This window comes from Caballeronia udeis, from assembly GCF_001544555.2.
GTDB lineage: Bacteria > Pseudomonadota > Gammaproteobacteria > Burkholderiales > Burkholderiaceae > Caballeronia > Caballeronia udeis.
Genome location: NZ_FCOK02000036.1, coordinates 1 through 57671, shown reverse-complemented (window position 1 = coordinate 57671; position 57671 = coordinate 1). Strand labels below are relative to the sequence as shown.

Sequence of the window (57671 nt, the reverse complement as noted above, 5' to 3'; positions counted from 1 at the left end):
AACATGGACATTCAAAAGGTGCTCGATGCGCAGACCGATGCATGGGGCATCAAGGTGTCGAATGTCGAGATCAAGGACGTCGACCTGAACGAAACCATGGTGCGCGCGATTGCCCGCCAGGCTGAAGCCGAGCGCGAGCGGCGCGCGAAGATCATTCATGCGGAAGGCGAGCTGCAGGCATCGGAAAAGCTGCTGCAGGCGGCGCAAATGCTCGCTCAAGCGCCGCAAGCCATGCAACTGCGCTATCTGCAGACACTGACGACCATAGCGGGCGACAAGAACTCGACCATTGTTTTCCCCATGCCGATCGATCTGATCAGTTCGCTGCTTGAACGGCTAAAGGGGCCCGCGCAAAGCGGGTCGTAACCCTTGGCTGGATCACGGGAATCATGCGGTAAGCACATTAATTAATAAAATAAATGAATTTGACGCCTGATTCCTCAAGCGATAGATTCGGGTTCACGCTAATTGCGGTTTTTAACTATGCTTAGCCGACGAGCACAAGGATGCTCAGCCGGATGCCCCTTTCATTTTCATATCACTGACATTCGTCGATGCTCGCTCAATCACCCCGCCCGCGCGTTCCCGGCAGCCCACTCATCAGGTTCGCGGTGGTCACCGTTCTTACCGGGATCGGCGCCGGCTTGGGCGGCATGACGCTGGCCTTGCTCCTGCATTTTCTCCAGCATGTCGCGTACGGCTACAGCATCACGCATCTGATCGGGAACGAGAGTTTCTATGAGGGTGTCGAGACTGCAACCGCTGGCCGCCGGATCGCCGTACTCGGGCTCTGCGGTCTCATTGCAGGCTGCGGCTGGTTCGTCATCTATCGTTATGGGCGGCCACTGGTCAGCATCAAGAAAGCGGTTGCATCCGACGACCCGCGCATGCCTCCCGTCACCACGACCGCGCATGCGGTGCTCCAGATCATTACCGTTGCGCTTGGCTCGCCGCTCGGCCGCGAAGTCGCGCCTCGCGAGATTGGCTCGCTGCTTGCAGGGTGGCTGGCGCATTACGCCGGGCTCACCGTCGAGCAAACCCGCCTGATGGTGGCCTGTGGCGCAGGCGCCGGTCTTGCCGCCGTGTACAACGTTCCGTTTGGCGGAGCGATCTTTGTACTGGAAGTATTGCTGCGGTCGTTCGAGATGCGCGTCGTGATTCCCGCGCTGGTCACTTCGGTCATCGCGGCCGTGGTCGCGTGGCTTGGCCTTGGCGATGCATCGCAATACGTCGTGCCGCACTTCGGGCTGAGCGCAAACCTTGTGACGTGGTCCATTGTCACCGGTCCCCTATTCGGCGTGGCCGCGTTCGCGTTTGTCCAGTTGACGACAACGGCCCGCGCGGGAGCACCGAAAGCATGGGCGCTACCGCTTCTCTCGCTCGTCAACTTCCTGATCATCGGCTTGCTTGCGGTGTGGTTTCCGCAGATCCTCGGCAATGGCAAGACACCTGCGCAACTGGGCTTCAGCAGTGAGTTGACCATTGGCCTTGCAGCAACGCTGTTGATCATCAAGGTAGCCATCACCACCAGCAGCCTGCGCGCGGGTGCCCAGGGCGGCTTGCTCACCCCCGGCATGTCTAACGGCGCGCTGCTGGCCATTGTGCTGGGCGGCATCTGGACGTTGATGTGGCCAGGTACGCCCATGGGTGCTTTCGCGATTGTCGGGGCCACCGCCTTTCTCGCTTCATCGATGAAAATGCCGATCACCGCGCTCGTCCTCATGGTCGAATTCACACGCGTCGATCACGACTTCCTCGTGCCCATGCTGTGCGCGGTAGCCGGATCAATTGCGATCAACCGCTTGCTTGAAGTCCGGATGCAAGCCAGCGCGCGAGCTTCCAGGCCCGCGGCCGAGATCAAGGGCGCCGCCATATCGTGAGGTTGAGGGGTTCACTCCTCGCCAAACCCGCGCGAGCAACTCCGTCAGGTGCATCGCCTGACGGCGCGCGCCGATCCGTTCAAGCAGCGTGATGTCCTGCGTATTCCCCTTCATCGGCCTAGCGCTGAAATTCAAGAATGTAGAGACCACCGTTGTAGTCGGTTGAATACACCAGTCCTTCTGCATCGACGAATACATCGGAGGACTGGATAACCTTAGGCCGGTTCGGACGATGATCCATCAAACCCGCTGGCTGCGGCGGCACAAACGCCCCGACCTCAACCGGCCGGTACGGATCGCCGATGTCAAATACCCGCACGCCCGCATTCTGATAGGTCGCGAAGATCAGCCGGGAACTGACGAGGCTGCCCGGCCGATTCTCATGCAGGTTATGCGGACCGAAATGACCGGGCTTCTGCCGGTACTCGATCTCATGAGGCGATGGAAACGTCGAAATGCTGACTGGATTGGACGGCTCGCGGACATCGAACAGCCAGATGAATTTCTCGCCGTCCTCCTGATGGTCGAGCACTGCCTCGTCGAGCACGACCAGCAGATCGCGGTCGGGCAGAGGGAGGCAGTTGTGCGTTCCGCCACCGAACGGCGGCGACCAGTTACGGTGCGTGATCAGCTTCGGCGCGCTGCGATCGGCCACGTCGAGCATGACCAGTCCGGCGTCGCGCCATGCGCAATAGGCCGTGTCGCCGTGAACAATCGGATGATGCAGACCGTAGCGCCGCGCCGCCGGCCACAGTGGCATTTCATCGGCGGCAACATGCATGCCCGCTAGCCAGAAACGCCCCGCTTCGCGCGGATGGCACGGGTCGGACATATCGATCGTGATGAAGATGTAGTCTGAAAAACCGTCGAGCAGCGCAGACGCATACGCCCAACGGCCGCCTGTGTACCAGACCCGGTGAATACCGCCGCCCTCTACTGGCATGAAGCCGATCTCACGCGGCGCGTCACCCTTCGAGATGTCGTACACAGCCAGCCCCGCCCGCCAGTTGCGCTCGCCCGACGAGCGTTGCGCGGTGCCGACCTTTTTGCCGAGCGCGCCAGCGTAATACGCACGTTCGTCCTGGAACTCAGTGGCCGCGAACATGTCCTTAGCGTTGATGACGAGCAGCAGGTCGTCATGCGTCTGCAAGTGGATGTTCCATGTGTTCGGCGGCGCGGGCACGTAAGCCACCGCGGCGGGACGACGGGGGTCGCGCACATCCACGACACTGAAACCCTTCGAGAACATATGGCCGATATAGGCGTAACCGCGATGCACCATCAGTTGCACGCCGTCGGCGCGGCCTCCCTGATCGCTGTGGCCAATCAAGCGCATGTTGCGGGAAAAATCAGGAACGGGTAATTGAATGTCAGTCATGGCGGGAACATGGGTCCAGGAATTCTGTTGCCTTCGATCTCCCGTGCCGATGCACGCACCGGGCAGTGGGAGTTTTCAATAATACGGAGTACCGATCATAAGATCGGGATCATCGCAAAGATATGAACGACCTCGGTTATTTCACGCCCCAGATGCGTCGATACACATCGCGATAATGATTGTCCGGGTCATAGCGGTTCATCTTCCCGCTGTCGTACGCAATATCGGTTGCCGTCACCAGATGCACCGGCGCCGTGTAGCCGCTCACCGGCGCCCCGGCAAACGCGCGGTTCAGTTCGTCCACCGCCTGCCAGCCATGCAGCGACACCGGCTCGGCTACCGTCGCCGCCTGATAGTCGCCGGTGCGGATACGCTGGAACGCCGACTCGCTGCCATTGCCCGCCGATACCCCAAGCAGCGGCCCGGAACCCTTGTAGCCGGCTTGCTGCAGCGCGGGAGACATGAAATCGAACGGCAGGTCGTTGATAGCCAGCGCCCACGTCCACTTCGCGCCGTAGCGCTGCAGCATGGTCGAGGTAAGTTGTGGAATGCGCGTTGCTGTGTCCGATAGCGGCGTGTCCTCTATCTTCAGCAACTGGCAACCGGTGCACTGCTTGACCAGATCCGCCATTGCGCTGGATTTGGCCGTTGCGATCTCGTAGGTGGAGTCCGTGAAGATAACCACGCCCGCCTTGCCGTTCGACTGCGCGATCACATACATCACCGCAGCCTTCGCCACGTCGAGCGGGTCTGTCGCGAGGTTGGTGACGAACCCTTCCCGCAAAGCGGGGCCGGGCTTCGGCAGCGAATGCCAGCCTACAACCTTGATACCGCTCGCAACGGCCTGATGGATCAACGAAGCCTGCTCCCTCGCGTCAACGCTGCCGAGCACGATGCCGTCGGGCTTGAGTGCAATGGCCTGGTTCATTGCGGCCGAACGTCCGGAGATGGACCCCTGGCCATCGATCAGGCGAAAGTTCCAGCCGATTGCACCCGCCGCTTCCTTGACGCCTTCCGCTACGCCGCGCGGCCCGCTGTCGCGTTGATCCGCCGATACGAACACGATTGTCTTTCCATGCTGTGCGGCGGGTCCGGTGGTCGGTCCGCTCCACGGTTGACCCGACTTCGTCGCCTGCGCGGTGTAGGCCTTCGCAACGGCCAGAAACGTGTCGTCAGCGCGTGCGCTCAATGCGCAAGCTGCGGCCAGCGCGGCACAAAGGGGGATGATCAGACGCTGCTTCATGGTGTCTCCTGTTAGTTATGTCAGTGCGGTTCACTCGCTACGTTCAGTGCGTGACGGCGCAGGCGGCAGCGCTCCGGCCGATCCATCGGTTTCGCCCGGCGCAGTGACTTGAATGGGCTTGCGCGGGCTGCGGCGGCGCCGCTGCGTGTACCCCGCTATGCCGATTGCAACCAGCAGCGTGGCGCCGTTGAAGAGCGGTTCGACGTAGAAGTCGCCACCCAGCTGCTGGATCCCCGCTATGCCGACCGCCAGGATCGACACACCGAACACCGTGCCCCATACGTTGACCCTACCGGGCTTGATCGTGGTCGAGCCGAGGAACGCGCCAACCAGCGCGGGCAGCAGGTAGTCGAGTCCGACGCTGGCCTGGCCGATGCGCAGCTTGGCCGCCAGCACGATTCCGGCGAAAGCCGTCAGTACGCCCGAGCTGACGAAAGCAAGAATCACATAGCGGCGTGCGGGGATACCATTGAGCGCGGCAGCACGCGAGTTGGCGCCGATCGCGTAAAGATAGCGGCCCATCGGCAGGTAGTCGGACGCGATCCATAACACCACGGCGATTACCACCACATACGTCGCAGCGATTGGCAGTCCGAATAATGACGTGGTAAAAATGGACGTGAATGCGTCGGGCAAGGTGCCAATGACCTGACGCCCGCCGGTATGCCACATCGCGATGGCGTACAGCACGGTGCCTGTTCCCAGTGTGGCGATGAACGAATCGATTTGCGCGACTTCGACCAAAAGCCCGTTGAGCAAGCCCAGCAGCGCGCCAAGTGCAAGAACAATGACCACCGCTACCCGCCAGTCGATCCCATAGGAAGTCTGCAGGCTGATGGCAAGGATGTGCCACAGCACGATCCCGTAGCCAACTGTCAGGTCGATGCGGCCGGTGGCCATCGGGATCATTGCGGCAAGAGCGAGGATGGCGATGATTGATTTATCGCCGACGATCGAGCGCACGTTCAGCAAAGTGGGAAACGTGTCGGGCAGGATCAGCGAGAACAGCACGATGAGCGCGAGCGTGAGGATCGGCAAGCCGAACACGGGCAACAGACGCACGAAGCGGGAGAACGGCGAGAGGCCGGCGAGTTCACGGCGCGTCGGCTCGAGCGCGTTGGATTTGAGCGATTGCATGGGGTACCTCAGGCAGTAAGTGGAACAACATCGACGGGCGTCACGCCATAGTCGAGCGACGCGCAATGCAGCAACTCCGACACGCTGAGCTGGTCGAGCGGCAACTCACGAGCAATCGTGCCTGTTCGAAACACCAACGCGCGATGGCAGATCTGGGCGGTCTCCTCGAAGTCCGACGAGATCAGCACTACTGCCATCCCGGTGCGCACCGCCTCCCCAAGCAACCGGTAAATTTCCGCCTTGGCGCCAATATCAACGCCTGCAGTCGGGTCCTCCAGAATCAGCACATGCGCGCCAATGCGCAGCCACCGCGCGATCACGACCTTCTGCTGATTGCCGCCGGAGAGGGTTTCGATCAATGCAGCGGGATCGTTCGGGCGCAGCGCAACGCGCCGTCCAAGCGCCAGCGCTTCGTCGGTTTCGCTGGCCGCAGAGCGCATATGCAGCCCCTTGCGGCCGCTTGCGCGAGGATTGAGAAAGAGATTCTCGCGAACGCTGAGGCCGGGTCCTATCGACTCACCGTAGCGGTCACCCGCCACCAGGCACAAGCCGTTCGCCACTGCCGCACCGGGAGAGGACAAGTCCACTTGCTCGCCGTTGAGCAGCACGGTGCCGGAGAGGATCGGCGCCGCGCCGAACAGCGCCTTGCCGAGCGAGTCGTGTCCGGCGCCACGCAAGCCGACCAGTCCGAGGATCTCGCCGCGACGGACATCGAAGTTCAGCGGTCCGGCTTCTTCCGTGTGCAACCTGCGCACCGACAATGCAACAGGCGCCGCACCCGGCGCGGGCGGCCGCACGAAAAGCGACTCGGGCTCACGTCCGACAATATGGCGAATCAATTCGGCAGGCGCGGTGTCGGCCGTGTTCTGCTGCGCGACGCGCCGGCCATCGCGCAGCACCACAATGCGATCGGATAGAGCAAACACCTCGTCCAGCCGATGCGATACATAGATCATCGCGACACCTTGCTCGCGCAGTCCCAACAGCACGCGGTGCAGGCGCTGCACTTCGCTTTCCGGCAGGCTTGCGGTCGGTTCGTCGAGGACCAGCAGGTCGGCGCGGCTCGACAGGCCACGCGCAATCGCCACCAGTGATTTCTCCGCGCGCGACAAGGTGAATACGCGCTGCTCAGGGTCAATGTCGCCGCCCACCAGCGCAAGCGCCGCGTCGGCAGACGCCCGCACCGCCCCCCAGGAAATCAGGCCACGCCGCTTCGCATAGGCAGTCGCGAGCGCGATGTTCTCGGCAACGGTCATCCAGTCGACGAGTCCCAGATCCTGATGCACGAACGCGACGCGGCCGCGCATGGCGCGCGCATCCGTCAGTGCGCCTTGAAACAACAGCGTGCCGCTCGACGGTGCGTGCACACCGGCCAATATCTTGATCAGGGTGGATTTGCCCGCGCCGTTCTCGCCAAGCAGCGCGACGATTTCACCAGCGGCAACGTCGAAGCTGACGTCCTCCAGTGTGCTCACGCCGTTGAAGCGCTTGCCGACGCCGCGCACCTCGAGCACGGGAATACGCGGTGCTGCACGCGGGGCGGCCGCGGGTTGCATCGTTGAAGACATGTCTCAATCCATCCATCAGCCGTTGGCCGAATTTAGTGTTTGTCATATCGTTTTTTTGTTTTTACTATTATTGGACGAGGTATTCGCGGCCGCCCATCGAAAATCGGCCAGCCCAACATCGAAAAACGGCCAGCGCAGATTGACCGCAAAAAACTGAAGAATGGAGCGAGACATCATGAAAGAGAGCGACGAACTCATCGACTGGACAATGCCCGATGACGATCCGGACAATCCGTTTCGATGCGGCGACCCGTTGCCGGAATGTGTTGAACGCGTGGAGCCGGGCAAGGCGGTGATCGGCTCGCGCGGCGATGCGAAGAACAAGATCCTGTGCGTCGAGCAAGGCCGCCTGAAACTCGAAGGGCCGCACGGCCAGTGGTTGCTGTTGCCCGCCCATATGGTTTTTATCCCGCATAGCCGGCCCTACCGGCTCTACACCAGCGCCGATGCGGTAGTCGTGGTGGCGCACCTTGGCGCGCAACATACGGTGTGGCAGCACGAAGGCTGCTGGGCAGCACCGGTCAGCGGGCTGGCGCGCGAGATGTTCGGCTACGCGCTGCGCTGGGGCCGTGAACGCGCCGACGACGACGCCGTTGCCAACGCTTACTTCCAGGCGCTGGGCCTCCTGTGCAAGGACTGGTTCGAGTGCTCGCGGATGATGTGGATTCCGTTCGGCGAGTCGCCCGCGCTCAAGCGCGCGATTGCTTATACCCGCACGCGGCTGGACTCGGCGACTATCGAACTGGCGGCGGAAGCGGCGGGCACGTCGGTGCGTACGCTGCGCCGATACTTCCAGGATGAGCTGGGAATGAGCTGGCGCCGTTTCTTGCAGGAGTTGCGCATGGCGCGCGCGATCGAACTGATGACCCGCAAGCGCCTGTCCGTCACACAGACGGCTCTGGAAGTGGGCTTCAATAGCGTGGCCGCTTTTACGCTGGCCTTTTCTTCATTCACAGGCAAGACCCCAAGCTCGTACACCCGCGACTTCCTGAATGAAACGTTCATTCCGAACAATGCGATGGGGAGCCCGATGGGGAGCCGCATCGAGAGCGAGGTTTAACGGCGGGGTTCAACGCACCGGATCGAGATACGCCTCCAGGTCACCGGATACCGTATCAAAGCGCTCGATCAGGAAATCAAGAAGTGCACGAACGCGTGGCGCCATGTACCGGCTACGTTGATACAGGGCATGGACGGGAACATCGGGAGAACGCCACTCCGGCATCAGGATTTGCAGTCTCCCCGCTCGCAAGTCCGCTCCAATGTCCCAGACCGACTTCATCACAATGCCATGACCGTCGACAGCCCACTCCCTTGCGAGCGCGCCGTCGTTAGTTTCCCGCGCACCCTCAAGGGGAACGGTAAAGGTCTCGACTTCGCTGCCGCGGCTGAATCGCCATTCATTCGCAGGCCCGGAGGCGGAGCTGAGCACGATGTAGTCGAACCGGTCCAGATCTCCCGGATGATCAGGAATGCCATGTAATTCCAGATACGCCGGCGACGCGCATAAAACCCGCCGGTTCAGCGCCAACCGGCGGGCGACAAGCGAGCTATCTGCCGGCACGCCGAAGCGGATGACGAGGTCGATGTCGTCCTGCATCAGGTTCGACAAGGAATCCGACAATACCAGCACGATCGTGACCTCGGGATACAGAACATTGAATTCGTCGAGCCAGCCCCTAAGGACATGACGGCCGAAATCCGACGTCGCCGACACCCTCACCTTCCCGCGAACCACGCTTCGACCCGCCTGCAGTGCTGCACGCGCGTCGTCAAGCGCCTGGATGGCCTGCTGACAATGGGCGAGATACGTCCGGCCTTCTTCCGTCAGCCGTAACTGCCGCGTCGTCCGCTCAAAGAGCCGGGCATTCAGGCTCGCCTCCAGCTTCACCAGCCGTGCGCTTGCGGCGGCAGGAGATAGCCCCAGCTTGCGGCCCGCGGCCGACAGGCCGCCGAGGTTTGCCGTCTCTACAAAAAGCCGGATGTCGCCAAGGGTCTCCACGATATTTCCATTCTTTTTGAAAATGCTTCAAATCGTACACCCGTTATCAAAATGCAGCGGGCTTTGCACAATGGGCACATCGTCAACCAACCCGGATTCGCAATCATGTCGACCACTGCCTCGTCACTCTTCACTCCGACCGTCGTCGCCGGCCACCCGCTCGCTCATCGCGTGGTCATGGCGCCCATGACGAGGGCGCGTAGCACCCAGCCCGGCGATATCCCCAATGCAATGAACGCGCGCTATTACGCCCAGCGCGCCAGCGCCGCCCTGATCGTGACCGAGGCCACCCAGATCTCGCCCCAAGGCAAGGGTTACTCCTTCACCCCTGGTATCTATAGTCCCGAGCAGGTCGCCGGATGGCGCCTCGCGACCGATGCGGTTCACGCAGCCGGCGGCCGGATCTTCGCGCAGCTCTGGCACGTGGGGCGCATGTCGCACCCGGACTTTCACGATGGTCAACTGCCGGTGGCTCCGTCCGCCGTTGCCTTCGACGGCCAGATCTGGAAGGTCGATCCGGACACCGGCGCAGGCGCGATGGTCGACAGCCCGACACCGCGTGCGCTTGCCCTCGAGGAGATCGCGAGCGTAGTCGCAGATTTCCGCCGGGCGGCACGTAACGCGATGGAAGCGGGTTTCGACGGTGTTGAAATCCACGGCGCCAATGGCTACCTCATCGACCAGTTCCTGCGTACGACGTCCAATCTTCGCACCGACGAATACGGTGGTTCGCGTGAGAACCGTCTGCGCTTTCTCAAGGAGGTTGTCGAGGCGGTAGCGAACGAGATTGGCGCCGATCGCACCGCCATTCGCCTCGCCCCGTTCCTGACGGCACGAGGCATGGACTGCCCCGACATCCTGCCGACGATTCTCGAGGCCGCCGAATTTCTTCAGGCGCGCGGCATTGCTTATCTCCATCTGGTTGAAGCGGACTGGGAGGACGCACCGCAGTTCACCGAGACTTTCCGCCAGGCCATCCGTGCCCGGTACACGCGGCCGATCATTGTTGCCGGCAAATACGACAAGGCGCGCGCCGAGTGGGTGCTGTCAAAAGGCTACGCCGACCTGGTTGCCTTCGGCCGGCCCTTCGTCGCCAATCCCGACTTTGTCCGCCGGCTCGCCGAAGATCTGCCGCTGGCCGCCTTCGATGGCAGCACGCTGTTTGGTGGCGATGAGCGCGGTTATACCGACTATCCCGCCTTGCCGAAAGCAGAAACCCCGGTCGAGGTCAGTGACGCCGCCGAGGTTTGCTGAACGCGTATCCGACTACCCCCGTGTTCGCGACGTGAACACAGATCCATCGCTATAAGGAGCAGGACATGTTTGGTTATCGAGGCTCAACCGCCCTCATTACAGGGGCATCAAAAGGACTAGGCAAGGCCTTCGCGCATGCGCTTGCCGCACGCGGAATGAATCTCGTGCTGGTAGCCCGGTCCGGCGATGCCTTGCAGACGCTGGCGGAGGAGCTGAATACCCGACACGGCGTGCAAACCGTAGCGCTTAGCATTGATCTTGCCCATGCTGACGCCGCTCGCCATATTGGCGATGAACTCGAACGCCGCCGCATTCAGGTCGACCTGCTGGTGAACAACGCAGGGCTTGGCCTGACCGGCAGCTTCCTCTCACACGATCCCATGAAGGAACACGCGGAGATCCAGGTGAACGTTCAGGTGCTGGTCGCGCTCAGCCATCTGCTCGGCAGCGCGATGACAAAGCGTGGCAGGGGCGGCATCATCAACCTTGCATCCAACGCGAGCTTTCAGCCTCTCCCTTACATGGCCACTTATGCCGCCACCAAGGCTTTTGTGCTTTCCTTCAGCGAAGCGCTGCAATACGAGCTGGCCGGCACGGGCGTTCATGTCATGGCGGCTTGCCCGGGGCCAACGGCAACGAGCTTCTTCGACGGGGTATCGACCGACGTGTCACCCAAGGACATGGATAGTTCGGAATCCGTAGCGACTAAAACACTCGAAGCCTTCGACCGCAAGAAAGCGGTCGCCTACCCGGGGCGCCCAAGCGTACGAATGGCGACCTGGCTGTCGCGATTGCTTCCTCGCCCGCTCGTCGTCCGCATCGCGGCGATGGCTTCGCGAAAAATGGGGCTCCACGGCTGACCGCCGGTGTAAAGCTGATGCGCAACACGCCCGCATTGATACAGATCCTTACGAAAATCCCCGCTCAGGGCATCTGGAACAAGTTAAGTAAGACACAGATATATGGGGAAAGACCTGTTTCGGACGGAACCGCTTATGCTTGGTTACGTCGTCACCGGGTCCCCCTTCTCCTGGCGGCGACGCTCCGGAAGCTTTAACCCGCGCCTTCGAGAGGGGCGCGGGCTTTTTTTGCGTGTCGTCTGCGCGACTAGTGCGAAACCGTTCCTATGTCGCTGACCTTGACGTTCGCGGATCGCGGTTGAACGGCTTGCTTGATCAGCAACGCAATGCAGGCGATCACGCCGGGTACCGCCACGACAGCGAAGATGTTTTCGAAACTGAAGTGCTGCCGGGTCAGTTCAGCGACCAGGAACGAACCCGCAATACCACCAAACCGGCCAATGCCGAGCATCCATGCAACGCCGGTGCCGCGCCCCTGAGTCGGATAGAACGCAGCCGCCAGTGCGGGCATGGATGACTGCGCCGTATTCATCAGCACGCCGGCCGCAAAAACGACGACGATCAGCAAGCTGATATTGCCGACCGCGTGACCAATGCAATACACGCTGATAGCGGTCAATGCGTAGCATGCTCCAATGATGCGGTTCGGATTGAAGCGGTCCATCAACACGCCGCACAGCACCGCGCCCACGCCGCCAAGCGGGAACAGCGCGGAAATCAGCGTGGCGCGCTGCGCGCTCAGACCCGCCTCTTTAAGCAGGATCGGCATCCAGTTGATCGATGCATAGAAGATGACAAGTCCCATGAAATAGGTCAGCCAAAGCATCACCGACCCAACGATGTACTCCCGCGACAGCACTAGCCGCATACCGCTTTTCCCCGGCACGGCCTGAGCCTGTTCCGTCATCACGAACGACGTGGCGTCGACGGCGCTCCGGCCAATACGGCTAAGCGTTGCGCGAATCTTGTCGACCGGATGCGCATGGGCGACCCGGTAACGCACCGACTCCGGAAGGGCGATGAGCAGCAAGACCGCCAGCAGCAGCGGAGTCATTCCGCCGAGCATCAGAACGCTGCGCCATCCGAAAGCGGGAATCATCCACGCCGCGAGAAAACCGCCGAACGCGGCTCCAAGCGGAAAGCCGCAGAACATCAGGTTGATCAGGGTTGCGCGCCGGCGATCCGGGCAGAACTCGCTCATGATCGTCACCGCATTCGGCATGGCTGCGCCCAGTCCGAGACCCGTGATGAAGCGCAGTATCGTCAGGTGCGTGAGATCCCCGGAGAAAGCGGATGCCAGACAAGCGACACCGAAGATCACGACCGATGCAATCAGAAGAATGCGCCGTCCCAGGCGGTCGGAAAGCGGACCGGCGAGGAGCGCACCGAACGCCAGCCCGAACAACGCGGCGCTAAGCACCGGAGCAAGCGCGGGCCTGCTGATATTCCACTCGGTAATCAGCGACGGGGCGATGAACCCGATAGCGGCTGTGTCGAATCCGTCCAGCAGGACGATGACAAAGCACATTGCAAAAATCAGCCATTGAAACCCGCCGAACGGGTGTTCATTGATGAAGGTCTGAACGTCGACTGACGAACTCCTGCTCATGTCTCATCCTTTGTTTTGTTACGTCGTTTCGGGGCATGCTGGACGACGCGGAGTTGCTGACTGCTAGGACGCTTACTACAAGCGATGACCGGCACTGACGAAGATTGGGTGAACGGCAAGACCGTCGGGCACGCTGCCGGTCTGTCGAGTCGCACTCAGTTTAGTCCGGTGTATCCGATCCTGAAAGCTCGCACTTACGCTGAAAACACCCACTGCTTGAGGAGCGGCGCGGTCCTTGCCGCGTGCTCCTTGTTCCCTATTCCCTGTTCTATTCCCGCTTAGAACGCGTGACGAATGCCTGCCATCAAGCCGGTCTGGTTTTGTCCGGCAGGAAGCGTGGTGCCGCCGCCCCCCGATTTGAGGGAGTGCCACCCCTGCGAGCTATTGCTCAGATACGAGCCCTGCAGATACATCGCCGTGGCCTTGGACAGCGAATATGTGCCCCGCAGCGTGCCCATGGTGGCGCGTGCATCCTGTTCAGCGTTAGTGATACGGAAGACCTCGCCATCCAGCGTGAACGCCCGGGTGATCTGATACGCCGCGCCGAGATAGAACAGGTTCGGTGATCCCGGGCATGCGCACGACATGGTCGCCCGCCGCATTCGCATGCGATACATATTCAACGCCGGTATCAAGGATTCCGTACAAAGTCACGCTGCTTTGCGCGAATGCTGATGCGCTGACCAGACTGAACCCGCCCACGAATAACGTTGAAATTTTCATCGATCTCCGTCGCCTGTCCTTAGAGCAATTTTTGTTGTTCGTCATACGAACATAGTTTCGCTTTGCGAACCAACCGAGGCTTGGCGGGGATACTAGTGGCGGGATATTGGCGCCGCCTATGCGGGGCAACCCCTAAACGCAGGCGCGTTTGGTCGACCGATCGGCCTTGAGCCGCGTGGCATAACGCTTCTCAAGCACTATCCGGGATTTGTATAGTGCGTATCGCCAGGTGAGGGGCTCGGTCGAAGCGCGGACAGTGATGCCCGGCGGGAAGCTGCGAATAAGGATGCTTGACGACAGCGCCAGACGTCATGTTTCCTGAATGGGACCAGAAGGTGACGTGATGCCTGTTGTGGTCCTTCCGTTCGTCACCCGCGCTGCCGCATGGTCTCCCGGCCATCTGAGCGCGCCAGCGTGGATTTCACTATAGTGCACACGATGAACGGCCGATGCAGGGTTCGTGTCCGCTTGACGCCGGGATTTCAAACCCGCGCCCCGATGCGCCTTCGTCTGCGATAGCCGCTGTACCCGCGCCGCCGCCCGACTCGCTTTCCAGTGTAGAAACCTCACGCTGCGACGGGCGTCCTGATGGATATCGAAATAGTCAGGATGGGCAATGTCGATTTATCAAGACGTCGTTCGTCATGGCTGTAGGGCCGCGATCGGGCAATGCGCCAATGGACGCACCGCATCGCGCCCCCATTTTCACTCGCGCGCAATACCGCACAGCGCGCACCTGACCCGGCAGGTTTCGACTACCATGCCGCCACTCTTTACTACCGACAAATGATGACACGACGCTTTCTTCAACTTGCCATTGTGCTGGGCCTGATCACCGCGGTGGGCCCGTTCGCCATCGACATGTACCTGCCCGCGCTGCCGTCCATTGGCGGGGCGCTGCACGCCACCCCGGCCGAGGTGCAGATGAGCCTCATGGTGTTTTTCATCACGCTCGGAGTCTGCCAGCTCGTGTACGGGCCGCTCTCGGATATCTTCGGCCGCAAGATGCCGATCTACGTCGGCCTCGCGATTTTCACCATCGGCAGCGTGGGCTGCGCCTTTGCGCCGGACGTGCATGTGCTGATCGGTTTTCGTGTGCTCCAGGCGTTGGGTGCGTGTGCCGGCATGGTCGTTCCGCGCGCCATCGTGCGGGACCTTTACACCGGTCACGACGCCACCCGCCTCATGTCGCTGCTTATGCTCGTCGTGAGTGTGTCTCCGCTCCTGGCGCCGCTGACCGGCAGTTTCATCATTGCGGCGTTCGGCTGGCGCGGCGTCTTCTGGGCACTGACCGTGGCGGGCGGACTTGCGCTCGTGCTTGCGGCTACGCAATTGAAAGAGACGCGGGAAATCCATCATCGCGCCGGTAGCTCGTGGGCAAGTGCGTTCGCGGGATATCGAAAGTTACTTAGTGATCCGATGTTCCTTGGTCTCACGTTTGTCGGCGCGTTCGGCGTCTCGTCGTTTTTTATCTACCTGGCAAGCGCCTCATTCGTGATCATCAACCACTATGGCTTGTCGCCCACCCTGTTCAGCTTGTGCTTCGCGCTTAACGCGGCGGCGTTTTTCGGCTTCAGCCAGTTGACTGCACGCCTCACTGCCCGGTACGGCCTGCCGCGCGTCATTCGCGTGGCGGTTACCGGTTTCGCGATTGCAATGAGCATCGTAGCCATGCTGTTTCTGGCGGGCGCCGACAGCCTCGCGCTGATGATGGTCTTCCTGTTTGTCGGCTATGGCTTCCTGGGGCTGGTATTGCCGACTGCCGCAGTGTTGTCGCTTGAAAGTCATGGGGCAATTGCCGGTACGGCTTCGGCGCTGATGGGTGCATTGCAGTTCGTGATCGGCGCTGCGGTGATGGCCGTGTCCGGCCTGTTCGCCGATGGCGCGCCCAAGCCGATGATGGTTGCAATCGCACTCTCCGCGTTGCTGGCGTTTGCCATCGCCCGCCTCACGCTGCGCACCGAAAACGTGCAACTGCCAGCAGCGGCAGAATAGGAAACCCGCATGGCATTGAGCGGCAAACGCGTTGCCCAGGCCCGCAATGCCACCCTCACGATGCGGTCCTATGAGATCAATGGGCCTGACAAAGAATCGCCGTCATCACTGGCGTGACTTCGTGAACAATAGCGTCGCTGCCTATTTGATGCAGGCGGTCCCTGACGTCGTCGGACGTGCCTGTCACCACTACGCCGTAGGCCCAGTCGGCAACAGGATCGCCCTTGCCCGGCTTGAAGAGCGGATCATCCTTCTCGTAGCCGAGCACCACAAAGACCGGGAGATCGAACGCCGTCAGCTTCACGCCCCGGGCGGGCCGGAACGCGTTGATTGAATTCTTCTCGACGTGCATGGGCTTCTGCTGTATCTCACCGCTCTGCATCAGCGCGCTGATAAACACATGGCCCGTCGATTTGCAATTGAGCTGTTCTTCTACCGCGCTTGCATGTGCAGATGTCGACAAACACCCGAAGGGCGCAAGCGCGACCACGGCGACAACTCGAATAAGCTTACTGACCTGCCTGGGGACCCGCATGGTTGGCCTCTGTTCTTTCGATGTTGCATCAGCCGCAACGAACTTCCTCGTCGCGGAGTTTTACTCTACCTGCACCGGCAAATTGTTGCCGGATTGCCAGATGCCCTGAAGCCCCCTCCAAACAATCGCGATTCGATAGCAGACATGCAAGCCGGCACTCGGCTTGCATGTCCATCGAACCGGGGCCGTCGGCACGTCCAAACCTCCGCTTGCAGAGTCACCCCTATTGCGGACGTTATTGCCTGATGTGTCCGTTCCCTTTCGAACTTTCAAAGATTCTTACCGACACTGTTTCGAGGTTTTCCACTAACTCCGAAGCGGTGTCCCGCACACGCGGCTACCCGTCACAAAAGTGCCTTTACATTTTCGATTTTGTTCACTAGCATTCGAATTCGAACATTATCGGTTCGATAGATTTTCTTAATTGACACGAGCGAATGACCCAGATCAACGCGCAATGGCTGATTTTCCGGCAATAGCGCGCGTATTGGCCAAGCCGGCATGATGTGCGTTTCTCGCGGGTCTCGCATGCCGGTGTTCTTTTACGAACAGGGCGAATTCGATGAACCGCGCCTTCATCCCGCCCTTTTGGCGGCCTTTACCCTAACTGCATCAAACGGTTAACCGGATTTAACATCGCAATCAAAACGTAATTTTCGCGGACGCGCCCGTCTCACCGAAACCGCAGTCAAAACAAGAAGTCAGCAACGCCGCGAGGCATCATGCAAGAAGCGGCGATCCATTTAAAAAACCAGTGGAGAAGACACAATGCAGGAGCAATATATCCTCGCGCTCGACCAGGGCACGACGAGTTCACGCGCAATGGTGTTCGATCGCCAAGGTAACGTAGTGTCCGTGGCACAGAAGGAATTTGGCCAGATCTATCCGCAACCGGGCTGGGTCGAGCACGACCCGCAGGAGATCTGGTCGACCCAGGCCGGCGTCGCCGCCGAAGCGGTCACCCGCGCGGGTCTGAACGGTGCATCGATCGCCGCCATCGGCATCACCAACCAGCGCGAAACCACCATTGTGTGGGACCGCGAAACCGGTCAGCCAATCTATAACGCCATTGTCTGGCAAGACCGCCGTACCGCCGACTTCTGCGACCAGTTGAAGGCGCAGGGGCTGGAAGAAAAGGTTCGTGCCAAGACGGGCCTGCCTATCGACTCCTACTTTTCCGCGACCAAGATCCGCTGGATCCTCGACAACGTGGAAGGGGCGCGCGAGAAAGCCAAACAAGGACGCCTTGCGTTCGGTACGGTCGATAGCTGGCTGGTGTGGAACTTCACGAAGCACGGCCTGCATATCACCGACGTCACCAACGCGTCACGCACCATGCTCTTCAATATCCACACCCTCAAATGGGACGACGAACTGCTCGACGCGCTCGACATTCCGCGCAGCATGCTGCCTGAAGTGCGTGCCTCGTCGGAGGTGTACGGCCCGACCAAGACCACCGTCTTCGCCTCCAAGATTCCGCTTGCCGGTATTGCAGGCGACCAGCACGCCGCCCTCTTCGGCCAGATGTGCACGAAGTCCGGCATGGTGAAAAACACCTACGGAACCGGTTGTTTCCTTGTGATGAACACGGGCGACAAACCGATCGAATCGCGCAACAACCTGGTCACCACCATTGCATGGCAGATCGGAGACCAGGTCAACTATGCGCTGGAAGGCAGCATCTTTATCGGCGGCGCTGTCGTGCAATGGATCCGCGACGGGCTTGGCGTCATCAAGAGTGCGAATGAAATTGAAGCGCTCGCACGCAGCGTGCCGCATAGCGATGGCGTGTATATGGTGCCCGCCTTTGCGGGCCTGGGTGCGCCGCACTGGAATGCACGTGCACGCGGCACGCTGTTCGGCGTGACGCGTGGCACGACCTCCGCCCATATCGCACGGGCGGCACTGGAAAGCATCGCTTTTCAATCAATCGATGTACTGAAGGCCATGGAAGCTGACTCCGGCATCTGCATTGGCGAATTGCGCGTGGACGGCGGCGCGGTCGCCAACAACCTGCTGATGCAATTCCAGGCCGACATGCTGGGCGTGGACGTGGTGCGTCCGCAGATCAGCGAAACCACTGCACTGGGCGCGGCGTATCTGGCCGGGCTGGCAGTCGGTTACTGGAAAGACGTGAATGAACTGCAAAGCCAATGGAAGCTGGACCGTCGTTTCTCGCCGGATATTGCGGCCGACGAGGTCAAGCGCCAGATGCACGGCTGGCAACGTGCGGTCAATGCCGCCAAGGCGTGGGCCGACGCCACCTGAGCGCCATTCAGAGTGCCACCTGAACATCAGGTCGAACCTGAGTTCAGCGTGTGCCTCGGCGGTCGCGTCTATCCGGGTGTCTTCTGCCGCCGCGCAGCTCCTCTTTTAAGGATTCCTAATGTCATCAACTATTGCAAAACCTACCAGCAGGCAATTTGTCGGCGAACTCATCTCAGAGGCTCTCGCCGTTCTTATCATCATCGCGTTTGGAGATTCGGTGGCGTGCATGTACGTGCTGTACGATCCCAGCCCGTATGTGAATGCTTACTGGGGTGTCTGCATGTCGTGGGGCCTGGCCGTGACGCTGGCCATCTATGTCACAGGCTCCATTTCGGGCACCCATGCCAACCCCGCAGTGACACTGGCCCTTGCGCTATTCCGCGGTTTCTCGTGGAAGAAAGTGTTGCCCTACTGGGCAGCGCAACTCATTGGCGGCATATTGGGCGCCGTCATTGTTTATGCGCTGTTCGGGCCGGTGATCGACCATTACAACGCGATTCATCACCTGTCGCGGGCGGACGGCGGCGCAGCGGGCGTGTTCTTTACGCATCCGGGCCTGGCCATCAGCCCCATGCATGCATTCTCCGATGAAGTCATCCTGACCGCGTTCCTTCTGTTCGGGATTTTCGCGATTACCGAGCAATTCAACGAAATGGCGCCCCAGGCAAATGCGGGTGCGCTCATGATCGGGTTCCTGGTGGCAATCCTCGGGTCGTCAATGGGCTATCTGGAAGCCTGGGCAATGAATCCGGCTCGTGATCTTGGCCCGCGTCTGTTTGCGTATTTTTCAGGCTGGGGTTCATCCGCGCTGCCTTCGCCGGACAACTACTGGTGGATTCCGGTGGCGGCCCCGTTGATAGGCGGCGTGATTGGCGGCGGTGCTTACCAACTGCTGATTCACCCCTTCCTGCCGGCGCGCGTGCGTGCATTGCAAGCGGAAGCCAATGGCGAAATTTGCGAGCAAGGCCAGCGCACCTGATGCGTTGTTGATAGGCTGAGTTGGAGCCAGGTTTGTGCAGCGGCTAAGCGCCGGACGTTGGTTGGTCCGGTGCTTAGCCGCTCAGTACCGTCATCTACGCCGTTGTTTCTGTCAGCGGCCACCACTTCTTTCATTCGCAGCAATGCCCGCTAAGCGGCACCAAGCGATCCGGCTAAAGATCCGGGAAAATCACACGTCAGGCAGACCACGGCTAACCAGGCCGCCCGCGAAAATACTGCGGCATCGCATGAACCGCGCTCGCCAGTGCGCCCTGCACCACCGTCCGAATTACTGACCAGCCGGGGCCACCGTGGTTCCGCTTGTCGACGGCTGCGACATTGACGTTCCGTTCTCCGTCACTCCGCCGAAACCGGTGGCGGTGTCTCCGGCATGCACGCGTGCTTCAGCAGCCTGAATGTCACTCGGATAATAAGCGTCCTGCGAGCTTGGACGCCATCCCGCGTTCTCGAGCTGGACGAGGTCCGCCCGCACCTGGGCACGCGTGACAGGCTCGTTCGTGGATTGTTGGGCGAACGACATGGCGGGTGCAGCCAGGACAAGCGCAAGTGTTGTGCAGATCAGTGCTTTCATGATGAGTCGCCTCTTTGAAAAGTGGCTTCACCCTCAATGAATGAAGCCGATGCTTCACCGTCCGGTAAGCAACGGTAAGCGACTTCATTTTGCGCGGCAGGTCCTGACTCAAAGCTGACGCCCAGATGACAAGATCGTCATGTTGTGAATCCCGGCTTTCGGAGATAACAGCTTTGTAATCTTGCGGTCAGAACCGGGTAAAGGCCGGTTCGTCACACTGGCCGCACGTTACGAAGTCTCCGCCTTTCACACGCTGCTTAATCTTCCGGGAATACCCATGTGGATTGTCAGACTGGCCCTACGCAGGCCCTATACCTTCATTGTGCTCGCGATCCTGCTGTTTGTGATCGGACCGCTCGCCATCATGCGTACGCCTACGGATATTTTTCCGAATATCAATATCCCGGTGGTCAGCATTGTCTGGTCGTTTAACGGGTTCTCCGCGGAAGACATGGCGAACCGGATCACGTCGAACTATGAACGTGCACTGACTTCGGATGTTGACGACATCGAACATATTGAATCGCAGTCGCTGAACGGCGTCTCGGTCATCAAGATCTTCTTTCATCCCGGCGCGGACATCAACCGCGCCATCGCCGAAGCCGGCTCGAATTCCGAGTCAATTCTGCGCGTGCTGCCGCCGGGCACGTTGCCGCCGAACATCATTACGTACAACGCGTCGACCGTCCCTATCCTGCAGCTGGGGTTGTCGAGCAATACGCTGCCTGAGCAAACGCTCTACGACCTGGGCAACAGCTTTATTCGCACACAGCTTGCGACGGTGCAGGGCGCCGCCGTCCCGCTGCCATTCGGCGGCAAGATCCGCCAGATCATGATCGACATCGATCCGCGTGCGCTGCAGGCCAAAGGCTTGTCGCCAAGCGACGTGGTCAATGCCGTCAATGCGCAGAACCTGATCCTGCCGGGCGGCACGGCCAAGATCGGGGCACGCGAATACAACGTGCAGATGAACGGCAGCACGGACAGCGTCGCGGCGCTCAACAACCTGCCGATCAAGACCGTCAAAGGTGGCGTGGTGTACGTACGGGACGTTGCGCAGGTGCGTGACGGGTATGCGCCGCAGACCAATATCGTGCGCAGCGACGGCAAGCGCGCCGCGCTGCTTACGGTGGAAAAGACCGGCAGCACGTCGACGCTGACAATCATCTCGCAGATCAAGTCCATGCTGCCGAAGATCGCGGCAGGATTGCCGAAGGCGCTGCACATCACGCCGCTTTCCGATCAGTCGGTATTCGTGAAGTCGGCGGTGACCGGCGTCGTGCGGGAAGCGCTGATCGCGGCATGCCTGACTGCGCTGATGATCCTGCTGTTCCTCGGCAGCTGGCGTGCGACCCTGATCATTGCCGTCACCATCCCGCTCTCGGTGCTGACCTCGCTGATCGCGTTGTCCGCGCTCGGGCAAACCATCAACATCATGACCCTCGGAGGGCTGGCGCTGGCGGTCGGGATCCTGGTCGACGACGCGACGGTTGCTATCGAGAACATCACGCACCATCTGGAACAGGGTGAGCCGCTGCACGACGCCATTCTCAACGGATCGGGCGAGATCGCGGTCCCGACCTTCGTTTCAACGCTCTCCATCTGCATTGTGTTCGTGCCGATGTTCCTGCTCTCGGGAGTAGCCCGCTATTTATTTGTGCCCCTGGCCGAGGCGGTTGTGTTTGCGATGTGCGCGTCCTACTTCTTCTCGCGCACGCTGATTCCGACCCTCGCCATGTACCTGATGAAAATGCCTTCGAAAGACGGCAGTCCCGCGCGCGGACCGTTCGCTTTCCTGATACGGTTCCAGGCCGGCTTCGAACGTCGTTTCGAAAAATTGCGCCACGGCTACAAGGCGACGCTCGGCCGCGCCATTGAAAACCGCCGCCGGTTCCTGCTGGTGTTCATGCTGCTCTGCCTAGGGTCACTAGCGCTCGTGCCCTTCACAGGCCGCGACTTTTTCCCGGCTGTCGATACCGGTGAAATCCGCCTGCACATGCGCGCCCCCACCGGGACCCGGATCGAGCAGACCGCGCGTCTCGTAGACGAAGTCGAAGCGAAAATCCGCACCGTCATTCCGAAGTCGGACGAGGCCGCGTTGCTCGACAATATCGGCGTGCCGGTAAGCGGCATCAACCTGACCTATGACTCGTCGGCGCCAGTCGGATCGGCTGACGCGGACATCATGATCACGTTGAAGAAAGGACACGCACCCACGGCGGACTACGTGGCGAAATTGCGCAACGTATTGACCGCGTCGTTCCCCGGCACCACGTTCGCGTTCCTCCCGGCGGATATCGTCAGCCAGATCCTGAATTTCGGTCTCCCCGCGCCGATCGACATCCAGATCGTCGGCAACAAGCTCGCCCAGAACCGCGTGGTGGCGAACAACTTGCTGGCAAAGCTGAGGACCGTGCGTGGTCTGGTCGATGCCCGCATTCAGCAGCCCGGCGACGAGCCCGCGATCAACGTCAACGTGGACCGGACCAAGGCGATGCAAGCCGGCCTCACGCAACGCGATGTCGCGCAGAACCTGCTGATCGCGCTGTCGGGCAGTTCGCAAACCACGCCGAACTTCTGGCTCGATCCGAAGAACGGCGTGAGTTATCCGTTGATGACTGAAGTACCGCAATACGACATTCATTCGCTGCAGACACTGGCGAACGTGCCGCTGACGAAGGACGCAGCCTCACCGTCGCCACAAGGCCTGCTGGGTTCATTGGGCACGATGTCACGCGGCACGCAGCAAGCCGTGGTCTCGCACTACAACGTACAGCCCGTGCTCGATATCTTCGCTTCAGCACAAGGGCGCGACCTGGGCGGCGTAGCGTCGGACGTGACCCGGCTCGTCGACCAGGCACAGGCACAGTTGCCCGCCGGCTCGTCGATCGTCATCCGCGGCCAGGTTCAGTCGATGAACGAATCGTTCAGCGGCCTGGGACTGGGACTCGTATTCGCCATTGCGCTGGTCTACCTGCTGATGGTCGTGAACTTCCAGTCGTGGATCGACCCGCTGATCATCATCAGCGGCTTGCCCGCGTCGCTGGCGGGTATCGCGTGGATGCTCTTCGCCACGCACACCACGCTCAGCGTCCCCGCGCTCACCGGCACGATCCTGTGCATCGGCATTGCAACGGCCAACAGCATTCTTGTCATCAACACGGCGCGCGAGATGCTGCAAGGCGGCGCGGCGCCGCTGACCGCTGCCCTTGAAGCCGGTTTCAACCGCTTCCGGCCCGTGCTGATGACTGCGCTCGCCATGCTGATCGGCATGTTGCCCATGGCGCTCGGCCTGGGCGACGGCGGCGAACAGAATGCGCCGCTTGGGCGTGCCGTGATCGGCGGCCTGGCGATAGGCACGGTCTCCACCCTTCTTTTCGTCCCGGTCGTATTCGGCATGGTCCACGCGTGGATCGAAAAGCGCCGCTTGAGTAAAGCGGTGCACCAAGCCGCTCCGTCCGTTCAGTGACTGCCTTTAAACGAGCCCAGACCATGAACCATCACAACGACATGCACGAACAACCGGCGTTGGCCGACGAGACGACCACCAAGCCTTCCACACGACGACGCTTCATGATGCCGCTGGCATTCGGCGCTATCGCTGCAGCGTTGCTTGTGATTGGCATTGTTCCGAGACTGCAGGCCAGCACCGCGCTGACCTCGCAAGCCGCCGCGCAGCATGCGCTCAGTGTCTCGGTCATCAAGCCGCGCAGCGCCCCTGCGGTCCAGGAACTCCTGCTGCCCGGCTCGGTGATGCCCTACGCCGATGCCTCGATCTACGCCCGCACAAGCGGTTACCTCGAACACTGGTACGCCGACATTGGCGCCCGGGTGAAGGCAGGGCAAACGCTGGCCATCATCCAGACACCTGAACTCGATGCGCAGCTTAGCCAGGCTCGCGCCGACGCTGCAACGGCGCAAGCCAACTTCGACTACGCCCGAGTCAGCGCACAACGCTGGCAGGACATGCTGAAGACGCAGTCGGTCTCGCAACAGGACACCGACACGAAGGTCAGCGACATGGAGGCGAAACGCGCCATGCTGCAGTCCGCGCAGGCCAATGTGCAACGCCTGTCCGAGCTTGTGTCGTACGAGAAGGTGAGCGCGCCCTTCGACGGCGTGGTGACCGCTCGCAACGTGGACGTGGGTGCGCTGGTCACGGCGGGCGGCTCGCCGGGGCTGGCCTCCATGCCCGGTGAACTCTTTCATGTGGAGCAGACAGACACGTTGCGAGTGTTCGTCGATGTGCCGCAAAACGATGCGCCCTACGTCACGCCGGGCACCGAGGTCTATCTGAGCGTGCAGCAATATCCCGGCAGGAGTTTCGCCGCGAAAGTCGCGCGCAGCGCCGGCGCGATCGATCCGGTCAGCCGCACGATGCACGTGGAAGTCGATGTCGACAACCACGACGGCGCGCTGCTGCCCGGCGCCTACGCGCAGGTACATCTGGAACTGCAGAATGCCAGCCCGGCACTCGACCTGCCGGTGAGCGCGCTCCTGTTCAGACCCAATGGCGTGACCGTCGCGGTGGTCGACAGTGCAGGTAAAACCGCGCTCAAGACCGTGACCGTTGGACGTGATTTCGGCACCCACATGGAAATCACGACCGGGCTCACGGCCACCGACCGCGTCATCGACAATCCGGGCGACGCCATCAGCCCTGGCGAGCCGGTGCAGATCGCTTCGTCCGCTTCCTGAGGATCGCGTCCATGTTTACGTCACCCTCCGCCCTCGCCCGCAAGACCCTGGTCGCCTGCCTGGCCGTCGCGCTCGGCGCTTGCTCCACCATGCCGGCTTACCAGAAGCCGGCCGTCTCCGTTCCGGCGCACTATGCCGGCGCCGCGGGTTGGGCGCTCGCCGCGCCTGCCGATACCCAGCCACGTGGCCCATGGTGGACCGTCTTCGGCGACCCGGCGTTGAACGAGCTCGAAAGCCGGATTGATGTATCGAACCAGACGGTGAAGAAAGCGGTCGCGCAATTGCAGCAGGCACGCGCGCTCGTCGACTATCAGCGCGCCGGCTTCTTCCCGACCGTGACCGCGGGCACGTCCGTGAGCCGGTTCCGTACCTCGCAGAACGTGGAGGGCCATTCGCTTGCGGGCAAGACCGTCCCCGATTATTCGGCCGGCTTGAGCGCTTCGTGGGAGCCCGACCTGTTTGGCCGCGTGAAAGACGCAACCGTCAACGCGCAGGCGAATGCTGCTGCGAGCGAGGCCGATCTTGAAGCGGTGCGCCTCTCGATGACGAGCGACCTGGCCGTCGATTACTTCAACCTGCGTTCGCTCGATACGCAGAAGAAACTCCTCGACGACACCGTCAATGCCTATGCCGATGCATTGCGCATCCTGGAGCAGCAACTGAAGAATGGCGCAATCGACGCCTCGGCGGTCGCGCTGGCCTCGACCCAACTGGAAAGTACGCGGACACAGGACACGGACATCGATGTCCAGCGTGCGCAGCTTCAGCACGCGATCGCTACGTTGATCGGCGAGCCGGCATCGACGTTCTCCATTGCGGCCAAACCGCAATCCTTCGTTGTGCCATCTATTCCTCCCAGCTTGCCCTCACAGCTTCTCGAACGCCGGCCTGATATTGCCGCTGCCGAACGACGCGTATTTGCAGCCAATGCGCAAATTGGCGAGGCGCATGCCGCATTCTTTCCCGATCTCGCCCTGTCAGCAAGTGCCGGACTCGAAAGCACGTTTTTTGCTCCGTGGCTGACCGCCCCCAGCCTCTTCTGGTCCATCGGTCCGCAACTGGTGGGCACCTTGTTCGACGGCGGCCGGCGCGATGCCACGCTGAAGAGCGCCCACTCGCAATACGACGGAGCGGTCGCCGATTACAGGCAGACCGTGCTCGTCGCGTTTCAACAGGTCGAGGACAATCTGTCGGCGCTGCAGTCGCTTCAGAGCGAGGCCGCCAGCCAGCAACGCGCAACGTCCGCTGCCGGGCTTGCGTTGACACTGACGACCAACCGGTTTCGGGCGGGTGCGGTGAGCTATCTCGATGTAGTGACCGCCCAGACCATTGCGTTGACCAACGAGCGCACCGCCGACCAGATCGATGCACGCAGGCTCGACGCAAGCGTGTTGTTATTGAAGGCGCTTGGCGGTGGATGGCAGGGGCTCACATCCGCGCAAACGTCAGGATGAACGCCTGCGCCGCGGGAGTTTACCGCCTGGATTTATCGCCCGTGGAATGGGCGTGATCATCGTGCTATTGCGATTGGCGCCGGGAATACTTCAGGGTGTCGAATATTCCCCAGAGGGCAATCGCAAGTCCAGCTCCGAACCCGCAAGCCAACAACACATAAGTACTCATTTGCGACCTTTGAATGGGTGAAGCGATGCCTGAAGATGCGCCCACCCGCTCATCACACACATGGCAGGATCGAACCTGCATACCGTGTCAGCGCAAGTACGCAGAAGCGTCGCTGTCCCGGATACTACCGATGCATCCTTTCAAAACCCATGCCATACCCCACGCGTGCCGGCACGCGCTCATGCCGATAGGCTGTGACGCACTGTCAGTCGGGCACAGGCACGGTATCGAGCGCAGCCCAGCTAACGCTTGATACGCCCTTGTCCATGCTGAGCCTGCTCGCAACGGCCTCAACCTTTGATTGATATTTCGGATGCGTTTCGAGCGTTGCGATCACTTCCACGCGCCCCGAGTCGCCGTCGAGGTCCGTGCTGCTCAGCCCCTGAAACGACAGCGGCGCCGACACCATGGAGTTGGTGATCATCGCCCGAATATTCACCTCGTCCTCAGCGCGGCAGACTACTTTCAGCACGTATTTGCGCACGAGGTCGGCGGAAGACACCGGCGTGGTATTGATCGTGCGCCCTATCTCGCGCAGCACGGTGTTGGTGAAGAGGATCACCAGGGTTCCCGCAATGGCGGGCCCATAGTGCGACGCCCCGCAGAGAACGCCAACGGCCGCTGAGCACCACAGGGTGGCTGCCGTATTGATACCCTGGATTGCGCCCTGCTCGCGCATGATGACGCCGCCACCCAGGAAGCCCACGCCGGACACCACATACGACGCAATCTGCGTCACGGTCGTGGTTCCGTTCCCGGTCATGGCGCCAAGGATCACAAACAAGCAAGCGCCGCTGGTCACCAGCGTAATGGTGCGCAGGCCAGCCGTTCGCTGCCGCAACTGTCTCTCCAGACCGATAGCAATGCCGCACGACAAAGCCGCGATCATGGGAAGAATGTACTCGTAGATCATAAAGCGATTCTTTGAATTGTAGTGTTCGCGTGCATTGCCTGGGCGAAGACCGCTCAAGCACTCTCAATGGCCGCACCGGCGCAATGCCGGCGCGGCCCACCGTATTGTCTGCGTGTGACAGTCCGATGACCGCAGGCAAACTACCCTGTGAGACGGGTGCTGCCTCCGGCATGGCTCATGCGTGAATCATGCCGCGACGGTTCCTCAACAGGGGCAAGTGCAAAGCAAAAGCAGCCGCAAGTATGGGCTCGCGGCAAGGCTCCGTTCGGACGCCAAGCAAACGCTGCGGCCGATTGGCGCTAAGGGGTGCACGGGAAAAGTACTGCGACGCGCACCGTCTGCCTGATGGCAAGACGGCGGCTGGGAATTCAAGCGCGGAGTCCTGCCGGTGAGGCAGCTAAACAATCCAGAGGTCGACGACTACAAGTGTCCAAGGCATTAGCCCGATCTATGACAATGAACGAATTTTAGGCAGCGGCTAATTCACAAGTCAACAGCATTCTCCAGACAGCGCAGAAATAGCGGGCGACTGTCGTATGCCTCGTTGCGCTTGCTCGCCGGTAAAACACATCACGCGCGACGTATAAGCTCGTGACTTGAATTGTGAAAGCCCGGAGAAAGACTTCTGCTAAGCGGGGCTTAAAGAAGCAGCCGCCATTTTGATCAAGCGCCAATGTCGCTAACCAGTCTTCCAAGCCGCTGCAATGCACCGTCCACGGTTTGATCGAATGGCTGCGGACAGCTCAAACGAATGAACGAAGCGAAGCGCTGAGAATTGGAGAAGATGGTCCCGGGCGCAATGCGAATGCCCTGTGTCAGCGCCTCTTCGAACAGCCGGCCCGAATCCGTATCGGCCGGCAGCTCCACCCAAAGCACTACGCCACCCACCCTAGCCTCAAACCAGGCGCCAGCACCTTATTCAACGACGCGCAATGAATCACACCGCCATCGCGGTCCCATGCTTTCAGAGGTTCGTTCCGGTCAGCGTCATCAAGCAGTTCCCTATACGGCTCGTCCTCGATCACCGCAACCTTATGCCGCGCAAAGCCGGACGAGGCTGGCCTTCCGTTCATTGGGCATCACGCTGCCCAGTGGATTCTGCAGATGCGACACAACCACCACGGCCTTGATGTTCCCGTAGGCAGCGTGCCTGGGTGGCAATATGCCTTTATTGCGGCTATCGGGAGGGGGTCCGCATGGCTTGGATCTTCTGAGCGCGCCAGCGCTCAAAGATCGGACGAGCAGAGATGAACGTTATGCTTATGCTTGAAGCAAACCCGGCGGTTGTTGGCTGAATCCGCGGGAAGCGCGCAGATGCCAAGGTCAGGTCCTCAGGCTGGATCAAGCGTGGCGACGGGGTTTCTATACCGTTTGCTTGCAATCTCCACCCAGCGGGCCTGATGTTGCCCGTCTTTCCCGCACTCGGCGAGCAACCATCGGACCAATTGATCCCTTGCCTCACCGAACCGGTCCGTCGGAGGCACGAGCAGGTAATAACCACCGCTCGTTGTCATGGTCCGATTGCTTGCTATTGCCAGACTGCCATTCTTGATAAGCGGGTCGATTAACGGAATCCATCCGAGGGCAACACCTTGTCCCGCTACCGTCGCCTCGATCACATTGGAGTAACTATTGAATGTGAAGTGCCGGCTATCGGGCGCGGGGGTGAAGTCGTGCTCGTTGAACCAGTCCGCCCACGTAAGCCACCTCGCGGGAACAGCACTCTCCAGATGCAGGAAACGCTGTGCGGCAAGATCCCGGCGGCTGAGTTGATCCTCCGTGTTCTTAAGCAAGGAAGGAGCGCAGACCGGCACGACCGTCTCCGCAAACAATCTCTGAACCGTGCAGCCCGACCACCGGCCGGAGCCGAACGTGATAGCGAGGTCTGCGTGATCGCGCATGGCGTCGAAGTCCTGTTGCGACGACGTAATGCGAACGTCGAACTCCGGCATCAGGCTGCGCAGTTCGGCAAGCCGGGGCAACAGCCAGTACGACGCAAAGCCGAAATCGGTTGCAAGGGTCAAGGTGCGGCGCCGGCGACGTGACCGTATGTCAGACACCCGGGAGCGGATGCTGTCCAGGCTCTCGAACACGGCTTCGAACAGGTTGGCTCCCTCCTCCGTCAGTTCAACGCCTCGGTGCAAGCGCTTGAAAAGCGGCATGCCAAGGTCTGCTTCAAGCGCACTGATCCGATGGCTCACCGCCGGTTGCGATGTGCCGAGTTCACGCGCCGCCGAAGTGAAATTCAGATGACGGGCGGCTGCATCGAAATACGCCAGGGTCTGTAACGGTGGGAGACGTCCACCGCCGTCGGTAAGAATGGGTGCGCTAGCCATGAAAGTTCGCCCGATAATCGTTAGCGCATCTTAACGGCTGCCAGTCATTCTCCGTCTTAACAAAAGCAGATATGCATATTCGTATCCGCGATGTGTTAGCGGTCAAGGTGCGGACTAAGCGGTGATCATGATGCTACGGCTACAACGGTCGCTACGGATGACGGGACGGTCCATAGCTACCTCTGTGAGATTGGACCCGACGCGCTATCGCTTAAACATCCTGCCACTGCCGATAAGTCGCGGCCTGCCCGCAATAGGTTCCTTCGCGATTGATCAGGTTCCAGACCGTCACGTTCTCGATCCAGAAGCGTCTTCCCGACTTGGCGATACGAAGGCCGCGGTATCCGCTTGCATAGCCTTTGGTGCGCACCGACTCGAGCAAACCATCGCGTTCCTCACGATTCGGATGTTCCGCGGACAACCGGGAACGCAGTGCCGTCATTTCGTCCCACGTGTATTCGAAACATTGCTGGGCTGCCCGGTTTGCGTAGACAAACCGGGGGTCGGCATCCGTGTTGTGCGCGACTACGCAAAATGGCGCGTCTTCGTATAACCATCGTGCGGCATCGGCACGCAAGACTTCCGGATCGAGCAACGGCACACCAACCACCCGAAGGTGGCTATCCGTCAGCAGATCGCAAAAGTTGGGGTCGAGGGCTAATGACATTGTCATGGGTCGAGTCTTAGGAGGTGAGCGTGAGGTTTGGATTCAGCCGACAATGTTACCGTGCCGGACAAAATCCCGTCTCTGCACGGTAAGACGAAAGCCATTTTTCGAATGCGCATTCGTGTCACGCTGCATGCCGCTAAGCCAGGGCTCCGCTTAGCAACGTCGGCATCAGCTTCAGTGGAGCAATCTGATTCGCGTCTACCTTGTAGTCCAACGCAAGCGTTGCTGTCACGTCCTGGTAATCCACCCATACCGCGCTTCCGCTGTCTTCCCACACAACCGCCTTCAGCGGCAACTCAAGCGCTGCGTGCGGGTTGGCTTCCATCACCGGCGTACCCGCTTTCGGATTGCCAAACAGAAGGAGCCGCGTGGGCCTCAAGCTCGTACCGGCCTTCGTAGCGGCTGCGCTCTGGTCAATATCGGCGAAGAGCGTTACGCCATGCGCAGCCAGCGCTGCCTTAAGCCGGGAAACGGTCGCCTCGAAGTCGTATTTGCTTTGCAGCGTAACGACCGATGAAGGGAATGCTGCGGCTGTATCAGTTTGTGCGGTCATGGTGGGTGTCACGCAGTCAGCGGCAGAAAAAAAGACGTTCGTCATGCTATCCGTTCATACGATTCCCAATGGTCCGTCGCGCTGGAACCGGGTGAAAAGCACGCGTCCATGGAAATCACTGGCCGGTGTTTAACGCGATGTCCGGATAGAACTGCTCAATCGCCTGAGCAAACGAAGCTCGTGAAAACTGCCCCAGGTGGGCCGATAGCAAGCGGCCTTGTGCATCATAAAAGAGCGTGGTGGGATAAGCCGTAGCCGACACCGCTCTTGCCACGGCAAGACCAGGATCCAGCAATGCGTTCTTGATGTGAAGATCATGTGAATTCAGATAGCTGCTTACTACATCGCGTGTCTCACCCTGGTTCACGAACACAATATGAAGATCAGGCGTACCCGCCTGAGCCTCCGCCAGCACCGGCATTTCCGCCTGGCACGGAGGACACCACGTCGCCCAGAGGTTCACCACGGTTGGCCGTCCGTCGCCTTTAGCAAGGGACTGGCGAACGCCATCGATATTCAACAGCGAAACAACCGGTACATTCGCCGGCTGCCTCGACAAACTAACCACCACTGTGGCCGAACTCCAGACCACTGCACCTGCTACCACGGCAGCCAGCAAAGGTATGCGCATTGAACGGCGGCGCAGGAAAAACCAGCCGGCCACGCATCCTCCTGCTACAAGGCCGGGGACCAGGTCGAACCCCTGATCCCGGAAATCAAGCATCTTCACCCAATCGTCTTTGTAAGCGGGCAGGTAGCGCAGGACGAATGACAGACGAGCCACGACCAGCCCCGTGAGCACACTGCCGAAAACCGCGCCATCCACATTCGCCCTGTTCCTGCGAAAGAGCCAACCGGCAAACAACGAGACCATTATGCTGATAAAGAAAATCAGCGGTGGCACGGGGAGCGAAAAAGGACCGACGTTCATTTGATGCTGTCCGGCGTTTTAAAGGGTGGATGGAGCGGATCGAAACGGTGGCGCGCAAACCATTATCCAGCAATGTCCCGTGCCGATCACGTTCTGAATGCCGCCCGAGCACGACTATTGCAGCAGTCGCCGGCTATAGCCCGAGTGTAAATGGAATTGTTGCGTGCCCCTTTACGACACCGTCTCATTGCCCTGCTCGTTCGTCTCAAATGGTCCATCGTTCTCCCGATAGCGTTTTTGACTGTTCATTTGAATGCCCTGAATCGTCATTCGAATGTCACCTGTGCTGACTATAGTTGCGCCCAATTCTCTTGAACACCTTTCAATAATCGATGAATCCTTCCACAGTTTTTTGCGCCAGCTCAATATAATAAATAATTCCGAAGATAGACTCATTTTTATTCATTTCGGATAACATATTAATGAAGCAAAAAATCAATGCCACGGTTACGCCGACGGGAAAAACACCGGTCCCACGGTCTGCATGCTTGCGCGTCGCTGCGCTGGCACTGGCGATCGTCACCGCGCTCCCGCTGACGCCCGCGCTTGCCGCGCCGTTTATCATCGCGCATCGGGGTGGCACCGGGGATACGCCGGAGAACACGCTACAAGCGTTCAGCACCGCGCTCGAGAATGGCGCCGACGCGCTCTGGATGACTGTCCAGGTAACGAAGGATGGAGTCCCCGTTCTCTATCGCCCGGCTGACCTGGGTTCGCTGACTGACGGACAGGGCCGCCTGGACGAGATCACGCTCAGCGACCTTCGCAAGCTCAACGCGGGTTATTCGTTCAGCCGCAAGGACGCCTCGGGTCAACTCAGCTACCCGTATCGCGCCAACCCGCTGCGCATTCCTACATTGCGTGAAGCACTGGACGCGGTGCCGCGGAATGTACCGATCATGCTCGACATGAAGCAAACGCCCGCGGCGCCGTTGGTCGAAGCGGTCGCTCAGGTTCTGGACAGCGCGAACGCGTGGTCGCGCGTGCGCTTGTACTCCACTGACGCCGAAGCAATCGAGTTGATGAAAACGCACCGCCAGGCACAGGTGTTCGAGACGCGCGATGCGACTCGCAATCGCCTGGTCGATCTATCGCTCGGCGGGACCTGCGACAACCCGCCTCCCGCCGGAAGCTGGGTGGGGATCGAGCTGCATCGTCAGGTTGAAGTGATCGAGCGCTTCACGTTGGGGACCGGGGTATCCAAGGTGGATGCGAAGTGGTGGACCCCCGCTGCCGTCAAATGCTTCAAGACCAACGGGGACGTGAAGATCGTCGCATTCGGCGTCGACTCGGCCGATGCGTACGCAGCCGCCTCCGCTCTCGGTATAGACGCGGTAATGACGGACTCACCGCGCGCCATGCGCATCGAAAAGAAATCGCAGTAACGGTCGCAGTTGCACCGGCTCACGCATCGAAACCGTACAACCGCCCCGGATTGTCGACGAGGATCTTCCGCCGCACAGCACTGTCCGGAGCCCAGTACGATAGCAGCGCGAGCATCTCTGCATCATTGGGCACGGGCTTGCGGCCCGGATGCGGCCAGTTGCTGGCCCACAGGCAACGCTGCGGGTATGAGCCGGTCAGTACGCTGGCGAGCTTGCTGACATCGTCGTAATGGGGCGGTCCGAGCTTCGAGGTCTCGTACGGAGCCGATACTTTCACCCAGGTCCGACCTGCATCGAGCAGGCCAAGCAGGCTCCGGAAACCGGGGTGGCCGGTGGCGACCGGTTCCAGGAACTTGCCAATATGATCGATAGTAAGCAAGCACGGCAGCTCGCGCAAACGCGCCTCATACTGCGTTAAATCGCGGCCATCGAGTTGAAGGTTTATCACCCAGCCAAATTCCGCAATGCGGCTGGCAACGGCTTCAAGGTCGCCCCATGCAAGCACGCCGCCACTGCCGGGAATCATCATGAAACGCACGCCTCTTACCCCTGCTTCATGCATGGCCTGCAACTCGCTGACGGGCGTGTCGGGCCCGATCACCACAATCCCGCGAGCTGCCCCGCCGGCCTGTTTCAATGCATCCAGCAGACAGTGGTTGTCATAACCGTAACCCGTCGGCTGCACGAGGATCGCGCGTGTAAGGCCGAGTTGCCGTTGGACTGCCGTGTAGTCGCTCCACGACGCCTGCGGCGGTCCGTAAGTCGAGGTACTGGCGAGAGGAAAACGTTCGAGTTCATAGATGTGAACGTGGCAATCGCACGCACCCTCAAGCATGTTCAGGGACGTGTCGCTCACGGACGCTCTCCTTGCAAAACGCCGGAAAAAGCCGGCAAACGCGTCAGTCGCGCAGCGCATTCCGCGTTGACCGCATGCTCAGGTATGACACCGTTGAGCAGCGCCCGAACCTGCCGCACCGTGTCCATCGCCTGATGCTCGATGGCGGGCGGTGTAAGCCCTCCCACGTGCGGACTCGCGACAAGTTTCGGATGGGCTGCCAGCGCCGGGCTCGGCATCTGGTCGGCGGCTCGCCCCACATCAACCGCCGCGCCGGCGATCACACCGGCATCGAGCGCATGAAGCAGTGCTTGATCGTCAACCAGTTCGCCTCGCGACGCATTGATGAAGAATGCCTGCGAGCGCATGCGAGCAAACGCTGCGCTATTGAACAAGTCGGCTGTCTCCGGCGTGGCCGGTGCAAGACAGACAACGTAGTCGCCCCGCTTCAGTACATCGTCGAATGAAGCCTGTTCAACTCCCGGCTGCGTGATCTCGATCAGCGGATCGTTCACCACCACCTGCATGCCCAGCGCGATGCCAAGCTCTGCAAGCCGCTGGCCGATAAACCCATAGCCGACAACGCCCAGCACCGAGCCGCGCAATTCGCGTCCCATTGCAATGACAGGCGCGCGTTGCTGCCAGTACGCCGCGGCAGCCGCGCTAATGCCGCGGCTCAGGTCGATCATCACGCCCACGATCCACTCCGCGACCGACGTGTCGAAACCCGGCGTCGCGCGTGTCACGAGGACGCCGTGACGGCTTGCGGCACCGACGTCGATATTGCGGATATCCACCGCCACGCGGCAGAACGCGACCAGCTCGGGCAACTGCTCGAAGAGCGCGGCGGGAGCTGCTGAATCGCGACTTGCCACGACAATATCCTGCCCCTGTGCTTCACGAACAAATTCGTCCAGTGACAACGGCCGGTCAAACGGATTGAGCTTCACGTCACCGAGCGCCCGCAGTTCTTGAAGCGCCCGGTCTCCGTAGTAGTTCTTGAGCGCATCGGGCGAGTGGGTCAAATAAATCTTCGTCATGTCGATGAGGTCGCCTTTTTGGCGCGAGGCGGTTTTCCAACCGACTGACGCGCGATTAACGTAGGTTGAAAAAGAAAATCGGCAGCCGGCAAATCAGGCTGCGTCGAGCGGGCGATGGCACGTTCAACCATGGTGCCGGCCATCTCCGTCAATGGCATCGCGATCGATGTCAAACCCGGATTGGTGAACGCGGCGACCGACAAGCCGTCCATGCCGACGACGGATATATCGTTGGGTACACGCAGAGTCAGTTGCTGCAGCCCGGACATCAAGCCGATCGCGAGCATGTCGTTGACGGTCACAATGCCCGTGGGCATCGGACGCATCGCGGCAACCTGGCTTGCCATCGCAAAGCCCAGGTCGGGCAGTTCTGAATCGCCGAACGCCTCCGACACACGGCCTTCGACCACGCTTGCGCTATAGCGCGGCCCTTCGCGTAACACGCGTTCGCGGAAGCCGTCGATCTTCTCGCCGCGGCTAAGCGTCTTGCCGCCGGGTACGAGGAACGCAAGCCGCCGGTGGCCATGCGCGATGAGGTGGTCGGCCGCAAGATAACCGGCCTGGTAATTGTCGGCCGATACGTGGTCGACCAGCGAATGGCTGCCGTCGTTCGCGCTGCGGTCGTAGCTGACCACAGCCAGGCCACGAGCGACGGCTTCTTCGAGATGACGCTCGTCATTGAGTGACGACACAATGATCACCGCGCGCACCCCGAACGAAAGCAGGTCTTCGAACATGCGCGCTTCCTGTTGTTTGTCCCGGTGCGTGTTGCCGAGCAGCAGCCGGTAGTTGAATCGCGACTGCGCCGCGGCCTCCACGTTCAGCGCGAGTTGACCGTACATCGGGTTCGCGGTGGAAGGCACGAGCAGCCCGAGCATGGGCGTATGCCCGGTCTTCAACTGGCGTGCCGCGCGATTGGGACGAAATGCGAGCTTGCGGATCGCCTCCTCCACGCGCGAATAAGTGGCGGCGCTCAGCTTCTCGGTGCGTCCGTTAAGCACGTTCGACACCGAACTGGTCGATACCCCCGCGAGCGCCGCGACGTCATGAATCGTAGCCATGGTATGCCCGTATCAAGCCACGTTGATTGTAGTGTAACGTTTTACTAAATCGTTGCACCGATCATAAGGACATTCACAGCGGGCTTCAATAGCCTGGGGTTAACACGGTTGATTGGGGAATACCCCGGCTTGAGGGAGGTGGCTAGCGAGCTGCATGGACGGTGCAACGCATGCACGAGCACTGTGCGCCGAGTGCTTTAACGCGGTGCGCCAAGGCCCAAACTTGAGCACTTGTTTCGAACCGGCTCTTTAAGAAACAAGAGCTCAGGCTGATGGCACATTTATCGCTTAAGAACAAATGCAAGGAGCCGGCGCAGCATCCGGTCAAAGCACACAATCTGGAAATGGATGACTAGGGTTCCGGCCTGCTTGGCTTAGTCGAGCGGGTGCTGGTCCGAGAGTTGTCGACCTCAGGCGAGGTTACACGGCGGGATAAAAGCCCGGGAGAGAACGCGATATTCGCGCTGCTCCTGGCCGCCCGCTAACCGTCCCCTCTGAGGTCACACTCATGCGTAAGCTTGTTCGCTTTTTCGGCATCGCCGCCGTCTCTCTCGTCACCCTCGCCTCCACCCCCTCATTCGCCGCCGGCCGTACGGACTTCAAGGTCTGCTGGACTATCTACGCAGGCTGGATGCCGTGGGGCGAAGCCAAGACCCAAGGCATCGTTTCCAAATGGGCCAGGAAATACGGCATCAACGTGGATGTCGTGCAGCTCAACGACTACGTCGAATCCATCAATCAATACACCGCGGGCAAGTTCGACGGTTGCGCAATGACCAACATGGACGCGTTGACCATTCCCGCGTCCGGCGGCGTTGATTCAACCGCGCTGATCGTCAGCGATTATTCGAACGGCAACGACGGTGTGCTCATCAAGGGCAAGGGCAAGAAGCTCACCGACCTCAGGGGCCAGCAGATCAATCTGGTCCAGTTCTCCGTCTCGCATTACCTGCTCGCACGCGCACTTGAAAGCGCTCACATGACCGAGCGTGACCTCAAGGTCGTGAACACGTCGGACGCTGATATCTCGGCGGCGTTCGCCACGCCCGAAGTCCAGCAGGCAGTGACCTGGAACCCGATGCTCGCCGACCTCAAGGCTCAGCCGAACGTCACCGAAGTCTTCGATTCCAGCAAGATCCCCGGCGAAATCATGGACATGATGGTCGTCAACACGAAGACGCTCCAGGAGAACCCGGCGCTCGGCAAGGCACTCACCGGCGCGTGGTTCGAGATGGTCGCGCTGATGCATGCGAACAGCCCCGGCAGCACGGCTGCGCTCACGGCAATGGCCAAGTCTTCCGGCACCGATCTCGCGGGCTTCAAGGGGCAGCTCTCCACCACCGCCCTCTTCTACACGCCGCAAGCCGCACTCGATTTTGTCAGCAGCCCCAACCTGCCGGTGATCATGACGCGGGTCGCCAGATTCTCGTTCGATCACGGCCTGCTCGGTCAGGGTGCGCCAAGCGCGGATGCGGTCGGCATGGCGTTCGACAAAGGTGTCGTGATTGGCAGCAAGAGCAACGTCAAGCTGCGGTTCGATCCGTCGTATGTCGCCATGGCGGCTGCGGGCAAGCTCTAAGCCCAAGCATTTCTCCAACCAAGGCGCGCGCCATGCGACTCATCAATCGACATCCCAGCCGAAGCGGCGGCCTCATGCTGCTGTTGCTGCCGTTCATCGTGCTGGTGGCGATCTATTTCACCGGGTCGTCGCTGCGGCTCAAGGTCAATCCCGACGACAAGCTGCTGCCAAGCGCCGGACAAATGAGCGACGCCATCAAGCAGGTCGCGTTCACGGAAGACAAGCGCACCGGCGAATACCTGCTCTGGGACGACACGGTGTCGAGCCTCAGGCGGCTGGGCATCGGGCTCGCGGTCAGTGCAGCTATCGCGCTGATCGCGGGGATCGCAACGGGCGCGCTGCCGCTGGTGGGTGCAACCTTCTCGCCGTTCATCACGGTGCTCTCAATGATCCCGCCGCTCGCGGTGCTGCCTATCCTGTTCATCGTGTTCGGACTGGATGAACTGTCGAAGGTCGTCCTGATCGTGATCGGCATCACGCCGATGATCATTCGCGACCTGCAGTCACGCACCCGCGAGATTCCGGCCGAGCTGTGGGTGAAGGCCCAGACCTTGGGGGCCACAAGCTGGACGCTGATCCTGCGCGTGATCCTGCCACAGTTGCTGCCGCGTCTTCTGGTCGCAATGAGGCTGTCGCTTTGTTCCGCGTGGCTGTTTCTTATTGCGGCCGAAGCCATTGCATCAACCGACGGTCTCGGCTACCGCATCTTCCTGGTGCGCCGCTATCTGGCGATGGATGTGATCCTGCCGTACGTGATGTGGATCACGCTGCTCGCCTGGCTGATGGACGAAGCGCTAAGACGCCTGACGCAATGGATGTTCCCGTGGTTCGGCGGAGGTGCGCGATGATCGAAGTACGCAACGTATGGAAGAAATACGGCGACCAGGTCGTCCTGGAGCGGCTGAACCTGAGCATTGCGGAAGGCGAATTCTGTTCGATGGTCGGGGCTTCCGGCTGCGGCAAGTCCACGTTCCTCCGCCTCTTGCTGGGCCAGGAAAAGGCGACACGCGGCGAGATCCTGCTCGACGGCCAGCCCTTGCCCGCCGAGCCCGATGAACATCGCGGCGTGGTGTTCCAGCGCTACTCGGTATTTGAACATCTGAGCGTGGTTCGCAATGTCCTGCTCGGACTGGAACTGCCAAAGGCAAAGTTCACCGGCAGGCTGTTCGGTGCGCGCCGCCGCGCGGCGCTGGACGAAGCGGTCGCCATGCTCGAACGCGTCGGCCTGGGCGCAGCGCTGGACAAGTACCCGCAGCAACTCTCGGGTGGCATGCAGCAACGCCTGGCAATCGCACAAGCGTTGGTGATGAAACCACGCGTGCTGCTGCTCGACGAACCTTTCGGCACACTCGACCCCGGTATCCGCCGGGACATGCACGAACTGCTGCTTGGTCTCTGGCGCGAATCGAACCTGACGATCTTCATGGTCACGCACGATCTGAAAGAAGGCTTCACGCTCGGCAGCCGCGTGCTCGTATTCGACAAAGTGCGCGTCGATCCTCATGCGCCGGGGGCATATGGCGCGCGTATCACCTACAACATTCCACTCGATCACAGCCGCGATTCAGCGTCGTCCCTTCACGTGGCGCAAGCCGCCGTGCAAGGCGCTCTGCGCGCGGACGTGATCCCGGTTTAAAGGAAACCCAAAATGGATTGGCTACTGGAAGAAACCGTCCCAGGCGGCGGCCATGCTTCGCTGATCGTGAAGCGCGGTCAGTGCCTGCGTCTTACCGACTTGCGTGGCGGGGCAAACGTCAGCCTCATGCTCGTCAACGCCGCCGAGAAAAGCGAACGGCTGAACCTCCCGGATACGCTGAAGTGCCAGCACACCGCGAAGCTGACCGCCGGCCACTGCCTGTACTCCGACATGGGCCGTGTGCTCGCCGCCATGGTCGCCGACACATGCGGCTGGCATGACCCACTAGGCGGTGTTTCCAACGCCGACGAGGTGAACAGCAAATACGGCGTGGGCCGCTATCAGGAACTACGTAACGCGTTCTATCGCAATGGCACGGACAACCTGCTGGTTGAACTCGGCAAATGGGGACTCTCCCTCTCCGACCTGCTGATGACGCTGAATCTCTTCAGCCGTGTTGATGTCACGGGCGAAGGCGGGCTGAATTTCGTCCCGGGCAATTCGAAGGCCGGCGACTATGTCGAACTCTATGCCCCGATGAACACGCTTGTCGTGCTGACTGCAATCCAGCATCCGCTCGACCCGAATCCCGACTATGCGCCCAAGCCGGTCAAGCTTTCGCTCACACAGGCGGATAGACAGGCCGCCGAATTCTGCCGTACCTCGTGTGAAGAAAACGTACGCGGTTTCATCAACACCGACCGGTTCTTTCTCTAAGCGGACCTGACACCATGACTACAACGCTTAACCACAGCGACAAACTTCCCGAACACGCGGTCTTTCGTGAAACGCTCGCGGCCGGGGAACCGTGGCTTCACGAAGTGAAAGCCGGCCAGACCCTGCGCATTCTGGATCTTGAGGGCAATCAAGCGGTGGATACGCTGTTCTACAGCCTTGCCGATCCTCGCGAACGCTTCGATCCGCAACGCACGCTACGGCGCCAGAAGAGCCTGTATCTCACCACGGGAACCGTGCTCTATTCAAACCTCGGCAATCCGATGCTCACCCTTGTCGCGGACACCTGCGGCCGTCACGACACGCTCGGCGGCGCGTGCGCCCAGGAGAGCAACACGGTGCGTTATGCGCTGGAAAAACGCTACATGCATAGCTGCCGCGACAACTACCTGCGAGCCTGTGCGCACGACGGACGTCTGTCGAAACAGGACATTGGCGCGAACATCAACTTCTTCATGAACGTGCCGGTCACGTCCGACGGCGGCCTTAGCTTCGAAGACGGTATTTCGGCACCGGGTAAATACGTGGAACTGCGCGCGGAGATGGACGTGATCGTTCTGATCTCCAACTGCCCGCAGCTGAACAACCCTTGCAACGCCTACAACCCCACGCCAGCGGAGTTGCTGATATGGAACTGAAGCATTGGCGCGACTGGCTCTATTTCGTGTTGCTCGTGCGCTCGGGCCGGTCCTGCACCCGCAAGCGAGAAGAACTGAAGCTCAAGTAGACGCGGCGTCCAGCGACTCAGCGACGCCTTTTGCCGTGGACGACCGCGGCATGCATTTCCCCGTGGCGGGACGGCCCGCCCACGCATCCGTCATCCCTCATGTTCGAGAAAGTCCTTATCGCCAATCGCGGCGCCATAGCGTGCCGCATCCTTCGAACCCTTCGTACACTTGATGTCGCGGGTGTCGCGGTCTATGCCGAGGCGGATCGCGCCAGTCTGCATGTCAGCGAGGCCACGATTGCTCACGGGCTCGGCGACGGGCCGGCGTCCGCCACCTATCTGGACGCCGCGAAGATCCTCGACATTGCGCGCCGCGAGAACGTGCAGGCGATCCATCCGGGCTACGGCTTTCTCTCGGAGAATGCGGAGTTCGGTGAAGCGTGCGAAGCAGCGGGCATTGCGTTTATCGGACCCACGCCCGCGCAATTGCGTGCCTTTGGTTTGAAGCACACGGCCCGAGCAATCGCAGCGGAACAGGGCGTGCCGATGCTCGAAGGCACGGGTCTTCTTGAAGACATGAACGCCGCGTTACAGGCCGCCGAAAGAATCGGCTACCCCGTCATGCTGAAAAGCACTGCGGGCGGCGGTGGCATAGGCATGCGTGTCTGCTGGAACGCGACCGAACTCAGTGCGCATTTCGATGTAGTAAAGCGCCTCGGCCAGAACAACTTCAGCGACGCGGGCGTGTTCCTTGAAAAGTACATCGAGCGGGCACGGCATCTCGAAGTCCAGGTGTTTGGCGACGGCCGCGGCAACGCAATTGCGCTTGGCGTACGCGACTGCTCGGTGCAGAGGCGCAACCAGAAGGTGCTGGAGGAAACGCCTGCGCCATGCCTGCCGGACGGCATGCCGGAGGCGCTCTGCGAAGCCGCTATCAAACTCGCCAAGGCCGTGGAGTACCGCTCGGCGGGCACGGTCGAATTCGTCTACGACAGCGCCGCGCAACAGTTCTATTTCCTCGAAGTGAATACGCGCTTGCAGGTCGAGCATGGCGTGACCGAACAGGTATGGGGAGTCGACCTGGTGCGCTGGATGATCGAACTGGCGGCAGGGACGCTCGCGCCTTTGAGTGATCTGGCCGCGGCGCTAAAGCCTGCCGGTCACGCGATCCAGGCACGCGTTTACGCCGAAGATCCGGGCCGCGATTTCAAGCCGAGCCCAGGCCTCCTGACCGACGTCGCGTTCCCTCCCGCCGACGGTCGCACGCTTCGCATCGACACCTGGATTGAAGCAGGTTGCGAAGTGCCCCCGTACTTCGACCCGATGCTGGCGAAAGTTATCGCGTGGTCCCCCACGCGCGACGCAGCCCGCCGTGCTCTCGCCAATGCGTTGCATGACACGCGCCTCTATGGCGTAGAGACGAACCGCGACTACCTGCGCCAGATTATCGACGACACGCCGTTCGCTTCCGGCCAACCCTGGACACGCTGCCTTGAAGGGCTGCGGTATCGGGCGAGCACGGTAGAAGTGGTGAGCGGCGGCACGCAAACCACCGTACAGGATCACCCGGGGCGGCTAGGTTACTGGGCGGTGGGCATTCCGCCATCGGGCCCAATGGACGACCGCGCGCTGCGGCTTGGAAACCGCTTGCTGGGCAACGACACAAACGCTGCCGCTCTTGAGATCACCATGAGCGGTCCGGCGCTGCGCTTCAATACAGACGCCATTGTGGCTGTCACGGGCGCCAGCTTGCCCGTATTGCTGGACGAAGTGGAACAACCACTGCATACCACGCTGTTCATTCCCGCCGGTTCGACCCTTGCGCTGGGCACGATTCGCGGCGCGGGCGCGCGGGCTTACCTGTGCGTGCGCGGCGGCTTCGACGTGGCAGTCTATCTAGGCAGCCGCAGCACGTTTACGCTCGGGCAGTTCGGCGGTCACGGCGGCCGTGCGCTGCGCGCGGGCGACGTGCTCCATCTCAATCCCCTGACCGATGCCAGCGCAGGCGCCGCCCTGCCCTTCGTGCCTGAACTGCCGACCGTGCGCACGCTGCGCGTGATCTACGGCCCTCACGGCGCGCCTGAATACTTCAGCCCGCGCTATATCGAACAGTTCCTCGCAACCGAATGGGAAATCCATTTCAATTCGAGCCGCACCGGCGTGCGCCTGATCGGGCCCAAGCCCGAATGGTCGCGCGAGGACGGTGGCGAAGCCGGGCTGCACCCATCAAATATTCACGATAACCCGTACGCGGTCGGCGCAATCGATTTCACCGGGGACATGCCCGTGATCCTCGGACCCGATGGTCCCAGCCTGGGCGGTTTCGTTTGTCCGGTCACGATCATCGAGGCAGATCTCTGGCAGATAGGTCAACTCAAAGCCGGCGATAAAGTGCGCTTCGTACCCGTGCAGATTGACGCGGCTCGTCAGGCCGCAGCCGCCCGGTTGCATGAACTGGAGACGCTGGAAATTCAGCCCGAGCCCGATTACGCTCCGTGCGAATCACTCACTTCGCCAGTCGTTCTCGACACCGGAACCGACGCCGCAAGGCTGGTCGCAAGGCTCTCGGGCGACACGCATTTGTTGCTCGAAATCGGGCCGCCCGAGCTCGATCTCGTGCTGCGCTTTCGCGGCCACGCGTTGATGCAGTCACTTGAAACACTCGCGTTGGCCGGCGTGATCGACCTGACACCGGGCATTCGCTCCCTGCAGATTCACTACCAGCCGGAACGCCTGCCGCTCAAGCGCCTGCTTGCCGAGATCGAGCGGACGTGGCAAGAGGTACTCCTGCAAAAGGATCTGCGCGCGCCATCGCGGATCGTGCATCTGCCGCTCTCGTGGGACGATCCCGCGTGCCGGCTCGCTATCGATAAATACATGACGACCGTACGCCGCGACGCGCCGTGGTGCCCCAGCAATCTCGAGTTCATCCGTCGAATGAATGACCTCGATTCCATCAGCGCGGTGAAGCAGATCGTGTTCGATGCGAGTTATCTGGTGATGGGTCTCGGCGATGTCTACCTGGGCGCGCCAGTCGCAACGCCGCTCGATCCACGCCACCGGCTGGTGACGACCAAGTACAACCCCGCGCGGACGTGGACAGCGGAGAACTCAGTGGGGATCGGCGGCGCTTACCTGTGCGTGTATGGCATGGAGGGGCCCGGCGGTTACCAGTTCGTCGGGCGCACATTGCAGATGTGGAACCGCTATCGCGAGATCAGGGATTTCGCGGGGCGCCCCTACCTGCTGCGTTTCTTCGATCAGATTCGCTTCTACGAAGTTTCCGCCGGCGAACTGACACGCATCCGAGCAGATTTTCCGCTGGGGCGGTATCCATTGAAGATCGAGGAGACAGAGTTGTCTCTTGCCGGTTACCAGGCATTTCTAGCCCGCGAAGCAGATGGCATAGCGCACTTCCGCCAGCGTCAGCAAGCGGCCTTCCAGGCTGAGCGCGAACGGTGGCGTGAAGCCGGGGCATCAGAGGAAAACCTTGAAGCGCCGGCACCCGAAAGCACTGAAATAGCGCCGCTGGAAGACGGTCAAGTGGCGGTCGACAGCGAGATAGCAGGCAATCTCTGGCAGGTCCGCGTGGCGCCCGGTGAAACCGTTTCAGCAGGGGATGTACTGCTTATCATCGAGTCGATGAAAATGGAGATATCGGTATGTGCACCGTGCGCGGGGACGGTGGGCGACGTGTATGTGTCGCCGGGCTCGCCTGTGCGTGCGGGCCAGCGGGTTGCAATCATCGAACGGTCTTAACCAGTCAGATCAGGAAAAACAATGTCTTCATTCGACCTGCGCATGTCAACGCTGCGCGCCGCTTATCGTGCAAAAGAAACCACGCCTCGCAAACTGATTGCCCGACTGCTCGCAAAAGCCGCCGATCTCAATCCCGAGTTCCATTTGTTCATTCATTTGCTGAGCGAAGCCGAAATCACGCCTTATCTGGATGAACTGGAAGGGCGGGATATCAACACGCTCCCGCTCTATGGCATTCCGTTCGCGATCAAGGACAACATCGATCTGGCCGGCATTCCGACCACCGCCGCGTGCCCCGCATTCGCCTATACCCCCACCGAATCGGCAACGCTCGTTGCGCAATTGATTTCGCTTGGCGCGGTGCCCATCGGCAAGACCAATCTCGATCAGTTCGCCACCGGCCTCAACGGCACGCGCTCACCCTATGGCAAGTGCCGCAACAGCGTGCATCCGGATTTCCCTGCGGGCGGGTCGAGCGCGGGCTCGTCGCTGGCGGTGGCGTTGGGCGTGGCAAGCTTCGCTCTGGGTACCGATACGGCAGGCTCCGGCCGGGTGCCCGCGGCGTTGAACAATCTCGTCGGCTTCAAGGGAACCAAGGGTCTGCTGTCGACCGCGGGTGTGGTGCCCGCTTGCCGGACCCTCGATTGCGTGACCTACCTCACCGCAACCGCCCGGGAAGCCAGCGAACTGCTGGCGCTCACAGCGAGGCCAGATCCACACGACGCCTATAGCCGCGTCAATCCGCAGTTCAATGACGCAAGTGCGTTTGGTGAGGTATCCGCATTTCGATTCGGCGTACCCTCGGCACTTGAATTTGCAGGATGCGCTGAAAGTCCCGCGCTTTTTGAACAAGCCCGGAAGGCACTGGAAACCGCTGGCGGAACTGCCGTTGAAATAGACTTTGCGCCGTTTGCCGAAGCCGCCAGATTGCTTTATGAAGGACCATGGGTCGCGGAGCGCTACAGCGTCGCGGGAGAGTTGATGGAAGCCCGGCCCGACGCCGTATTGCCCGTGATTCGGGACGTGCTCGCCAAAGCACCCGGCACGACCGCCGTCGATGCATTTCGCGCACAGTACCGCCTTCAGGCGCTCAAGCAAGTCTGCGACGCGGTTATGGGCCCGCTAGACTTCATCCTGACGCCGAGTGTTCCCCGGCCCGTTACGCTGGCTGAACTGGAGGCGGACCCTATCGGCCCCAACTCCTTGCTGGGGTACTACACCAACTTCATGAATCTCCTGGACTATGCAGCCGTAGCGGTTCCGGCTGGATTCATGGCTAATGAACTTCCCTGGGGCGTCACGGTTTTCGGTCGCCCGTTCACCGATCAATATTTACTCAGCATAGCTGATCGATTGCAGAGGATTTATGGATTGCCTGTTGTCGGAGGCAGTGCTCCCAATCTTACGCCACCGCCACGGCAAGCTCATGGTGACCGCGCGCGGATCGTAGTCTGTGGTGCGCATATGGAGGGACTGCCCCTGAACTGGCAGTTGCTTCGCCGCGGCGGCCGGCTGGTTGAACGCACGTTCAGCGCACCTCGCTACCGCCTGTTTGCGATAGCAGGCACTGTGGCGCGGCCCGGGATGACCCGCGTTTCCGATGGGAACGGCTCCGCTATCGAGGTCGAGGTGTGGGAGCTCCCCAGCACGGAACTGGGCTCATTCCTCACGATCATTCCCGCGCCCCTCGGGCTCGGCAAGGTCGAACTCTCCGACGGCCGCTGGGAGACCGGCTTTATCTGCGACACCTTCGGGCTGGAAGGTGCCCGCGAGATTACGTCGTTCGGTGGATGGCGGCAGTGGATTGCCGGCACCGCTTCTGTCGCCGCGAGCGGCGCGGCCGCAGAATAACGTGTTCGAGCGCCGAGCGTTGTCAGCAATCCCTGCTCTATGGCATTCTTACTCCATGTCCGCCACCAACCCCGCTGCCGCTCGTACCTGGTGCCGCTCCTGAAGAAGCGGCATTGTCACGCCTTTTTAATGACCATGACCGCCGCAGTCCGGCCAACATGGTTTCATCTCCCGGTTCGCTCGTGCTGCGGTGGTTCTCCAAGAGAATCCGTCTATGCACGATTTGCACGATTTGCACGACACCCCGTCATCCGCACCACGCCTTACCGTCCTGACTGGTGACCGCCCGACCGGCCCGCTGCATCTGGGCCATTATGTCGGCTCGCTGAAGACCCGGCTCGAGCTTCAGGAAACGCACACGCAATACCTTCTCGTCGCCGACACCCAGGCCCTGACCGACAACGCTCATGACCCGGACAAAGTGCGCCGCAACGTGCTGGAGGTGGCGCTGGATTATCTGGCTGTCGGTATAGACCCGGACAAGACCACCATCGCGGTCCAGTCGGCTCTGCCGGCCCTTGCGGAATTGACCCTGCTTTACCTGAACTTTGTCACGGTCGCGCGTCTCGAACGTAATCCGACCATCAAGGAAGAAATTCAGGCCCGCGGTTTTGGGCGCGATATTCCGGCGGGTTTTCTCTGTTACCCCGTGGCGCAAGCCGCCGATATCACCGGGTTCAAGGCTCATTTTGTTCCGGTAGGAGAAGATCAGGCTCCGCTGATCGAACAGACCAACGAGATCGTTCGCCGCATCAACCGGCAAGCGGGCGTCGACGTCCTGCCGGAAGCCCAGGCATTGATCCCGGTAATGGGCCGCCTCCCCGGCGTCGACGGCAAAGCCAAGATGAGCAAATCGCAGAACAATTCAATTGCGCTCTCGTCCTCGCCCGATGTCATACGCGAAGCGGTAAAGCGCATGTACACCGATCCGAACCATCTGCGGGCATCTGATCCGGGAACCGTGGAGGGCAACATGGTCTTTACGTACCTGGACGTATTCGACGACGACCGCGCCGAAGTGGAACGCCTGAAGGCAGCGTATCGCGCAGGAGGGCTTGGGGACATGACACTCAAGCACCGGCTTGAAGACAAGCTGCAGGCGCTGATCGCCCCCATGCGTGAACGGAGGGAACGATTCGCCCAGGACCCGGCACACATCTTTAGTGTGCTTAGGGAAGGCACGCAGCGCGCCAAGGCCGTCACGCAGCAAACGCTGGACGAAGTACGGACGGCGCTAGGGACGTTTTCGTTTGATTCGGTAAGCTCTTAGCGATAAACATGCGCCGTTGGAGAGCGCTACTCCGCGCAATCGATATGGTTATCTTCATTTGATATTTAATCTTTGCAGACCCGGGTGCTAGCCTTTGGGACTGTTCACTGGTGTCGGCCGATCGAGCGTTCTGCCGGTTCGCACCAGGGACACTCGCCGGGACCCGCCTTGGCCGCTAGCGGCACAAGCTCATCCGGACGAGTCAGAACGCCGCTTGAACGCCAAAGGACATCAAAACAATGAGCACCCTCACCGACGCGCCCGGCCTCACCCTGCATGCCACGCCCGTCCGCAAATTCTGGTTCGACGAAGTCCCGGCTCCGGCAACGCCCGCCGCTGAACGCCGGCATCGCCTGGAACGGCTTGCCGGCGCGTTTCGCCTGTTCGCCCGCCGCGGCTTCGATCAGGGCCTGGCCGGCCATATCACCGCGCGCGATCCCGAATGGCCCGATCATTTCTGGGTCAATCCGCTTGGGCGGCACTTCGCGCGCATGCGGGTTTCCGACTTGCTGCTGGTGAACAGCGCCGGCGAGATCGTGGTCGGCAAAGGCCCGGTCAATCAGGCCGCGTTTGCGATTCACGCAGCCATTCACGATGCTCGCCCGGATATCGTGGCGGCGGCGCATACGCATTCTCTATACGGAAAAGCGTGGTCGACACTGGGACGCAAGCTCGATCCGCTCACACAGGATTCGTGCTCCTTCTATGAGGATCACGAACTATTCGATGATTTCCAGGGTGTGGTGCTCGACACCAAGGAAGGCGCACGCATTGCCGAAGCGCTGGGTTCGAGCAAGGCGGTGATCCTGAAGAACCACGGCATCCTGACCGCGGGTCCGACGGTGGAAGCGGCTGCCTGGTGGTATCTCGCGCTGGATAACGCGTGCCACACGCAGCTGCTCGCCGAAGCCGCCGGTACGCCGCAGCTCATCCCGCATGACGTGGCAGCCCTGACGCATGAGCGCACCGGCCGCCCCGGAGGCGCGCTGTTTTCGTTCGAGAGTTTGTATGAAGGGCTGGTCGAAGCGGAACCCGATCTGCTCGACTGATTCGAAACGGTCCCAGTGGTGATCGAGAGGCGATGCATCACGCATCGCCTCTGGACCACCGGTCACTGTCAGGCCTTGGCGATCTGCGTATCCGAGATGGCGCGCACATCGATCCGTCTTGGCAGGATGGCATCGCGGAAAGCAATATCCGCCACCCGCTGCAACGCGACAATATCGTTGTCGGCAACAAAGCGTTGTTTCAACGCAGACCGCGCGGTAATGGTCCTGGCGGCATCGAAAGGAAGCCGGGTCAGCGATGCATAGACATGCGCGTACGCATCGGGGTTGGCGATCGCCCAATCACCCGCGTGCTGCAAACGCTGCAGCACATCTGCAATGGCGAGGCGCTTCAGGGGGTCGGCTGCCGCCGCGCCGGACGCCGTCACAAAGCCCAGGCCGCTATTGATCCCGGTGCCATCCCGCAGCACCCGCGCACCCCGCTGAACCGCTGTTCCGAAGTACGGATCGAAGGTCGCCCATACATCGATACTTCCAGATTCAAATGCGGTGAACGCGTCGACCGGCAATACAAACCGCACCGACACATCATTGCGTGAGAGACCGGCTTCCGCCAGCGCGCCATAAAGCTGGAACTGCGAAATGCTGCCGCGTGCCGACGAAACAAACACCGTACGCCCCTTGAGCTCCGCCACGCTGCGCAGCTTCGAATCCGCCGGGACGAGGATGCCCAACTGCGAGCCCGAGCCAACCCGCGTCGCGACTATCTTGAGTGTCGGATCGCCAACGGCCGCCGCCAGCACCGGCAGATCGCCGGCAGGCGCCAGGTCCACCGCGCCCGCGCGCTGCGCTTCGAAGAGCGGCGCGGCGCCCTGGAAATTGGCCCACTTGAACGCATACGGCGTGCCGTCGAGCACCTTGGCAGCCTCGGCCAGCGCCCGCGTGCCGCCAGCCTGATCGCCCAGCACCAGCGTGACGGAACCCAGCGCGGCATCCGCCGCCCTGACCTCTTGCGACGCGAAACCGCCAAGCGCGGCGACAGCCGGCGCGGCACCCAGCAGGCGCAATACGCGCCGCCGTCCAGCGGAAACATCGGAACCATGCATCTGCAACCATCCTCTTGGGCTAAATCAGCGCCCAGAGTAGCGACGCCTCACCGCCTTGAGAATTATTCAATTCCGATATGGTTATGACCGACCAGTACTTAAGCATTGCAGGTTTCGGCGCGACGCTTGAGGGCCGCGGAGCCGCGCGCCGACCCGGATCCATCCACCGGAATGCAACGCCGCCGACGGCTCCTTACGCGGAGGACGCGCTCTCCTCCTCTGAAAAACCCCTCCGAAAAATATTGACAACCTATCTTAAGATATATATCTTAAGATCTGTTTTACGATACCTACGGAGTTTTACGATGAGACATCACCGAAATCGAGAGTTCGCTCACCCCCAAGCTGGATTTGAATCTTCAGACCGTTTTTCCATGCACGCGCTGTGGCATGCAATTGGCCGCCACCACCGCCATGACGACGACAGCCGTTTCCCAGGCGGTCCGGGAGGCTTCGGCGGCCGTGGCGACGACGGCATGCCGCGCGGCCGCAAGTTCACCTCCGACGACCTCCAGTTGCTCCTGCTTGCCCTGCTGGCTGAAGCACCGCGCCATGGCTACGAGTTGATCAAGGCACTCGAAGTTCGTTCGAACGGTTTTTACAGCCCGAGTCCGGGCATGGTTTATCCCGCGCTGACTTACCTGGAAGAACTGGGCTATGCAACGGTCGAAGTGGAAGGCAATCGCAAGCGTTACGCGTTGGCCGAACCGGGGCGCGAGCACCTGACGGCCAATCGCGAGCGCGTTGACCTGATGCTGGCCAAGCTAAGCCATTTCGCCCGCAAGATGGATTCGGTGCGCCGCGCCTTTGCAGGCGAAACAGGCGATGAAAACGCGGACGCAAACGGCGACAGCAACGCATGGCTGCCCGAGTTCATCCAGGCTCGCCGCGCCCTCAAGCACGCGCTGCTGATTCGAACCGACGCACCCGCTAGCGAGCAACGCCGCATTGCCGCCATTCTTGCGCGCGCGACTGCAGAGATCGAAGGGAAGACCCCCGGCGATCCGGCCTGAATCAACACTTAAGAGAACACACAATGCAAAACAGACCCGATCTGGCGGTCGGCCGCGTCCGCCATGAACTTAAATTCCGCCTGGCTCAAGTCAAGCGCGTTCAACCGCTGACGCGCCACCTCGTACGCATCACGTTAAGCGGCGACGATCTCCACGACTTTGAATCCGCATCCTTCGACGACCATATCAAGGTCTTCTTTCCGCCGCCCGGAGCCGACAAGCCGGCCATGCCCACGGCGGGCCCGAATGGCCCCCTATTCCCGGACGACCAGCCGCGGCCAATCGCACGCGACTTCACCCCGCGCCGGTTCGATCGCGAAGCGCGCGAACTGGATATCGAGTTCGCGCTGCATGAAGCGGGACCCGCCGCGACCTGGGCGGCGCAAGCCAAGGTAGGACAATATCTGGGAATCGGCGGCCCGCGCGGCTCCTTCACGATCCCTACTGGATTCGACTGGCACTTGCTGATAGGCGATGAAACTGCGTTGCCCGCGATTGCACGCCGGTTGGAAGAGCTGCCGCCGGGAACCCGCGTGGCCGCGCTGATCGAAGTGGAAGATCCGTCGGCACGCATCGATTTTACGACGCAGACCGACCTGTACGCCGAATGGCGCTATCGCAGTGAAGCGGATTTTCCCGGCGCGGCCTTGTTGCTGGCCCTTCGGGAAATGTACCTGCCGACCGGTGAGGGTTATGTCTGGGCCGCTGGCGAAGCCACGATCATGCGTGCAGTACGCCAGCACCTGTGCACGGAACGCGGTGTCGACAAGACCCGGATTCGGGCGGCAAGCTATTGGAAACGCGGTGCGGAAGCGGTTCACGAGAACATCGACGACTGACTCGCAGCGTCTTCGCTTTAGCCTTTAGCCTTTAGCCGCTGGAAAACATTTAATCAGGATGACTATATGTATAGTCTGGATGCGAGCCGCGAGCGGCGCTTACTCTGGCTGCTTGCGCTTACGCAGTTCACCATCATGGACTTCATGGTCATGATGCCGCTCGGTCCGCAGATCATGCGGAGTTTTCAGATATCACCTGGCATGGGAACCAAAAAACTTTAACTTCGAAGTTAGTTGCATGCGGCGTGGCTGCTGTTCGGTGCAACGCCGCCGTCCATTGACGGGAATACGACGCCGCTGCAGCACGCTCGCCTACTTTTACCCGAGCGGATTTGATTCAGAACGCTTGGAGGCGACCAGCAAAACCGCCGCGTTCGGTCCTGGATGCTGGCTCCAGCCAAACGTTGGCGAGTTAGGAGGAAACGTCTCCGTTACGGTTGACGCAATGCCCACAGTCGCAAGGATTCGGCGCACTCGATCAATTTCGCGAGGCTCGGATGGGCTGCTGAACGGCAGGCTCATGCCGACCTCAAGTCCATAGAATGGCGTTCCAACCTGAAGTGCTGCGTAGGCCGACGATCTTTGCGGACGCGTGCACAAGACCTTCGACAATCAAGCCGGTAGCTGCGGCAATAGCTAGCCAGCTTGCAACGTGCCATGACCGCTCCGCAGCCTTTGGTGCCATGCCTGAGAGGCCCAGCTTCATTTCGCCACCTCGCACAAGTCTGATTGCGGATTCCCCATTATGCCGAGGATTTCGTAAGCTACGGCAAGAGAGCTTGTCGGACTTACAGTGGCGCTGGGGCTCACGGACAGCGCAAACTCCGCGGATTGGATTCTGGGCGTCAACGCGAAAGGCATTTCCCCCGCGACAAAGCTGACGCTGGAACGCTCACAATGACGAGCATCGGAATGACCGCAAATGGATGTGGCGCCGTCGCTCCAGTGCCTGCGTCACGGGTGAAGCGAACGTCCGATCCTGTGACCGAGCCCGGTCCGACGTTGAACTGGCGGAGTGAGCCGCCCTTGATCGGTCCGCCTCGGGCAGAAGTCGACCCGTTACCGACACTCACTGTGCTAACTCAAGCGTCGGCTCTTTGCTCCAAAACAGACCTTCGCATGTAGTGGCCCGCAGTCAGAGTCAAACTAGGTGTTCGGAGTCAACACGGACTCTGTTCCAACAATGGGGCACGAACTTCCTCCCTCCTTCAGCCTCGACCGTCGATCATCGCCGGTGCCGATTGGGGTGAGCGCGTAAATGAGCCAATCCGTCAACTCGCGGGCGCGTATCGCGTGCTCGACAGTCCGGTGACGCTCGTTGAAGACATCGGAAATTTTCGTGGGCGTGGGCATCAGATTCCAAGGCACGTTAAATTCCCTGCTTGCATAGAAATTTACACAAGGTGAGAGGTGGCCCCGTTCGTTCGAACAGACTTCGCACCATTTAAAGCGGAAACTGCTCGCCAAATGCCCTGTCGCGCATTGCCAGACGCATAAAGAATATCTCACGCGGCAACTTGGGGTGCCGTGAGGCTATGGAGATTTCCATACGTCAGAGTTCCTCGCCGCGACAAAACCGTGCGCGTAGCATGTGACAATTCCACCTATCGAACGGCCTGGATTGCCTGCGCCACGTCCATTTTCAGACAAAGAATTCGACAACCCCGCCGTTCAAGTGGTACATCGCTCCCACAATTCTTACTTTTCCATCCTTTTCCATCGGAGCCAGCACGTTACTGCCATTTCGTATTGCGTCGATCGTGCGACGAACATTGGTTTTCGCTACCGCATCGACAAATTCATTGTTCTTGCTGCTTCTGTCACCAGCGTACTGTGTTTCATCCACAGCCGGTCTGATCTTGGCTAGGAGACCAGTCAGGTTTCCCAGTTCAACATGATCAATGGCACCCTTGATTGCCCCGCATCCGGTGTGTCCCATAACCAATATGACTTTAGCGCCAGCCGCCACACAAGCAAACTCCAAGCTTCCAATGAGATCCTCATTAGCGATATTGCCCGCGATACGCGCGTTAAAAGTATCTCCAATCCTCGTATCAAGAATGATCTCGGCCGGAGCCCGGGAGTCAATGCAACTCAAGATCACCGCCGCCGGATATTGCCCGCCGGCAGTAGCTCTTTTTTGCGTCAAATAATCGTGAGGCAGCATCTTCCCCAAACGGAAACGTCTATTTCCCTGCTTAAGACTCTCGATAATCTGGTCCGGTGTCAACTTGTCTCGCTCAGACTTCGATAGCGCCGCCGCGTAAGCCGATTCAACGCCCCCCATGCCTGCCGCCAGCCCAACGGCTGCGACGCTCAGCGCAGTCTTCAGTACGGTACGTCTACCAACGCCGCTGGAGGAGGAGTCCATCGGACAACAGTCAGTTTGCTTGTGCATGTCATTCTCCGTGAACAACCGCAAAACGGTCATTGTTATGACATCAGGTGGCCGAGTTCGGCCTCAAGGAACCGTGGCGCGATCGCCCTCGATCGAAGAGACGACGGAACGTTTTGCACACGGCGTCGTCCATGTATTCGCTGTTCGGCACGTGCGCGACGGGATCCGGCGGGAAGACGACATGTTGCACGCTCCCGGTCTTCCAGGGACTCATCCGGGAGGCACGAGCCGGTCGACCTCATCAAGAAGGATTACTGACCCACTTCTTTAAGTGTCAGAGAATTCTTCACAGACGTCACGCCGGGCACGCCCTTCGCTACCTCGCTCGCCTTGTCGCTCTGGGTCGGGTCAGTGACGGATCCCGCAAGCACCACTGCGCCGCCTTTTGCAATTGCGTTGATTCTGGAAGTGTTGACGCCACCCTTCGAGAGCGCGCGAAGCACTTTCTTGCTGAGTGCGCGATTCGCCTGTCTGGCGGCTTTCGCACTTCCCCCACCTGCAGGCGCCATGCTGGACTGGGTCGACGTCGCAGCGGATTCGCTAGTCTGTGACCACGCGTTGATGGATACCACAACCATCAATGCGCTACCTATCAGCTTGAATGTCTTGATTGCTTTCATTGCTCGCTCCAGTTGGGCCTCAATAAATTCCCGCAGAGATCGCGGGCCTGCCACTACGGTGCGGCCTGATCACGCTGGGTCGCAGTGCGTTGATCCCTGCCTTAGCCCTCCACAAACCGGACCCACCGACCCTTGGCCGAGTTTTGGGGAGCGCGCGCAAGGGTATGCAATCGCTCACAGGCAATCTGCTCCTGTTTTTCTAGCGAAACAATTGGACCTTGGTCCAATAGATCGGCAGCGCCAAGTTTCTGAGATGGCGCCTCGACAGGTTCCCGGAGGGCCGGACATTATCGGCGCGAACGTCGTTTCGGCGACTTCGAGAGCCTATGATTTGATTGAACGGAGCATCTATCCAGCCCATCTGCGACATTGGGAGGGTCAAATGAGAACGTTATTCGTCTCGTTAAGCGCTGTCGTTCTGTTCGTGTTGCTTACATGCAGCGCGAAGGCTTGGGAAGAAACCCCGAATCTGCGTGTCAATTACCTGGCCTACCCCGTCGCCTGGAACGGCCGCACGATCACGATCGGTGCGCGATATCAGGTACCCCTGAACGTAAAAGGCCCTCTCCCGGCAGTGATCATCCTGCACGGAACCTCCGGCGTCAGCTATCGTGGTGTCTACTATGCAGCGGCTCTCAATCGCGTCGGTATCGCGACGCTTGAAATTGATCAGTGGGGTGGCCGCGATCTCCCCGGAGAGGCGTCCAGCCGTCCCCAGAGCGTCGACGCCAATTTGCCCGACATCGCCGGTGCCTATCGGCTGCTGAAGAGCCGCCCCGAAGTCGACGCATCCCGGATCGGGATCATGGGCAGCTCGATGGGAGGTGGCGAAACGATGCTGATGATGACTCGCCAGCACAGTGATGCGCTTCTCGGCGAAGGTGCCCATCTGCAGGCCGCCGTGGCTCTGTACCCGATCTGCTGGCGCTTCAACCACGTGCCGGGAGCCGATTTCGGAAAACTCGTCGATGCACCGATCCGAATATTCGTAGGCACGTCAGACGACTACGACAGTGGAGCAGCTTCGTGTGACGACCTTGTGCATAGTCTGTCGCCGGCCGATGCCGCTCATCTGTCGGTACGTGCATTTCCAGACGCGACGCACGAGTACGACGTTTTTGATGGTGAGCGCGAATTTAACGATCCGAGAGCTAACCGCCGGCACGGGGGAGTCGTTCACGTCCGCCCGGATCCACAGGCGCGCGAGCAAACCAGAGACGATCTGGTCCAGTTCTTCGCCCACGCTCTCGGACAATCTCAGGCGACCCAAGAGGTCCCGCCAAAGTGATCAAGCTGTGCTTCCTTACATTCGGGCCGATTGCCGACGATTTTCACAGGCGTGCCAAACGTCCGTTCCTGGCCGGGCTCTGCCTGTCGCGGCCGATCGCGTTCGCATCCATGTCAGCCGATGCGCGCCAACGTTGCCGCGAAACGTCCAGGAGTGACGCCTGTACCAAAGACCTTTCGTAGACCACCGACGGGTTTAGTTCGGCTCATGCTCGACGAGGAAAATAGACATCGCCTCGCGCAATGTCCGCGCTTTCTCGCGCAGGCTTGCCGACGCCGAAGCGACGCCCTTCACGTGCTGGACATCGCGCTCGAGCATCGCGTCCATCTTTTCCATGCCGTGACTGAACCGATCCACATCGTGGCTCTGGGCATCACTTGACGTGCTGATATGCTCAATCAACCTGGCGACGTCTTCCACATGGCCCACAACGTGCCGCATGGCTGCGCCGGCGCGGGTCGCGAGTGTCGAGCCGGTTTCCACCCGCTGTAACGAATCGCCGATCAGGCCTTTGATTTCGCGCGCGGCGCTAGCGCTCCGATGGGCGAGTGTACGGACCTCCTCGGCCACCACCGAGAAACCTCGTCCGTGACTACCCGCACGGGCCGCCTCGACCGACGCGTTGAGCGCGAGGAGGTTGGTCTGAAACGCGATACTCTCGATCATCGTGATCATGTCGCCCATCCGATGCACGGCCTGATCGATCTCGTTCATCTTGTCGACGACCTCGCTGACGACCTGTTCGCTTTGCTGTGCCGCGGTTGACGTCTGCCGCGCAAGGCCGTTTGCCGATGCCGCGTGTTCCGCGCTTTGCCTGACCCGTTGCGCAATCTGCCCCATCGCGGTATTGGTGGCGTTGAGTGTTTCGGCTTGTGTGGCGAACTCCTGCGACAAGATGTTGTTTTCTGCAGCGATGTTGTCCGATGAAGCAGCCATCTGATCGATCGTCGCGGTGATTCCCCGCATCGCATCGTGAATGGCGTTGAGCGTGTCCTTGAAGGTGCGGCTGCTGGCGCCCTCAAGCTCCATGGGCGGAAGGCGCAGGTCGAATTGACCCTCTTGCCGTGAAAGGTTTTCGCCAAGAACGGCGAGTTCCCTGCCCGTTTGTGCATCGGCTCTCATATGCCGCGCGATGAAGATCAGCAACCCGGCCTGGCCGACTACGTAGGCTGCGTGTAACAGCACGGTCGACCACGCAGGCTCGGTGAAGCAATAGGCGCCCAATCCGGCAAGCTGGAGATAATTGAACGTGAAATGGTGCACCGCGATGACGCAGGCGGCGCAGAGAATCGGTCGCCAGTCCCGATAGGCCAGCAGGAACGACATCAGCACAAAGACGCCAAAGTGCAATTCAGTCAGGCCGCGCTCCTGATGAATCTGCAGCGCAGCGAATGTCATCAGGCTGGCAGCCAGGAAGAGCCGCGTCACGAGTGCGCCTGCGCGCCAGTAAGCTAGCGCTGACGCGACAGCAGCCGTAGGCAATCCGACCCACAGTACGGCGTGCAAATTGTAGTCGCGTATCCCCAGCAGGCAGGAGATTGCGAGCAAACCCCATACGACAACAATCATGAGCCGGTCGGCTCTCACATAAACAGTGTGCAGCAACTCGTCCGGCTGTTTCATACGGCTCTCCCGGTTATCTGTTCTTATTGGTCTGGTACGGGTGCGCCATGTCTGCACCCCTGAGTCAGCGTCGCATAGGATCTGCAGACCGGCGGTTGTCAACGTACTTGTCGTGTCACTTCAAGCAAACTGCTTTCCCGGGCGGTCACCCAAACTCCTCCGGGTGTGGTCGCTTCAAACTCCTCCACCTTCCGGTCTGAGATAAGCAAGCTG

Annotated in this window: 45 protein-coding genes, 3 pseudogenes and 1 riboswitch (1 of these 49 running past the window's edge); of the genes and pseudogenes, 25 read left to right on the top strand and 23 right to left on the bottom strand. The window is 60.6% G+C overall.

Annotated features, from left to right (window positions below):
- Positions 1-366, top strand: partial view of a slipin family protein gene (locus AWB69_RS23865; RefSeq protein ID WP_062089291.1) — the end only. It extends 414 nt beyond the left edge of the window; the window shows 366 of its 780 coding nt (coding positions 415-780); its start codon lies off the left edge, out of view; it ends in the stop codon at positions 364-366.
- Positions 367-554: 188 nt separating this feature from the next.
- On the top strand, positions 555-1880 hold the full coding sequence (locus AWB69_RS23860; protein ID WP_062089290.1) for a chloride channel protein: 1326 nt from the start codon (positions 555-557) through the stop codon (positions 1878-1880).
- A gap of 118 nt (positions 1881-1998) precedes the next feature.
- On the opposite strand, the gene AWB69_RS23855 is transcribed toward AWB69_RS23860, so the two are convergent.
- From AWB69_RS23855 to AWB69_RS23840, 4 genes are all read right to left on the bottom strand, one after another.
- Positions 1999-3258, bottom strand: coding sequence for an LVIVD repeat-containing protein (locus tag AWB69_RS23855; protein WP_062089289.1), 1260 nt, complete (start codon positions 3256-3258; stop codon positions 1999-2001).
- A gap of 136 nt (positions 3259-3394) precedes the next feature.
- The gene (locus AWB69_RS23850) at positions 3395-4501 is read right to left on the bottom strand and encodes a substrate-binding domain-containing protein (RefSeq protein ID WP_062089288.1); all 1107 of its coding nucleotides are present in this window, start codon (positions 4499-4501) and stop codon (positions 3395-3397) included.
- A gap of 30 nt (positions 4502-4531) precedes the next feature.
- Positions 4532-5638: an ABC transporter permease gene (locus AWB69_RS23845; protein ID WP_062089287.1), complete on the bottom strand. Its 1107-nt coding sequence runs from the start codon at positions 5636-5638 to the stop codon at positions 4532-4534.
- Positions 5639-5646: 8 nt separating this feature from the next.
- A complete protein-coding gene (locus tag AWB69_RS23840; RefSeq protein ID WP_231937213.1) occupies positions 5647-7206 on the bottom strand; it encodes a sugar ABC transporter ATP-binding protein in 1560 nt (519 codons plus the stop codon).
- A 175-nt stretch (positions 7207-7381) separates the two neighbouring features.
- On the opposite strand from AWB69_RS23840, the gene AWB69_RS23835 reads away from it, so the two are divergent.
- On the top strand, positions 7382-8266 hold the full coding sequence (locus AWB69_RS23835) for a helix-turn-helix domain-containing protein (protein ID WP_062089286.1): 885 nt from the start codon (positions 7382-7384) through the stop codon (positions 8264-8266).
- A gap of 9 nt (positions 8267-8275) precedes the next feature.
- Here AWB69_RS23835 and AWB69_RS23830 read toward each other — a convergent pair whose 3' ends face one another.
- Positions 8276-9208, bottom strand: coding sequence for a LysR family transcriptional regulator (locus AWB69_RS23830; RefSeq protein ID WP_062089285.1), 933 nt, complete (start codon positions 9206-9208; stop codon positions 8276-8278).
- A gap of 105 nt (positions 9209-9313) precedes the next feature.
- On the opposite strand from AWB69_RS23830, the gene AWB69_RS23825 reads away from it, so the two are divergent.
- Together AWB69_RS23825 and AWB69_RS23820 are read left to right on the top strand one after the other, a co-directional pair.
- Positions 9314-10462 carry an alkene reductase gene (locus tag AWB69_RS23825; protein ID WP_062089328.1) on the top strand — a complete coding sequence of 383 codons (1149 nt, stop codon included), beginning with the start codon at positions 9314-9316 and terminating at the stop codon, positions 10460-10462.
- Positions 10463-10527: 65 nt separating this feature from the next.
- Positions 10528-11322 (top strand): SDR family NAD(P)-dependent oxidoreductase, encoded by a 795-nt coding sequence (locus AWB69_RS23820; protein ID WP_062089284.1) that lies wholly within the window; start codon positions 10528-10530, stop codon positions 11320-11322.
- 247 nt (positions 11323-11569) lie between these two features.
- Here the strand turns inward: AWB69_RS23820 and AWB69_RS23815 are convergent, their stop codons facing one another.
- From AWB69_RS23815 to AWB69_RS50570, 3 genes and pseudogenes are all read right to left on the bottom strand, one after another.
- Positions 11570-12931, bottom strand: coding sequence for an MFS transporter (locus tag AWB69_RS23815; RefSeq protein WP_062089283.1), 1362 nt, complete (start codon positions 12929-12931; stop codon positions 11570-11572).
- Between the two features lie 278 nt (positions 12932-13209).
- Complete coding sequence (locus AWB69_RS49550; protein WP_062089282.1) at positions 13210-13548, bottom strand: porin family protein; 339 nt, start codon at positions 13546-13548, stop codon at positions 13210-13212.
- Positions 13492-13654: pseudogene (locus tag AWB69_RS50570) on the bottom strand (porin); the annotation flags it as partial. The gene AWB69_RS49550 and the pseudogene AWB69_RS50570, both read right to left, overlap by 57 nt.
- A 789-nt stretch (positions 13655-14443) precedes the next feature.
- Between AWB69_RS50570 and AWB69_RS23805 the strand changes: the two are divergent.
- Positions 14444-15649 (top strand): multidrug effflux MFS transporter, encoded by a 1206-nt coding sequence (locus AWB69_RS23805; RefSeq protein ID WP_062089327.1) that lies wholly within the window; start codon positions 14444-14446, stop codon positions 15647-15649.
- A 76-nt stretch (positions 15650-15725) separates the two neighbouring features.
- Here AWB69_RS23805 and AWB69_RS23800 read toward each other — a convergent pair whose 3' ends face one another.
- Positions 15726-16184 carry a hypothetical protein gene (locus AWB69_RS23800; protein ID WP_231937212.1) on the bottom strand — a complete coding sequence of 153 codons (459 nt, stop codon included), beginning with the start codon at positions 16182-16184 and terminating at the stop codon, positions 15726-15728.
- Positions 16185-16952: 768 nt separating this feature from the next.
- On the opposite strand from AWB69_RS23800, the gene glpK reads away from it, so the two are divergent.
- Both glpK and AWB69_RS23790 read left to right on the top strand, forming a co-directional pair.
- The gene (glpK, locus tag AWB69_RS23795) at positions 16953-18452 is read left to right on the top strand and encodes a glycerol kinase GlpK (protein WP_062089281.1); all 1500 of its coding nucleotides are present in this window, start codon (positions 16953-16955) and stop codon (positions 18450-18452) included.
- A gap of 118 nt (positions 18453-18570) precedes the next feature.
- Positions 18571-19431 carry an MIP/aquaporin family protein gene (locus AWB69_RS23790; RefSeq protein WP_062089280.1) on the top strand — a complete coding sequence of 287 codons (861 nt, stop codon included), beginning with the start codon at positions 18571-18573 and terminating at the stop codon, positions 19429-19431.
- Positions 19432-19719: 288 nt separating this feature from the next.
- Here AWB69_RS23790 and AWB69_RS23785 read toward each other — a convergent pair whose 3' ends face one another.
- On the bottom strand, positions 19720-20022 hold the full coding sequence (locus AWB69_RS23785; protein ID WP_062089279.1) for a DUF4148 domain-containing protein: 303 nt from the start codon (positions 20020-20022) through the stop codon (positions 19720-19722).
- Between the two features lie 277 nt (positions 20023-20299).
- Between AWB69_RS23785 and AWB69_RS23780 the strand changes: the two genes are divergently transcribed.
- Genes AWB69_RS23780 through AWB69_RS23770 form a run of 3 tightly spaced genes read left to right on the top strand, consistent with a single transcriptional unit; the run spans position 20300 to position 26174 of the window.
- A complete protein-coding gene (locus AWB69_RS23780; protein ID WP_062089278.1) occupies positions 20300-23491 on the top strand; it encodes an efflux RND transporter permease subunit in 3192 nt (1063 codons plus the stop codon).
- Between the two features lie 41 nt (positions 23492-23532).
- Positions 23533-24720, top strand: a complete 1188-nt coding sequence (locus AWB69_RS23775) for an efflux RND transporter periplasmic adaptor subunit (protein ID WP_062089325.1) — start codon at positions 23533-23535, stop codon at positions 24718-24720.
- A gap of 11 nt (positions 24721-24731) precedes the next feature.
- A complete protein-coding gene (locus AWB69_RS23770; protein ID WP_062089277.1) occupies positions 24732-26174 on the top strand; it encodes an efflux transporter outer membrane subunit in 1443 nt (480 codons plus the stop codon).
- A gap of 374 nt (positions 26175-26548) precedes the next feature.
- On the opposite strand, the gene AWB69_RS23765 is transcribed toward AWB69_RS23770, so the two are convergent.
- The 6 genes and pseudogenes from AWB69_RS23765 to AWB69_RS23735 form a co-directional block, all read right to left on the bottom strand.
- Positions 26549-27256, bottom strand: coding sequence for an MgtC/SapB family protein (locus tag AWB69_RS23765; RefSeq protein WP_062089276.1), 708 nt, complete (start codon positions 27254-27256; stop codon positions 26549-26551).
- A gap of 663 nt (positions 27257-27919) precedes the next feature.
- Positions 27920-28399, bottom strand: a pseudogene (locus AWB69_RS49540) (aminotransferase class I/II-fold pyridoxal phosphate-dependent enzyme); the annotation flags it as partial.
- A gap of 188 nt (positions 28400-28587) precedes the next feature.
- The gene (locus AWB69_RS23750) at positions 28588-29592 is read right to left on the bottom strand and encodes a choline sulfate utilization transcriptional regulator (RefSeq protein ID WP_063977887.1); all 1005 of its coding nucleotides are present in this window, start codon (positions 29590-29592) and stop codon (positions 28588-28590) included.
- A 211-nt stretch (positions 29593-29803) separates the two neighbouring features.
- Complete coding sequence (locus AWB69_RS23745) at positions 29804-30265, bottom strand: MEKHLA domain-containing protein (RefSeq protein WP_062089273.1); 462 nt, start codon at positions 30263-30265, stop codon at positions 29804-29806.
- A gap of 133 nt (positions 30266-30398) precedes the next feature.
- On the bottom strand, positions 30399-30815 hold the full coding sequence (locus tag AWB69_RS23740; protein ID WP_062089324.1) for a DUF302 domain-containing protein: 417 nt from the start codon (positions 30813-30815) through the stop codon (positions 30399-30401).
- Positions 30816-30930: 115 nt separating this feature from the next.
- Positions 30931-31746 (bottom strand): TlpA disulfide reductase family protein, encoded by an 816-nt coding sequence (locus tag AWB69_RS23735; RefSeq protein WP_062089272.1) that lies wholly within the window; start codon positions 31744-31746, stop codon positions 30931-30933.
- Positions 31747-32180: 434 nt separating this feature from the next.
- Between AWB69_RS23735 and AWB69_RS23725 the strand changes: the two genes are divergently transcribed.
- Positions 32181-33131, top strand: coding sequence for a glycerophosphodiester phosphodiesterase family protein (locus AWB69_RS23725; protein ID WP_407923055.1), 951 nt, complete (start codon positions 32181-32183; stop codon positions 33129-33131).
- 19 nt (positions 33132-33150) lie between these two features.
- On the opposite strand, the gene AWB69_RS23720 is transcribed toward AWB69_RS23725, so the two are convergent.
- Genes AWB69_RS23720 through AWB69_RS23710 form a run of 3 tightly spaced genes read right to left on the bottom strand, consistent with a single transcriptional unit; the run spans position 33151 to position 36067 of the window.
- Positions 33151-33966, bottom strand: a complete 816-nt coding sequence (locus AWB69_RS23720) for an amidohydrolase family protein (RefSeq protein WP_062089322.1) — start codon at positions 33964-33966, stop codon at positions 33151-33153.
- Positions 33967-33983: 17 nt separating this feature from the next.
- Complete coding sequence (locus AWB69_RS23715; RefSeq protein ID WP_062089270.1) at positions 33984-35006, bottom strand: NAD(P)-dependent oxidoreductase; 1023 nt, start codon at positions 35004-35006, stop codon at positions 33984-33986.
- On the bottom strand, positions 35003-36067 hold the full coding sequence (locus tag AWB69_RS23710) for a LacI family DNA-binding transcriptional regulator (protein WP_062089269.1): 1065 nt from the start codon (positions 36065-36067) through the stop codon (positions 35003-35005). Before AWB69_RS23710 ends, AWB69_RS23715 begins: the two co-directional genes overlap by 4 nt.
- A gap of 341 nt (positions 36068-36408) precedes the next feature.
- Positions 36409-36516: riboswitch (guanidine-I (ykkC/yxkD leader) on the top strand.
- Positions 36517-36575: 59 nt separating this feature from the next.
- Between AWB69_RS23710 and AWB69_RS23705 the strand changes: the two genes are divergently transcribed.
- From AWB69_RS23705 to AWB69_RS23665, 9 genes are all read left to right on the top strand, one after another.
- Positions 36576-37646, top strand: coding sequence for a putative urea ABC transporter substrate-binding protein (locus AWB69_RS23705; protein ID WP_062089268.1), 1071 nt, complete (start codon positions 36576-36578; stop codon positions 37644-37646).
- Between the two features lie 32 nt (positions 37647-37678).
- Positions 37679-38494, top strand: coding sequence for an ABC transporter permease (locus AWB69_RS23700; RefSeq protein WP_062089267.1), 816 nt, complete (start codon positions 37679-37681; stop codon positions 38492-38494).
- Positions 38491-39282: an ABC transporter ATP-binding protein gene (locus AWB69_RS23695; RefSeq protein ID WP_062089266.1), complete on the top strand. Its 792-nt coding sequence runs from the start codon at positions 38491-38493 to the stop codon at positions 39280-39282. The genes AWB69_RS23700 and AWB69_RS23695 overlap by 4 nt, the downstream gene beginning before the upstream one ends.
- Positions 39283-39294: 12 nt before the next feature.
- The gene (locus AWB69_RS23690) at positions 39295-39999 is read left to right on the top strand and encodes an urea amidolyase associated protein UAAP1 (protein WP_062089265.1); all 705 of its coding nucleotides are present in this window, start codon (positions 39295-39297) and stop codon (positions 39997-39999) included.
- A gap of 14 nt (positions 40000-40013) precedes the next feature.
- Complete coding sequence (locus AWB69_RS23685) at positions 40014-40655, top strand: urea amidolyase associated protein UAAP2 (RefSeq protein ID WP_062089264.1); 642 nt, start codon at positions 40014-40016, stop codon at positions 40653-40655.
- Positions 40656-40843: 188 nt separating this feature from the next.
- Positions 40844-44443, top strand: a complete 3600-nt coding sequence (gene uca / locus AWB69_RS23680) for an urea carboxylase (protein ID WP_062089263.1) — start codon at positions 40844-40846, stop codon at positions 44441-44443.
- A 21-nt stretch (positions 44444-44464) separates the two neighbouring features.
- Entirely contained in the window at positions 44465-46294 is a 1830-nt protein-coding gene (gene atzF, locus AWB69_RS23675; protein WP_062089262.1) for an allophanate hydrolase, read from the top strand.
- Between the two features lie 214 nt (positions 46295-46508).
- Positions 46509-47564, top strand: a complete 1056-nt coding sequence (trpS, locus tag AWB69_RS23670) for a tryptophan--tRNA ligase (RefSeq protein WP_062089261.1) — start codon at positions 46509-46511, stop codon at positions 47562-47564.
- A gap of 239 nt (positions 47565-47803) precedes the next feature.
- Positions 47804-48613, top strand: a complete 810-nt coding sequence (locus AWB69_RS23665; protein ID WP_062089260.1) for a class II aldolase/adducin family protein — start codon at positions 47804-47806, stop codon at positions 48611-48613.
- 68 nt (positions 48614-48681) lie between these two features.
- Here AWB69_RS23665 and AWB69_RS23660 read toward each other — a convergent pair whose 3' ends face one another.
- A complete protein-coding gene (locus AWB69_RS23660; protein WP_062089259.1) occupies positions 48682-49677 on the bottom strand; it encodes an ABC transporter substrate-binding protein in 996 nt (331 codons plus the stop codon).
- 305 nt (positions 49678-49982) lie between these two features.
- Between AWB69_RS23660 and AWB69_RS23655 the strand changes: the two genes are divergently transcribed.
- The 3 genes and pseudogenes from AWB69_RS23655 to AWB69_RS47895 all read left to right on the top strand — a co-directional run.
- Positions 49983-50690 carry a PadR family transcriptional regulator gene (locus tag AWB69_RS23655; protein ID WP_062089258.1) on the top strand — a complete coding sequence of 236 codons (708 nt, stop codon included), beginning with the start codon at positions 49983-49985 and terminating at the stop codon, positions 50688-50690.
- 23 nt (positions 50691-50713) lie between these two features.
- Positions 50714-51529 carry a siderophore-interacting protein gene (locus AWB69_RS23650; protein WP_062089257.1) on the top strand — a complete coding sequence of 272 codons (816 nt, stop codon included), beginning with the start codon at positions 50714-50716 and terminating at the stop codon, positions 51527-51529.
- A gap of 66 nt (positions 51530-51595) precedes the next feature.
- Positions 51596-51727 (top strand): annotated as a pseudogene (locus AWB69_RS47895) (MFS transporter); the annotation flags it as partial.
- A 1444-nt stretch (positions 51728-53171) separates the two neighbouring features.
- On the opposite strand, the gene AWB69_RS23640 reads toward AWB69_RS47895, so the two are convergent.
- A complete protein-coding gene (locus AWB69_RS23640; RefSeq protein WP_062089321.1) occupies positions 53172-53927 on the bottom strand; it encodes a carbonic anhydrase family protein in 756 nt (251 codons plus the stop codon).
- A gap of 251 nt (positions 53928-54178) precedes the next feature.
- Entirely contained in the window at positions 54179-54547 is a 369-nt protein-coding gene (locus AWB69_RS23635) for a BON domain-containing protein (RefSeq protein ID WP_062089255.1), read from the bottom strand.
- Between the two features lie 382 nt (positions 54548-54929).
- Here AWB69_RS23635 and AWB69_RS48770 point away from each other — a divergent pair, with 382 nt between their 5' ends.
- The gene (locus tag AWB69_RS48770; RefSeq protein WP_062089254.1) at positions 54930-55835 is read left to right on the top strand and encodes a dienelactone hydrolase family protein; all 906 of its coding nucleotides are present in this window, start codon (positions 54930-54932) and stop codon (positions 55833-55835) included.
- Between the two features lie 195 nt (positions 55836-56030).
- On the opposite strand, the gene AWB69_RS51105 is transcribed toward AWB69_RS48770, so the two are convergent.
- Positions 56031-56675, bottom strand: a complete 645-nt coding sequence (locus AWB69_RS51105) for a methyl-accepting chemotaxis protein (protein ID WP_456236558.1) — start codon at positions 56673-56675, stop codon at positions 56031-56033.
- Positions 56676-57671 lie beyond the last annotated feature (996 nt).

What these genes read in the sequence shown, in the direction of transcription:
- AWB69_RS23690 (WP_062089265.1), top strand. Translation starts at nt 39,295, where the DNA reads ATGGATTGGCTACTGGAAGAAACCGTCCCAGGCGGCGGCCATGCTTCG.
- AWB69_RS23835 (WP_062089286.1), top strand. Translation starts at nt 7,382, where the DNA reads ATGAAAGAGAGCGACGAACTCATCGACTGGACAATGCCCGATGACGAT.
- AWB69_RS23710 (WP_062089269.1), bottom strand. Translation starts at nt 36,067, where the DNA reads ATGGCTACGATTCATGACGTCGCGGCGCTCGCGGGGGTATCGACCAGT.
- AWB69_RS23780 (WP_062089278.1), top strand. Translation starts at nt 20,300, where the DNA reads ATGTGGATTGTCAGACTGGCCCTACGCAGGCCCTATACCTTCATTGTG.
- uca (WP_062089263.1), top strand. Translation starts at nt 40,844, where the DNA reads ATGTTCGAGAAAGTCCTTATCGCCAATCGCGGCGCCATAGCGTGCCGC.
- AWB69_RS23685 (WP_062089264.1), top strand. Translation starts at nt 40,014, where the DNA reads ATGACTACAACGCTTAACCACAGCGACAAACTTCCCGAACACGCGGTC.
- trpS (WP_062089261.1), top strand. Translation starts at nt 46,509, where the DNA reads ATGCACGATTTGCACGATTTGCACGACACCCCGTCATCCGCACCACGC.
- AWB69_RS51105 (WP_456236558.1), bottom strand. Translation starts at nt 56,675, where the DNA reads ATGGGGCAGATTGCGCAACGGGTCAGGCAAAGCGCGGAACACGCGGCA.
- AWB69_RS23840 (WP_231937213.1), bottom strand. Translation starts at nt 7,206, where the DNA reads ATGTCTTCAACGATGCAACCCGCGGCCGCCCCGCGTGCAGCACCGCGT.
- AWB69_RS23790 (WP_062089280.1), top strand. Translation starts at nt 18,571, where the DNA reads ATGTCATCAACTATTGCAAAACCTACCAGCAGGCAATTTGTCGGCGAA.
- AWB69_RS23860 (WP_062089290.1), top strand. Translation starts at nt 555, where the DNA reads ATGCTCGCTCAATCACCCCGCCCGCGCGTTCCCGGCAGCCCACTCATC.
- AWB69_RS23655 (WP_062089258.1), top strand. Translation starts at nt 49,983, where the DNA reads ATGAGACATCACCGAAATCGAGAGTTCGCTCACCCCCAAGCTGGATTT.
- AWB69_RS23715 (WP_062089270.1), bottom strand. Translation starts at nt 35,006, where the DNA reads ATGACGAAGATTTATTTGACCCACTCGCCCGATGCGCTCAAGAACTAC.
- AWB69_RS23665 (WP_062089260.1), top strand. Translation starts at nt 47,804, where the DNA reads ATGAGCACCCTCACCGACGCGCCCGGCCTCACCCTGCATGCCACGCCC.
- AWB69_RS23720 (WP_062089322.1), bottom strand. Translation starts at nt 33,966, where the DNA reads ATGCTTGAGGGTGCGTGCGATTGCCACGTTCACATCTATGAACTCGAA.
- glpK (WP_062089281.1), top strand. Translation starts at nt 16,953, where the DNA reads ATGCAGGAGCAATATATCCTCGCGCTCGACCAGGGCACGACGAGTTCA.
- AWB69_RS23705 (WP_062089268.1), top strand. Translation starts at nt 36,576, where the DNA reads ATGCGTAAGCTTGTTCGCTTTTTCGGCATCGCCGCCGTCTCTCTCGTC.
- AWB69_RS23805 (WP_062089327.1), top strand. Translation starts at nt 14,444, where the DNA reads ATGACACGACGCTTTCTTCAACTTGCCATTGTGCTGGGCCTGATCACC.
- AWB69_RS23735 (WP_062089272.1), bottom strand. Translation starts at nt 31,746, where the DNA reads ATGAACGTCGGTCCTTTTTCGCTCCCCGTGCCACCGCTGATTTTCTTT.
- AWB69_RS23785 (WP_062089279.1), bottom strand. Translation starts at nt 20,022, where the DNA reads ATGAAAGCACTGATCTGCACAACACTTGCGCTTGTCCTGGCTGCACCC.
- AWB69_RS23695 (WP_062089266.1), top strand. Translation starts at nt 38,491, where the DNA reads ATGATCGAAGTACGCAACGTATGGAAGAAATACGGCGACCAGGTCGTC.
- AWB69_RS49550 (WP_062089282.1), bottom strand. Translation starts at nt 13,548, where the DNA reads ATGTATCGCATGCGAATGCGGCGGGCGACCATGTCGTGCGCATGCCCG.
- AWB69_RS23815 (WP_062089283.1), bottom strand. Translation starts at nt 12,931, where the DNA reads ATGAGCAGGAGTTCGTCAGTCGACGTTCAGACCTTCATCAATGAACAC.
- AWB69_RS23855 (WP_062089289.1), bottom strand. Translation starts at nt 3,258, where the DNA reads ATGACTGACATTCAATTACCCGTTCCTGATTTTTCCCGCAACATGCGC.
- AWB69_RS23700 (WP_062089267.1), top strand. Translation starts at nt 37,679, where the DNA reads ATGCGACTCATCAATCGACATCCCAGCCGAAGCGGCGGCCTCATGCTG.
- AWB69_RS23775 (WP_062089325.1), top strand. Translation starts at nt 23,533, where the DNA reads ATGCACGAACAACCGGCGTTGGCCGACGAGACGACCACCAAGCCTTCC.
- AWB69_RS23640 (WP_062089321.1), bottom strand. Translation starts at nt 53,927, where the DNA reads ATGCACAAGCAAACTGACTGTTGTCCGATGGACTCCTCCTCCAGCGGC.
- AWB69_RS23825 (WP_062089328.1), top strand. Translation starts at nt 9,314, where the DNA reads ATGTCGACCACTGCCTCGTCACTCTTCACTCCGACCGTCGTCGCCGGC.
- AWB69_RS23770 (WP_062089277.1), top strand. Translation starts at nt 24,732, where the DNA reads ATGTTTACGTCACCCTCCGCCCTCGCCCGCAAGACCCTGGTCGCCTGC.
- AWB69_RS48770 (WP_062089254.1), top strand. Translation starts at nt 54,930, where the DNA reads ATGAGAACGTTATTCGTCTCGTTAAGCGCTGTCGTTCTGTTCGTGTTG.
- AWB69_RS23820 (WP_062089284.1), top strand. Translation starts at nt 10,528, where the DNA reads ATGTTTGGTTATCGAGGCTCAACCGCCCTCATTACAGGGGCATCAAAA.
- AWB69_RS23740 (WP_062089324.1), bottom strand. Translation starts at nt 30,815, where the DNA reads ATGACCGCACAAACTGATACAGCCGCAGCATTCCCTTCATCGGTCGTT.
- AWB69_RS23650 (WP_062089257.1), top strand. Translation starts at nt 50,714, where the DNA reads ATGCAAAACAGACCCGATCTGGCGGTCGGCCGCGTCCGCCATGAACTT.
- AWB69_RS23845 (WP_062089287.1), bottom strand. Translation starts at nt 5,638, where the DNA reads ATGCAATCGCTCAAATCCAACGCGCTCGAGCCGACGCGCCGTGAACTC.
- AWB69_RS23750 (WP_063977887.1), bottom strand. Translation starts at nt 29,592, where the DNA reads ATGGCTAGCGCACCCATTCTTACCGACGGCGGTGGACGTCTCCCACCG.
- AWB69_RS23800 (WP_231937212.1), bottom strand. Translation starts at nt 16,184, where the DNA reads ATGCGGGTCCCCAGGCAGGTCAGTAAGCTTATTCGAGTTGTCGCCGTG.
- AWB69_RS23635 (WP_062089255.1), bottom strand. Translation starts at nt 54,547, where the DNA reads ATGAAAGCAATCAAGACATTCAAGCTGATAGGTAGCGCATTGATGGTT.
- AWB69_RS23850 (WP_062089288.1), bottom strand. Translation starts at nt 4,501, where the DNA reads ATGAAGCAGCGTCTGATCATCCCCCTTTGTGCCGCGCTGGCCGCAGCT.
- AWB69_RS23745 (WP_062089273.1), bottom strand. Translation starts at nt 30,265, where the DNA reads ATGACAATGTCATTAGCCCTCGACCCCAACTTTTGCGATCTGCTGACG.
- atzF (WP_062089262.1), top strand. Translation starts at nt 44,465, where the DNA reads ATGTCTTCATTCGACCTGCGCATGTCAACGCTGCGCGCCGCTTATCGT.
- AWB69_RS23765 (WP_062089276.1), bottom strand. Translation starts at nt 27,256, where the DNA reads ATGATCTACGAGTACATTCTTCCCATGATCGCGGCTTTGTCGTGCGGC.
- AWB69_RS23660 (WP_062089259.1), bottom strand. Translation starts at nt 49,677, where the DNA reads ATGCATGGTTCCGATGTTTCCGCTGGACGGCGGCGCGTATTGCGCCTG.